Source organism: Rhizobium leguminosarum, from assembly GCF_004123835.1.
GTDB lineage: Bacteria > Pseudomonadota > Alphaproteobacteria > Rhizobiales > Rhizobiaceae > Rhizobium > Rhizobium leguminosarum_M.
Genome location: NZ_MZMU01000003.1, coordinates 733372 through 790924, shown reverse-complemented (window position 1 = coordinate 790924; position 57553 = coordinate 733372). Strand labels below are relative to the sequence as shown.

Sequence of the window (57553 nt, the reverse complement as noted above, 5' to 3'; positions counted from 1 at the left end):
CGTGCCTGTCGGAAAGACCAAAAGACGCAACCCCTACTATAACGGCCCAGTGTCCGATCACTTCGACGGCACGCATTTCTTCAATCCCGAAGGTATCGAGCCCCTTGGTTTCCGCGATCTGCTGCGCTGGCAATTCGGCGGTGGCCGTGAGCGTTGGCCGAGGTCGGTCCCAAGTCCGTACGCGGCGGCCAAGCCGGATCCATACGTCGACGGCGAGGGTCTAAGGGTGACCATGGTCGGCCATGCGACAATGCTCGTGCAGGTCGCTGGGCTCAATATCCTCACTGACCCGGTGTGGTCAGAGCGCGTGAGCCCCTTCGCTTTTGCCGGACCCAAGCGCGTCGTCCAACCGGGCATCGCGTTCGATGATTTGCCGCCAATTGATCTCGTGCTGGTGTCGCACAATCATTATGATCATCTCGATATCGCAACGCTCAGGCGGTTGGGTGCGAAGCATCGGCCGCGTGTCGTGACGCCACTTGGCAATGACACGATCATTCGCCGTGCCGTGCCCGATATACAGACGACATCGATGGACTGGGGCGAGCGCATTTCGCACGCTGGAATAAGCATCGATGCGGAGCCCGCACACCATTGGTCCGCCCGCGGAACCGCCGATCGCCGGATGGCACTCTGGGCGTCGTTCGTTTTGTCGACTCCAGCCGGGAAAATTTATCACGTCGGAGATACGGGCTTTCACCACGGCATCAATTACAAAGCGGCACAGCAGAAGCATGGCGACTTTCGTTTGGCCATTTTACCCTTCGGCGCATATGAGCCGCGATGGTTCATGAAAGGGCAGCACCAGAATCCGCAGGAAGCGGTGATCGGGATGAAGTTGGCAAATGCGGCCTATGTGGCCGGGCATCACTTCGCCACGTTCCAACTGACAAATGAGGCGGTCGACGCGCCGGCAAAAGCGTTGCAAGACGCAATGAACGAGCATGATATTCCCCCGGAACGGTTCCGGCCGCTCAGGGCCGGCGAGGTATTCAATGTGCCGGCGGTCTAATCGGTATCCGTTTGCTCCCGGACTGGTGCTGGTGTCGGCCTGCTTGCCATAGATACTTCGGAAACGACCGAGATCGCCGCTCAGCGACGCATGAAGGCTTCGAAGGCCGCCCGCGCCTCGGCACTTTTCAGCCGCGCGGAGAAATAGCGGGCCTCCTCGTCGATGCGGGCGATGATCTCGCCACGATCGCCGCGAATGAGATCGCGGGCGATGCGCAGCGCCTCCGGCGGCTTGGCGGCGAGCTTTGCGGCGAGGCCAAGCGTCATGGCATCGACCTCGCCTGACTCAACGACCTTCCAGACCAGGCCGGCTTCCTTCGCTTCCTCGGCTGAGAATGCTTCGCCGGCGGCCAGCAGGGCGAAGGCGCGCTGATGCCCCATCAGGCGCGGCGCGACGAGGCTGGAACCGGCCTCCGGCACCAGCGCCAGATCGACGAAGGGTGTGCGGAACTGGCTGCGGCTGGATGCGATGGTCAGGTCGCAATGGAGATGGATCGTCGTGCCGATGCCGATCGCAAGGCCGTCGACGCCCGAGACGACGGGTTTTTCGGCATTCACCAGCGCATAGAGGAAGTCGAGGATTTCCTGCTCCAGGCCGCGGCCGCCCATCGCGGCAGCAAGAAAATCGTTCATGTCGTTGCCGGCCGAAAAGCAGCCTTCGGTGCCGAGCAAAGCGGTGGCGCGGATGCCAGGATTTGTGTTGGCCGCATTCAGCGCATCGGCCATGGTGCGGTACATGGCGCGGGTGATGGCGTTTTTCTTCTCCGGCCGATTGAAGCGGATAGACTGGACGCCGGGATGGGCGGAAGGCTGCTCGACGATGATGTGATCGGTCATAAGGTCTCCTCAGGCAAGCAGGATGCGGGCGGCGGCAAGGCTTGCTGCGCCATTGACGACCCGGTCGCGAAGGGCTGCGGTTTCGGCCAGCAGGTTTTCGGCGGCGAAGCGGCAGAGCGCGATGCGGTTTTCACCTGCCCCATCGGCTCCCTCGGCGAGAGCGCCCTTGGCAAGATAACAGCCGGTGAGCACGAGGCCGAACAGGCGCTGATAGGGCGTGGCACCCGAGAGCGCCTCGGCGGTCCTGTTCTCGGCAAGCGTCTTTATCAGCCAGGCGGTTGCCTGCTCGAGATCGGCGATCGCAACGTCGAGCCTCACAGCGGTCTCGCCGAAACCATCGAGATTGGAGCGGCGGACGCCGTCGGCGATCTGCTTAAGCTCGGTGATGAAGCCCTTCACCTGATCGCCGCCGGAAAGCGGCAGTTTGCGGGTGACGAGGTCGATCGCCTGGATGCCATTGGTGCCCTCGTAAATCGGGGCGATGCGGGCATCGCGGAGATAACGCGCCGCGCCCGTCTCCTCGATGAAGCCCATGCCGCCATGCACCTGGATGCCGAGCGAGGCGACGTCGACGCCGGCATCGGTCGAAAAGGATTTGGCAATCGGCGTCAGCAAGGCGGCGCGCTCCTGCCAGTGGCGGTTGGTGTCACCTGCCCGGTGCGACATGTCGATCGCATGGGCGCAGGCATAGGAAATGGCGCGTGCCCCTTGCGTCAGCGCCTTCATGGTGAGGAGCATGCGGGCGACATCGGGATGTTCGACGATCGGGCTCATGCCGGCGCCGCTTGCGCCCGGCGCCCTGCCCTGGGTGCGTTCCTTGGCATAGGCGAGCGCCTTCTGGGTGGCCGCCTCCGCGATCGCCACGCCCTGCATGCCGACGGCAAGGCGGGCATTGTTCATCATCGTGAACATGCAGGCGAGCCCCTTGTTCTCCTCGCCGACCAGCCAGCCCACAGCGCCCTTTTCACCGCCGAATTTTCCGTCGCCGTAGATCATCGTGCAGGTCGGCGAACCATGGATGCCGAGCTTGTGCTCCAGCGAATGGCAGAACAGATCGTTGCGGGGCCCAAGCGAGCCGTCGTCGTTCACCAGGAATTTCGGCACCAGGAAGAGTGAGATGCCGCGTGTACCGGCCGGCGCATCCGGCAGGCGGGCCAGCACCAGATGGATGATATTGTCGGCCGCGTCATGTTCGCCCCAGGTGATGAAGATCTTCTGGCCGAAGAGGCGGTAGCTGCCGTCGTCGCGGCGCTCGGCGCGGGCTTTCAGCACCCCGAGATCGGAGCCGGCATGCGGCTCGGTCAGGTTCATCGTGCCGGTCCATTCGCCGGAGACCATCTTTTCCAGATATTTGTCTTTCAACGCAGCGCTGCCATGGGCGCTGACCGCCTCGATGGCGCCCATCGTCAGGGTCGGGGCGAGCGCAAAGGCCATGGAACCGGAATTCCACATTTCGAGTGCTGCGACATTCAGCATATGCGGCATGGCCTGGCCGCCGAAAGCCTCGGGAGCCGTCAGGCCGTTCCAGCCGCCGGCAATCCAATGGCGATAGAGATCGCGCCAGCCATCCGGCAGCCTGACCTCGCCATCGATCAGGCGGGCGCCCTGGCGATCGCCGATTTCGGCAAGCGGCGCCACTTCCTCTGTGGCAAAACGTCCCGCCTCGGCGAGAATGGCGTCGACCAGATCCTCGCCGAGATCGCCGAGAAGGCCTGTTGAAATCGCCTCGCCCATGCCCGCGACATGCTTCAACGTGAACGCGATTTCCTCGACGGGCGCCTTGTACATGGTTTTTCCTCCGCAGACCGGCCTCGCGCGCGGCAAAGCCCCTCCGAGGCAAGGGCTAATTGATTTTTACGTAAACGTCAATTTCGATTTCTTTGGTGGTCGTGCGATAGTTTGGCCGAGATGTCGCTTTGCACTTGCACCGTTGCATAAATAGACGTCATGGAGACACTTTAAGGAATGATATCGCCTTCGCAAAGGATCGGCGACCAATGGATACATTGCCCGTCAACATACCCGGTTTCGTCTGGGCCTATCGCTTCTCGCCCGACGAAAAGACTGCGGTGCGGCTGAACAACAGTGCGACGGTGGCGGAACTGACCGCCGACAACTGTTTCTACTGGCTGCACCTCAACCTTGTCGACGCCCGCGTGCCGGCCTTGCTCGATACGCTGGAGGGGCTGACGGAGGACGCGAAATCGGCGCTGACGACGCGGGATACGCATGCGGCCATCACCGTCGACGAACAGATGCTCTATGGCACGCTCGTCGATTGCCAGCGCGATTTCGCCCAGGATACCAACAATCTCGGCTGGCTGCATTTCGCCATGTCCGACCGCTTCATCATCACCACAAGACTGCAGCCGCTGCGCAGCCTCGAACGGGCGCGGGCGCTGATCGATAAGAATCCTGGCAAATTCTCGCGGCCGGTCGATCTCTTCGAACTGCTGGTGATCGAATTCCAGCGCACGCTGATTGCGATCGTCATCGAGCTCACCGAAGAACTGAACCAGATCGAGGACATCGTCTACGACAGCGCGCAGCGCGATGAACGCCGGCGCCTGGCGCCGGTGCGGCGCACCGTGGTCAGGCTGCATCGGCATCTGCGCACCGTGCTGGCGCTGATGCGCCGGGCGGCGGCGGCCGACGACGACGAGATGCCCTTCGGCTTCGACGATGTGGCGCGGCGGCTGACGAGCCGGCTGGAAACGGTCGACCACGATATCTATGCGCTGCAGGACCGGGCACGCCTGCTGCACGAAGAAATCGATTCGAAGCAATCCTCCGAAACCAACCGCCACCTCTATCTGCTGTCGATCATGACGGCCTTCCTGCTACCGCCGACCTTGGTGACCGGTTTCTTCGGCATGAACACCGCAAACCTACCCTTCGCCGTCGGCGACTACGGCACCGAATACGCCGTCGTCCTCATCGTCGCCTCCGTCGCGCTTGCCTGGTGGTTGCTGAGGCGGGTGGATATTCTTTGAGGTGAAGGTTCGTCGTCACTGTCGGGGAGGCGCATTCCCCACACGTCGCGGTACTTGCTCCAGAAGCTCACCCCACCCTCCGTCATCCTCAGGCCCGACCCGAGGATCCATGCCCGCGGCTGATGGAGGGTGGGGTTACGTTCCGGCCGAACTCGCCGCCGACGCAACGAATGGAATGGCGTTGCGCCTATGGCATCACGCTGCGTTGACACTTAGCGATCGGAGGCGCGTCGCGCCTCCTATGCCCAGCCTCAATACGGCGAATAGCACTGCTGGCGCGGGCCGTTATAGGGTTGGAACGTGTTGTCGTAGGCGCGATAGGACCTGTAGCGGTTGGCGCACCAGGCGACGTGGCTCGAACCCATGCGGGGCGCAGGCGCAACGTAACGCGGCTGCGCGACAATGGCGCCGCCGATGACCGCGCCGGCGCCGAAGGCGGCGAGCGGATACCAGTAGCCGTTATAACGGCGGTATCCCGGGCGGTGATAGGAATATCCGCGATAGCCGCCGTACCAGCCGGGCCGATAGGCCGGGCGATAAGCGGGGCGGTATCCAGGACGATAATAGGCGCCGGGGCGATAGCCGGGCCGGTAACCGGGGCGATAGTAGCGGCGGTCCTGAACGTTCTCGACGGCAGAGGATTTTTCCACCTGCGGGGCGGTGGGCATCTGGATTGCCTGCGACGGCGCAAAGCCCGTCAGCACCACGGCGGCAGCCAGAACTGCGGTCGCAATTTTGTTTCTCAGCCCGATCATTGCTTCAACTCCCATTCAACAGCGATCACCGCCTGCCCAGCAACACTTTCGCGCCCGAATGGTTCCAAAAGCGGCCGGGGCCGGCTGCTTTCCCTTTTAGCGAGTCTGAACTGAACCGGAGATTAACCGGCGCCGGCGATGCGATCAGGCAACGGCAGAGATTTTCGCCTGATCGCCCTGCAGGCGGTTCACCATGAAGTTCGAATACCATTCGAGGAACTGCATGACGCCGCCCTCGTGCAGGGAGGAATAGGGGCCGGGCTCATAGGCGGGCGAGTGGATGCCGAAGGCGTTTTCCTCGACAATACGGCGATCTTGATCGTTGGTCTCGGTCCAGACGTGGGTCAGTTCCTCGAGATTGTAATCCACGCCTTCGACGGCATCCTTGTGGACAAGCCACTTGGTCGTCACCGCCGTCTCATTGGCGCTGAGCGGCAACACCCGGAAGGAGATGGCGTGGTCGCCGAGCAGGTGGTTCCACGTCGTCGGGTAGTGGAAGAGCAGCATGGTGCCGATATGGCCGATCGAGATATCGTCGGAGAGCGGGCGCTTGACGGCGCGCTTGCCCGACATGGTGTAGCTCTCGGCATCCTCGATCAGCGGCATGCGGGCGGTGCGGAACTGACCGTCCGGCGAAATCTGGAACTTGCTCGGCAGGCCGGCCGCCTCGCAGCGCGCCCAGTGACCGGCGATCTCGGGATCGTCGGCGCCGCCATCCGTGCCGGTGACACTCGGAGCCTCTGGATAGGTGCGGCAGAGTTCGGGGTGATTGGCGGCACAGTGATAGCACTCGCGATTGTTTTCCCAGACAAGCTTCCAGTTGCCCTTCTCGATGATCGTGCTCTGGAAAGCGACCTTGCTCTGACTGATCCGGTGCGGCGCGACATAGGGTTCGATCTTGTCGCGCACCGGCTGGAAATCCGGGGCGGTATTGGCAAGGCAGATGAAGACATAGCCAGCGACGATTTCGCAATGGACGGGCTTCAGGTTGAAGCCCGTCTTGTCGAAATCGTCGCCCATGTGGCGGGCGAAGGCGAGCTTGCCGTCGAGATCATAGGTCCACTGATGATAGGGACAGACGAGACGTACGGAGGAGCCGTGCTCCTTGGTGCAGACGCGCGAGCCGCGATGGCGGCAGCTGTTGTGGAAGGCACGGATGACATTGTCGCGGCCGCGGACGATGACGACAGGATAGCTGCCGATCTGGACGGTGAAATAGGCTCCCGGCTTCGGCAGCTCGCAATCATGGCCGATGAACAGCCAGTCGCGATAATAGATCATTTCCATGTCGAGCTGGAAATAATCCTCGTCGATATAGAACGGCTGTTCGAGGCTGAAGCCCTCACGGCGGCTCTTGAGCTGACGCAAAACGTTGCTGCGAATATCCATCTTCATGTCCTCGTGCACCCGGCTGCCGCCTTCCGGCAAGAAGGCCGGCGGAAGCGCGCCCGCTTCCTTCTCCTTCGGGAGAATTGTTCATGGCGCCATTAAATCACCGAGCATGGCTGCCGCTTGGTTGTAATGCGACATCGGCTTCGAAATTGACGACAGGATGCGGCAAGCCGCAAGCTGCCGATCCCGGTCGATGACATCGCCCGACTCTCCGGGCAATTATCGTCAATTGCGACATGGCGTAAAGACCCGCTCCGCAAAGAGGTCGGCTGCCTGATATCGATGTCAGTCGCGTTTGCGACATCTGCCGGCATTTGGCCTCCCAGCCGGCCGGTGGCGGGGCGATTTTTTAACATCGCCTTAAGCATACGGTCCTATCCTGCTGCGAATTCAGACGGACCGAAGAACGCGAACCATGGCCAGACTCCGTTATTTCGACGCGAAAGAAGCAAGTAAACTGCAAGAGCCGCAGCTGATTGCCGCGCATTCCGAATTTTTGCGCACTGGTCGCATCCCCCGCGAGCGGCGGCACTGGCTGGCCGAGGAAAAACGCTATTTCAGCCATGATGAGGTCGCGGCAAAGACCGGCCGCAAGCTGCAGGTCGCCGGCGAAAAGACGCATCAGCACATCAACGGCTTTCACCACTCGATCCAGTTTCCGAAGATGATCTTTCACCGGACGCTGGAGGACAGCCCGCATCTCGGCTATTGCCACGTCACCGCCGCGCGGACGAAATTCGCCCATTACGAAGAGGTGAGCTGGGCCTTCTACATCTCCAATTTCTATTCCGACATCGGCGAGAACGACAATTTCTTCGAGCGCATCGATGTCGGTTATTCCCGCATGTATTTCGCCGTCGCGATCAAACCCGGCGAGGGGTCCGCGGAAAAGATGACCATCGACCGGTCGGTGCGCGGCAACGGCCTGCTCTTCCGCACGCATGATCCGCAGGCGGCGATCCGCAACATCCTGCTGCTCGGCGCCCGCAACGAACAGCTGCGCGAAATCATCCGGCAACTCTAAAGCTGCGACGCGGTCCTTGCTTGATGCATGTCGTGGTCCCAAAACCGCTGCACAGTTTCGGGCGACATGCATAGATGAACAACGCGATTGATCGCAGGCGGCGGAAAGCCTAATGACTGCCGGGACGAACACGGGCAGGACATGGCACTCACGATCGACATAGAGGCAGACAGGCAGGCAGCGCTCGTGGCGGCCTCAGCCGCTCTTGCCGACGGCTTTGCCATCGCCATCCCGACGGAGACCGTCTACGGCCTGGCAGCCGACGCCACCAATCCTTTGGCCATCACCCGCATCTACGAGACAAAGGGACGGCCGCGCTTCAACCCGCTGATCTGCCATATGGCCGATCTCGCGATGGCGGAAGAATATGCCGAGTTCGACCCGGTCTCGCGGGCGCTCGCTGCAGCCTTCTGGCCCGGTCCGCTGACACTCGTGCTGCCGCTGAAGCGGGAAAGTCCGATCCATTCGCTGGCGACTGCCGGGCTCGACAGCGTCGGCATCCGCGTGCCGAAGGGGTTTGCAGGCGCTTTGATCGGCGCCTTCGGACGGCCGCTTGCAGCCCCCAGCGCCAATACCTCAGGCGGGGTCAGCGCCACGAGTGCCGCCCATGTCGAAGCCGATCTCGGGGCGAAAATCCCGCTGATCCTCGATGCGGGCCCAAGCGCCGTCGGCGTCGAATCGACGATCGTCAAGGCAGAGGGCGGCCAACTCAGGCTGCTTCGGCCGGGTGGACTGGCGGCGCGCGAGATCGAACGCATTGCAGGCCAACCGCTGCTGCGTGCGAAGGCGGCATCGGCGGCCATCGAGGCGCCGGGCATGCTCGCCTCGCATTACGCGCCGGGTGCTTCCGTGCGCCTCAATGCAACGGCAGTCGAACCCGGCGAAGCGCTGATCGCCTTCGGCAGCGCTGCGGTCTCCGGCGCGGACAGTGCACGGATCGTCCTCGATCTCAGCCCGCGCGGCGACCTGGCAGAGGCAGCCGCCAATCTTTTCGACTATATCAAGCGGGCAGATGCCAGCGGCGCCCGGAGCATTGCCTTTTCGCCGATTCCCGAGGAGGGGCTGGGCGAGGCGATCAACGACCGCCTGCAGCGGGCAGCCGCACCCCGCGACTGAAGGACCAGGAACAGGATGGAGAATCGAGCCCGATGAGCAGCATTTCCAGCGAGGATCTCGACCGCTTTATTGCGATCGTCGGCGACAAGTACGCGCTTCGCAGCGAGGCCGACCTTGCGCCGCATCTGATCGAAAACCGCGGGCTCTATCACGGCTCCTCCCCTCTCCTCTTGAAACCCGGTTCGGTCGAAGAAGTCTCGGCGATCATGAAGCTTGCGACGGAGACCGGAACGGCGATCGTGCCGCAGACCGGCAATACCGGCCTCGTCGGCGGCCAGACACCGCGTCAGGGCGAGTCCGATGTCATCCTGTCGCTCGAGCGCATGAACAGGATCCGCGATGTCGATCCGGTGGCGAACGTGCTGGTGGCAGACGGCGGCGCCATCCTTGCCGAGGTGCAAAAGGCGGCCGAGGCGCATGGGCGGCTGTTTCCCCTGTCGCTCGGCTCGGAGGGCTCCTGCCGCATCGGTGGCAACCTTTCCACCAATGCCGGCGGAACGGCCGTGCTTGCCTATGGCAATATTCGTCAGCTCTGCCTCGGCCTCGAAGTGGTGCTGCCGACCGGGGAGATCTGGGACGGCTTACGCCGCCTGAAGAAGGACAATACTGGCTACGACCTGCGCGATCTCTTCATCGGCGCCGAGGGCACGCTCGGCATCATCACCGGCGCGGTGCTGAAGCTCTTTCCCCAGCCGCTCGGCCATCAGGTGGCCTTCGCCGGCCTGAATTCGGTGACCGATGCCCTTGCCCTCTTCAACCTGGCCTCCAGCCTCTGCGGCGCCTCGCTCACCGGTTTCGAGCTGATGCCGCGTTTCGGCGTCGAGATTACCACGCGCCACATCGACGGCGTGCGCGATCCGCTGGAGGCCGCCTATCCCTGGTACGTGCTGATCGATATTTCGACGTCGGATTCGGCCGAGACGGCGGAGCGGATGATGAATGGCGTGCTCGAACAGGGCTTCGAGGCCGGGCTGGTGCTGGATGCCGCAATCGCCTCATCCGTGGCGCAGCAGAAGGCGCTCTGGCACATGCGCGAGAGCATGTCGGATGCGCAGAAGCCGGAAGGCGGGTCGATCAAGCACGATGTGTCCGTGCCCGTGTCGAAGATCCCGCATTTCATGGCCGAGGCCGAAGAAGCGGTGATGGCGGCCATGCCGGGCGCCCGCATCTGCGCCTTCGGCCACATGGGCGACGGCAATATTCATTACAATATTTCTCAACCGGTCGGCGCCGACAAGGATGCCTTCATTGCCCGCTGGCATGAGATGAACCATATCGTGCATGGACTGGTGCTTGCCCATGGCGGCTCGATCTCGGCCGAGCACGGCATCGGTCAGCTGAAGCGCGACGAACTGGCGGCGATCCGCCCGGCAATCGAAATCGAGCTGATGCGCCGCATCAAGCGCGCCTTCGACCCAGCCGATATCATGAACCCGGGAAAAGTGGTCAGCCTCGATCCGTGAGGTTGACCGGCACGTCATCAGGCCTACTGCGTACCGCCGTTAGTCAGGATCATCAGCGCCGGCGACTGCTGGGTGGCATTCTGGACGTCGTACATCGCGGTGAATCGGCGCAGCAGCTTGTCGACCTTCTTCGGATCCTGGAGATCCTCGAGCTTGACGAACCGGTTGATGAGATCGGCCTGCTTGGCGACATCCATGCCGGAGATCTGCGACGGCAGGCTGTAGGCGGTGGTGATGACCTGATAAAGCGCCCTGTCGCCGAGAATCCCATAGATCGAAGTGATGCTCGAGGCCTTGCGGCTGAAATAGAGCGCCAGGCGGACGCCGTCATTGCTTTCGCCTTCCTGGGCTTCCATCGTCTGCTGGACGTAGAGCTCCTGCGTATGCTCCTCGGCCGCTTTGTTCTGGATGGTGCCGATCTTGGCGCGGGTCAGGTTACCGTCCTTGTCGAAATTGAAGGCGGCGACGATGTCCTTGAAATGCGCATCGGCGGTGGCGTTGAGATAGCTCTTCTTGTCGTCAGGATCGGACGTGAAGATCTTCTTCAGCGTCGCCTTGTCGTAATCCTTGGGGTCAAGGTTGTTCGCCTTCAGCACCAGGTCGGTCAGCCGGCTGTCACCCAGGAAATCGTCGAGCGACTTTACCTTTGCCATGCCCTTGGCGAAATAATCGACTTCGGCCGTCGCATCCTTCGCTGCCTTGTCCTTCACCGGACCGTCCTTCATCAGCATGGTGATATGCGATCTATAGTCGGTGGCATATTTGGCCATGGTCGCGTCGGGAAGCGCCTGGAAGGGTGATGCCGCCTTGCCGTCGGGGCCGAAGTTGAAGGCGCGGGCAAGGTTGGTGATGCGTTCATCCTTGAGCGAGGCAATATAGCCATCCGGATCATAGGCATCGCTCGTCAGGATCTTACGCATCATCGAGCGCGGGACGTCCTGGTCGGTCAGACCGAAGGCCTGCAGCGCCACATGATAGAGATCCGGCAGATTGTCATTGCTCTTGCTGAAATCGGCGGCCGAATTGCTGCGCAGGAAATCATTGACGCTCTTGACGTCGGAGAAATTCAGCAGGCTGCTGCTGTCGGCCATAAGCTTCTGGTAGTTGGATGCGACCTCGTCGATCGCCTCGTCGCGTTCGTCGTCATAACGCGCCGCGTAATTGTCGTTGGTGGTCTGTGCCTGATCGGCCGTCTGGACCGAGCTCACCACTGGAAGCGATCCGTCGGCGGCGAAGTTGAAGTCGGCATTGAGATCGGCGTGGCCGGCTGCGGCAGCGGCCGTCGCATCGGTCAGGATGCTTTTCAGATCGGCATTCGAGATATCGAACGGCAGATTGTAGGTGCTCTTCAGGAAATTGGTGATGGCGTCATCGGCAAGCAGATCATCGACATTGGTAATCGTCGCCATCCGGGCGGAATAATCGTCTGCGCGCGCTGTGGCGGCAAATTTCGTGCTGCTGATCTGGCTGGCAGTCTGGGCCGCCATACCGTCCTCAAGCGTGCCGTCTGCCTTGAAGTTGAAGGCGGCGGCAACGTCGGCATAGGTGCCGGTGCCGCTCTGATCGGTCAGGATATTGCGAAGAGCGACGTCGCTGACCGTCGATGGGATGCCGAAGGCGTTGCGCACAAAATTGTTCAGCTTCTGGTCCGTCAGCAACTGATCGACATTTGAGATGCCCGCGATGGTCGACTGGTAGTAGACTGCCGCATTGTCGGCCTTGCTGGCAGTGCTGGCACTTTGCGTTGCCGTCTGCGTGGCGTAAAGGGTCGCGACCGAACCATCCGCTTTGAAATTGAAGAGATCGTGAACGTCGCTGTAGCCCTGGGCGCTGGCAGCCGTGCGGTCGACGAGGAAAGTCCTCAACGTCGCATCGGAGACGCTGTCGGAAATCTGCATGCTGTTTCTGATATAGCTGACCGCAACAGCATCGGACATGATGTCATCGACATTGGTGACATTGCCGATCATGCCGTTGAAATGCGTGGCGTTCGCCGCCGACTTGTCGGTGGTCGATTTCCGCTGCGCTGCGGTCTGGATCACGGAACCGTTAATCGAGCCGTCCGCCTGGAAATTGAAGTCGGCATTGAGATCGGCATGGCCCTGGGCCGCGGCATAGGCCGAATCCGTCAGGATGTTCTTCAGGTCGGCATTGCTGAAATTCGTGCCGAGGTCGTAGGCATCCTTGATGTAGCGCGCCAGCACATTGTCGGCGAGCAGGTCGTCGACATTGGTGATGCTGCTCGATTGCGAGGTGACGGTATAATAGTTGTTCGTGCTCGATGCCGCCGCCTGCAGGCTGTTTGCCTGGTCGACCGACTGGACGCGCGCCGTGCTGGAGGTCGACCCGTCAGCCTTGAAGTTGAAAGCATTGTAGACATTGGTAAAGCCCATCAGCTGGGCGTAGCCGGGGTCAGTCAGCACCGTGCGCAGTGCTGCCGGGGTGAAATCGGCGCCCATGCTGTAGGCCGTCGTGATGTAGGAGACCAGGCGCTTGTCGGCGACCAGATCGTCGACATTGGTGATCGTGCCGATCTTCGCAGTGTAATAGGCCTTGTTGTATTCGGCCGCTGTCTTGCCGACGTAGTAGACATCCGAACCGACCGAATTGTCGATGATGACGGACTGGGAATTCAGGGTGTAGGACTCGATGACCGAGGCCTTCTGCGCTGCGGTCTGCGCCGTGCCGGTGACTGTGCCATCCGTGTTGAAGCTGAACTGGGCGGCAAGCGCCTTGTACTTGTCGCCACCTTGCGTGTTGACGACGCTCGTGGGGTCGCTGAGATCGCTCGTCAGCACCTGCCGCAGAAAGTCCTTCGACGCATAGGTCGGATCGATCTTGAAGGTCTTCAGCACATAGGTGCGCAGCCGGGTGTTGTTGACCAGGTCGTCAACGGTCTGCACGCTATCGATATTATTGCTGTAATAGGTGCTCTCGGCAGTCGCGGCCTTGTCGGCATCGATGAAGGACTGCTTGTAGAGGCCGATGAGGTCGTCCTCCTGCGCGTCCGTCTGCACGTCCTTCTCCGGCGCATTGAAATTGAAGGCGGCGGCGAACTCGCGGTAGCGCGTATCGGAAAGCTTGTTGGCGTAGCTGTTGGGATCGGTGAGATCGCTTTCCAGCACCTTCTTCATGAAGGCCTTGGCGTAGGTCATGTCCTCGAGGCCATAGGCCTTCATCGCATAGCTGTAGAGCTTGTAGTCGCCGAGGAAGTCGTCGACGTCGGTGACCTTGTTTATATGGTCGGCGTAATACTGGGCATCCTTCTTGACCGTCGTCTGCGACGCAACCTTGTTGAGGCTCGACGTCATGTCCCGCGACAGGATCGTGTAAGCGAGGGAAGCCGTGATCATAAAAAGCGCCCTTTTCGGCAAAATCTCTAAAAGAACGACGAAATGCTGGTGAGCATATTTTGCCACGTAAAGCTTACCTGAGACTTACCTCAGGATGCATCATTCCAGGACACCACATCGTTCACCTTCCGGAAACCCTGCCGGATTCGGTTTTGATAACCATCAGAGGAGGCAAAGTTTTCTTAACCGCAATTTTTAAGCTGTACGGAACGGCGGCTGCCTATTGTCGGCCATAGAGGACGAAAAGTCCCAAGGAGAAGACCGAAAATCGGCTCTCAGGTAAGACAAGGGTAGAATGAAATGAACAATCCCGTTATGAAGCCCGCCTGGGCTGGCACGACGTTACGCCTCGATCCGTCCCGCTTCCCCCAGCAGGTCAGCTACGCCATCCATGATTGTTCGGATGACGTCAATATCACCATAGACGAACGCGGTGCGGTCCTGCGCAAGGTCCTCCCCTCCAGCGGCCTGCCGCTCTCGATTGCGCTGCCGAAGCGCGTCTTCAAAGGTGTCGCCGCCCGCGCCATCGACCACGGCGACGGCGAAGTCACCGTTACGCTCGAGCTTCACCACACCGATCCGGAGCTCTGCATTCCGCTGCTCGTCGCCCATGATCTCAGCGACATTGCCGCCGACTGGCGCAGCTGGTCCGAAGCCTTCCGCATTCCGATGCTGATGGTCGAGGCCGACGGCGTCGCCCGGCCGCTCGAAGAGCACATCGGCGCCTTGCGCACCAGCGATCTCAAGCCGCGCCGCCGTCATTCCTACTTCGCCAACCGCCGCCCGCGCTTCCTCGTGCGCCGCACCACCGGCCGGCTGGGTGTCGCCATGAAGATCGAGGGCAAGGAAATCATCGCCCGCAACTGACCGAAATCGCGACACCGGCCGCATCATTGCCGGGCATTCTGCGCACTCATCTGTCGCAGAATGTCCGTTTTGCGACGCTGTCGAATTCGGTGGCAAAACTGTCGCCTTAATTGGGATTTCTGCGACAAGGGCGCGGTGCCTCCCGGTTCCCAGGTAGTCTTGCCGTTACAGCCGTTTGGAAAGGCTGAGGGAATCGCCCGCCGCAGCCTGGTATCCCCTAGTTTCGTAGAACTTCTTGGCGGTTCGAGTACTTTCCACGACGCACATCTCCATTCCACGCGCGCGGACCTCGGCTTCAAGCGCAAGCAAGATTGCCGTGCTTATCCCCTTAAAGCGTGTGTCGGGATGAGCATAATTGAGCAGAATTTCACCCCGCGCATCCGCCATGCCGACCCCGACAATGTTGCCCTCAAGTTCTGCGACCAGAACTGTGGCGTCCTCGCGATTGATCCATGCTGCCCAGGACGCGGCAGTCTTATTGGAGAGCCAGCTCGCAATCTCAGCGTCGTCGTCTTGGTGATCAGCGCTGCACAATTGCGTTATAGACTGGCGCAAGACTGCGATGGCCGCCTCGGCATCGGTTTTTTTACCGACTCGAATGGAGATGGTCATTTCAACCTCGATACTTCACTATCGTCGCAAGACGATATTGACATACCCGCCGTCCGGAAAGTGGAATAGAACACGAGGCCGAATATGGCCCGCATTGCGTTGATTAAATTTGGTTTGAAGCTCTCCTTACCTCAGACGGATTCAGGCGACACGTTCAAATTCCGAACGGCCAAACTAGGTCATCCGGTTAAGGACACGCACGCCAATCGGCGGTTGTCGTGCCGGGCATTCTGCGCACTCATCTGTCGCGGAATGCCCGTTTTTGCGACGCTGTAGAGTTCGATCGCTGAAGGCGAATGTGTATGCTTGCCTCGGAAACCCTGACTTTGCTACAGCGGCGGCAAGCGCCGTTTGACCGAAGTTCCTTTAATGACGGCCGTGCTGGTGACAGCGTGTTCGGAAAGGACTTCAAGCACATCGTCCATTTGCTCGATCGAATGCACAACCAAGCGGGCAAGGAACGGATCGTCGCCGGTGATCTTGTCGCATTCGACAAATTCCGGTCGTTCCTGAATGAGCTTTTCGACCAGATGCAGCTTACCAGGCAGCGGCCTGATCCTGACCATCGCCCGTATCTGGTAGCCGATGGCGCGTGTGTCCACATCCACGGTGAACCCCCGAATGACACCCGCACTTCCAAGCCTGCGAACACGTTCTGATACACTCGGCGCGGACATGCCGACGAGGCGGGCTAGCTCGCTCATGGACAATCGCGCATCGGAATCGAGCGCTGCAACAATGCGCGCGTCCGCCTCGTCCAGCGTCGACTTTCCAGATTGAAGGTTTTCAGGTGTTTTTGCTTTCGACATCGCGAGAAATCTAGCCGATTAGCCCTTGCCTTTCCATATAAAATGGTCGGATCGCATTGCATGATTGCTCCAACAGGAGACAAACATGCTGCTTGGGATCATCGCCGGCCTTACCACATGCGCGTTGTGGGGGCTGACTTTCGTTGCTCCGCGCGCCGTAGCACCGTTCACGGCGTGGGATTTGACCATTGCCCGCTATGGCATCTTCGGCTTGGCCTGTCTGCTCATGATGTTCGATCGCCGGTTCCGGCCGATGGGAATGACACCCTCACGGTTCTTGATTGGCCTGCTTCTTGGCGGTGCAGGATATGTCGGATATTTTGTCAGCGCTGCCTTTGCCGTGCAGCTTGCGGGTGCAGCCATCCCTCCGGTCATCATCGGCACCATGCCAGTGTTTCTGGCCATCATCGGCAACATTCAAGACCGTTCCGCGCCATGGCACGCTCTCGCCTTGCCACTGGCAATGATCGGGACCGGAGTGGTTATCGTCAACGTCGCGACGATCCGGGCGGCAGACCTTTCCACCACGGCGGGGATCATTCTCGGCATTCTCGCCAGCTCAGTCGCGCTGGCGATCTGGATTGTTTATGGACTGGCAAATGCGGCCGTGATGCGGTCAGCCGACGCCCCAGACGGACTGCAATGGACAGGACTGCAAGGCATCGGAGCGGCAATCGGCAGCCTTCTCCTGCTGCCACTGGCCTCTTTCGATTTGGCGGATACGGTATCCGTTCCCGAAGTCTCGCGTTTCATCGGATGGGCGTTGGTGATGGGGCTCGCCGGCTCGTGGTTCGCGACCTGGTGCTGGGTGGTCGCCTCCCGTCGCCTGCCGCTGGCTCTCTCCGCCCTGCTCATTGTTGCCGAAACAATGTTCGGCCTCGCCTATGGCTTCATGTTCGAGGGGGGGTTGCCATCGCCTGCCGAGGCGATCGGCGCGGCGTTGCAGCTCGCCGGCGTCTGCGCTGCCGTCACGGCTTTCAGCAAGCCGCGCCCTCTATCCGAGCTGTCGCAAGACTCCGTCGCGAAAGTTTGAGTTTTTTGCGAGGGAGCTTTGCGAGAGAAAATTCCCACAAAGCGCGGCGTTGTAGGAAGAATTCGATATCGCAGCCTACGGCGAATCCATCAGGGCTGGCGCCCGCGCCGGGCTTATCGTCCCAATCAGGGAATGGCAAACAGCAGCGAGACGAAGAGGCCGAAGAAGATGATCAGGCCGACGCGGTTGTTCGACTTGAAGAGCGCCAGGCACTGGTCGGCATCGTTGATGTCGAGCCGGACGATCTGCCAGGCGAACATGCCGGCCGCACCGAGCAAGGCCAGGAAAGCGATGAGATTGGCGCCGGCGAGAGCGAAAGCGATAAACATCAGCACCAGCGTCAGCCCATAAAGGCCGATCAGCCATAGCCGCGTCCTATCGCCGAACAGGCGCGCGGTGGAGCGGACGCCGATCAGCTCGTCATCCTCCTTGTCCTGATGCGCATAGATCGTGTCATAACCGATCGTCCAGGCGACGGAGGCGGCGTAGAGCAGGATGGCGGCGAAGGAGAGGCCGCCCAAAATCCCGGCCCAGCCCATCAGCGCGCCCCAGGAAAAGGCAAGTCCGAGATAGAATTGCGGCCAGTCGGTGAAGCGTTTAGCGAAGGGATAAAACGCCACGATCCCGAGCGAGAGCACGCCGAGGAAGACGTTGAGCCAGTTGAACTGCAGCAGCACGAACAGGCCGACCAGCGCCTGGAGGCCGATGAAGATCTTCGCCCGGCGGCGCGTGACGCGGCCGGAGGGGAGCGGACGCGACCGCGTGCGCGCCACTTCCATGTCGATCTCGTGGTCGACGAGATCGTTATAGGTGCAACCGGCCCCGCGCATGGCGACCGCGCCGATGAAATAAAGGAACAGGTGAGACACCAGCAGGCTGCCGGAATAGAGCCCCTCGCCGATCGCCGCATTGGCGGCAAGTGTCGCCGACCAGAAGCACGGCCACATCAAGAGCTGCCAGCCGATCGGGCGATCCCAGCGTGCCAGCTGCGCATAGGGCCAAAGCCATGGCGGCAGGATCCGGTAGACCCAGTTATCGGAAGGTGCGTCGGAGACGCGATCGTTGAAGTCGCCGGTATCGTGCATGCCGCTCATCTAGCGGCGGGCCATCGATGCGGTCAAGAAGCCATCACCGCACAACGACTGGCATAATCCTTCAATCGGAATCGATTGAAGGATAAATTATGCGGCAATTCAAAGCGTTAAAACGTCCTTGCGCGTCTGGAAAGATGCAACGCGCTGTCAATCACTGCAGTGAGAAATTGAACTTGTAGGTCGCCGAGACGCCGATCAGGACCTGGTTTTTCGAGCCGCGGTCGCGCACGAGGCTGCTGTCGGCGGCGGGACCCGCCAGCCGCTTATATTCGAGGAAAGAACTTGCCGACAGGTTTTCCGTCGCCTTCCAGGTCAGCGCCGCGCCTGCGCCATAGGACTGGATGCCCGACGGCGGCTTGTAGGGATCGAGCCCGCTTGCCGCCGCCTGCTTGGCGTTGACGCCGTAATAGGCGTCGTAATAGCCGCTGGTGGCGAAGGTCGCGCGCGGGCCGCCTGATAGCTGCAGGTCGGGCGCGATATCGGTAAAGGCATCGACCGCGAGATCGGCGACGATGCCGTCATGCGAGCGAATGCCCTGGCGGACTTCGGCGCGGGCGCGAAGGAAGTCGGTCGGGTAAACCTCGACGAAACCGCCGGCTTCCGCCCCCCATTTGACCTTCTTCATGCCCTTCAGCTCGTTGCCGTCGCCATCATCGCGCGACGGCACGAACCTGCCGACGATACCGGCGCGCACCGCCCCCTTGTCGATGAGGGCGAAAGAAGGATTGTCGTTGCGCGAGGAAAAACGCGGGCCGGCGCCTTGGCGGCCGACCGAGATCAGCGGGCTGAACTTGAATTCATTATGCGACGAGCCCTCGAATTTCGGGGCGGAGAAGCCGGCGACGCCGACACTCAGATACCAGTCGCCGGACCAGAAGTGCTGGCCGCTTTCCTGGGCGGCCACTGAGCCAGCAGATAAAAGGGCAATAGCCAAAGAGATCGATACGACTGATCGATGAGACACGTCCACACTCCAGAAAACGCAAAAACAAAGCCGCGGAGGGCGGCGGTGGCTAGACTTATCTTGATGTCGTTACGCCAATGTTAACCACGGCGAAAAGGGCACTAAATGAATGGTGTGCCGTGTGGCCCCCTCATCCGCCCTACGGGCACCTTCTCCCCGCTGGGGAGAAGAGGGGATCGAGACCTCGCGACACATCCCCTTCTCCCCAGCGGGGAGAAGGTGGCCCGAAGGGTCGGATGAGGGGGCCACACGGCTGATGCCTACTATCGAATTCCGCTATCTCTGGTTCCAGCGGCGGATGACCGGTTCGGTCAGGTCGTGCTCGTAGCCGAGCACGCTGATGCTTGTGGTATCGAGCGAGAAATACACGCCGCCTTCCGGCGGCAGACCGAGCCAACGGGCAGCGAGAACGCGCAGGAAATGTGAGCTCGAGAAGATCAGGATGGTGGTTGCCGCCTCGCGAAGCGCATGGATGACGGCGTCGGCGCGGGCGCCGACATCGGCGGCGAATTCGCCATTCGGGCAGCCGTCGCGAAAGAGTTGCCAGCCGGGGCGGTCCGCCAGGATTTCCTTGGTGGTGATGCCTTCATAGGCGCCGTAGTCCCATTCGGCGAGATCGTCCCGGAGGTCCTGCGGGCCCGCGCGGACGGGCTCGACCAGACGGCGGAGAAGGTCAGGCCCGAAAGCCTTTCGGTGAGCTTGCCGGCGGCTGCCTCGCCGTTTGCCGTCAGCGGAATATCGGTTCGTCCGGTATGGCGCCCGGAACGGCTCCACTCGGTTTCACCGTGCCGGACGAGGTAGACCTCGGGAAACGAACTGCTCATCGGCATGCCCTTTCATTATGGTCGGCAAAACCGCCGCGGGATCAGAACGTCACCTTTTCGAGCGGGGCGCGCCCCGCCTCGAATTCCTTCAGCTTGGCTTCGTTCCGGGCAATGTAATTGCGATTGTCAGGAACGGCGAACTGGTTCTTGGCGATCTGGATCTGCAGGATGAAGAGCTCGTCCCAACGGAAGCCTATTTCGGAACCGGCCAGATACAACTCCCACATGCGGAAGAATTGCTCGTCGTAAAGCGCCACCGCTTCGGCCTTGCGCGCCACGAAACGCTCGCGCCAATGGCGCAGCGTATAGGCATAATGCAGCGGCAGGATTTCGATATCCCTGACCAGCAGCCCGGCCTTCTCAAGCGGCGGCACGACCTCGCCGACGGAAGGGATGTAGCCTCCCGGGAAAATGTACTTCTCGATGAAGGCATTGGTGCCGAAGCTCGGCTTCGGGCGGCCGATCGAATGCAGCACCATGACGCCGTTGTCATCGAGGAGATCCGATACCTTGCGGAAGAAACTGCCGTAGTGGCCGATACCCACATGTTCGAACATGCCGACCGAGACGATGCGGTCGAACTTCCTGCCCGTCATGGTGCGGTAGTCCTGCAGTTCGAAACGCACACGGTCGGCAAGGCCGCGCTTTTCGGCCCGCGCACGCGAGACCTTGAGCTGCTCTTCGCTCAGCGTGATGCCGGTGAACTCGGCACCTTCTGTCGCCTCCGTCAGGTACATGCCCATGCCGCCCCAGCCGGAGCCGATCTCCAGGATACGCTGGTTCGGCTCGAGCATAAGCTTGGCGGCGATATGGCGTTTCTTGGCAAGCTGCGCCTCGTCGAGACCAATGCCCGGCGGCTCGAAATAGGCGCAGGAATATTGCCAGTCCTCGTCGAGGAAAAGATCGAAGAGCTTGGCCGACAGGTCGTAATGATGGGCGACATTGTGCTTGTTGCGATTGACCGGCATGCGGCTCTTCAGCTGCTGCCAGGCAATGCGGCCGAGGAGCAGCGCCGCCATCTTGAAATCGAAGATCTCGTTGGTGGTGTTCTGCTTCACCAGCGACAGGAAATCATAGATGTTGCCCTGCTCGAGAATGAACCGGCCTTGCATGTACATTTCGCCGAGCTTCATGGCCGGGTCGCGCCGGATGGCGTCCTCGGCCTCCTGATCGGCAAGGCGGGCGACAACGGTTTCACCCGTGCCGTCGCCGATAGTATGGGTTTCGCCATTGGCAAGGGTAAGTTTCAACGAACCCTTGCGGACGATTTGCTGGACGATCGATAAGAATGCCGACGCCATGGACGCCTCGCAAATGTGACAGGATGGTCACATCAACTTAATAGCTCTCTTTCGCCTTACAAGCGCCGGATTTAGCACTCCGTTCAGAACGCTGCCAAACTGTTGCATTTTTGCCGAAATGCCGGCTAAACCATTATTTTCGCTTCATCGCTTCGGCCAGCGCCGCGCCGAAGGCGCCATGGCTCTCTGGTTTCTGAGCCGCGGGCCGGCGCTCGTTCTGCGGCCGCGACCCCTGACTTCCGCGAGAATCACCACGCGGCGGAGGTGCAGCAGAACCGTCATCACGTTTCATCGAGAGACCGATGCGCTTGCGTTTGGCATCGACTTCGACAACCCGCACCTTGACGACATCACCGGCCTTGACGACCTCGTGGGGATCCTTGACGAAGCGATCGGCAAGCTGGGAGACATGCACCAGACCATCCTGGTGTACACCGATATCGACGAAGGCGCCGAAGGCGGCGACATTGGTCACCGTGCCTTCCAGCACCATGCCGGGCTTGAGATCGGAAATTTCGTTGACGCCCTCGGCAAAGGTCGCGGTCTTGAAGCTCGGACGCGGGTCGCGGCCGGGCTTTTCCAGCTCTGCGATGATGTCCCTGACCGTCGGCAGACCGAATTTCTCGTCGATGAACTGGCGCGGATCAACCGATTTCAACACGGCGCTGTCGCCCATCAGCGCGCGCAGATCGCGGCCGCAGGCGGCGACGATCTTCTTGGCGACGCCGTAGGCCTCCGGGTGCACCGAGGAGGAATCGAGCGGCTCCTTGCCGTTCGGGATGCGCAGGAAGCCGGCGCACTGCTCGAAGGTGCGGCCGCCCAGTCTGGCGACCTTCAGCAGATCCTTTCGCGTCTCGAAACGGCCCTCGCTGTCGCGGTGGCGGACGATGGCGTCGGCGATCGACGGACCGAGACCGGAGACCCGCGACAGCAGCGGCGCTGACGCGGTGTTGAGATCGACACCGACGGCATTCACCGCGTCTTCCACCACGGCATCGAGCGAACGCGACAGCTTCTGCTGGTCGACGTCATGCTGATACTGGCCGACGCCGATCGATTTCGGCTCGATCTTGACGAGTTCGGCCAGTGGATCCTGCAGGCGGCGCGCGATGGAGACGGCGCCGCGCAGCGACACGTCGAGATCGGGAAACTCAGCCGCTGCGGTCGCCGAGGCGGAATAGACCGAGGCGCCGGCTTCCGACACGATGACCTTGGTCGGCTTCGGCGCCGGCAACTCGGCCAGCATGTCGGCCACCAGCTTTTCGGTTTCGCGGCTGCCGGTGCCGTTGCCGATCGAGATCAGCTCGACATTGTGCTTGCGGATCAGCGATGCGAGCTCGACCTGGGCGCCGCGCACGTCGTTCCTCGGCTGGAAGGGATAGACGGTCGATGTCGCCACCACCTTGCCGGTGCCGTCGACGACGGCGACCTTGACGCCGGTGCGGATGCCGGGATCGAGACCCATCGTCGCGCGCGAGCCGGCGGGCGCTGCCAAAAGCAGGTCCTTGAGATTGCGGGCGAAGACATGGATCGCCTCTTCTTCGGCCCTTTCGCGCAGTTCCCGCATCAGGTCGAGCGAGAGCGACATGGAAAGCTTGACGCGCCAGGTCCAGCTTGCGACCTCCATCAGCCAGCGGTCGCCGGGACGGCTGGTACCGATCTCGTAAGCCGCCACGATCATGCGTTCGACCGGCTTGTTCGGAGAGGTCATCTCGGCGTCGGCCTCGATCGTCAGCGTCAGCACCTCCTCGTTCCAGCCGCGCAGCATGGCGAGCGCGCGGTGGCCGGGGGCGGTCGCCCAGCGTTCGGAATGGTCGAAGTAGTCGGAAAACTTCTCGCCGGTCGCCTGCTTTCCGTCAACGACTTTCGCCTTCAGCAGCGAGGCCTGGCGCATATGGGCGCGCAATTTGCCGAGCAGGTCGGCATTTTCTGCAATGCCTTCGGCGATGATGTCGCGCGCGCCTTCGAGCGCCGTCTTCACATCGGGCACATCAGCTGTGACGAAGCCTTCGGCCAACACCGCCGGCTCCCTGGAGCGGTCGGCAAGGATCGTCTCGGCGAGCGGGCCGAGGCCGCGTTCACGGGCGATTTCGGCCCGCGTGCGACGCTTCGGCTTGTAGGGCAGGTAGAGATCCTCGAGCTCGGCCTTGGTTTCGGCGCCAGCGACCTTGCTCATCAGCTCGTCGGTCATCTTGCCCTGGCCGGCGATCGATTCGACGATCGCGTCGCGCCGGGCTTCGAGCTCGCGCAGATAGACCAGCCGCTCGGCGAGATTGCGCAGCTGCGTGTCATCCAGCCCGCCCGTCACTTCCTTGCGGTAGCGGGCGATGAAGGGCACGGTGGCGCCCTCGTCGAGCAGCTCGATGGCGGCTTTGGCCTGTTCGGGCCGGGCGTTGATTTCGGCGGAGATGCGGGCTGCGAGAAAACGGAGGTCTGCGGCCATGGGATTTCCTGTTTCGTCAGAGGTGGCGGGACCATAGCGGCGAAAAGCGGCAAGGCAATGTTGGAGTTTGCAGGCAAGCGCCGATCCACAGGATAAGCATGCCGGAAAGGCGGCGATTTTGCGGTTGTGCAGATGCGCCATTCTTTGCTAGCAGAAGCAACGTTTTGACCCGGCGCCCATGCCATCCCTCCCCTGTCGCGGGAGGCAAGGAAATTCGACATGCCAAACCTTCTTCTCGAACTCCGCTCCGAAGAGATTCCGGCCCGCATGCAGCGCAAGGCTGCCGGCGACCTGAAGAAGCTCGTCACCGATGCGCTTGTCGAAGCGGGCCTGTCCTACGAGGGCGCGCGCGAATATTGGACGCCGCGGCGGCTGGCGCTCGACATCCACGGGCTGACGGCCCGCTCGGCCGATGTGCGTGAGGAACGGAAGGGGCCGCGCACCGACGCCAACGAGAAGGCGATCGAAGGTTTTCTGCGCGGCGCAGGGTTGTCCTCGGTCTCCGAAGCGCAAGTGGTGAGCGATCCGAAGAAGGGCGATTTCTACATCGCGGTCATCTCCAAGCCCGGCCGCGCGACGGAAGAGATCGTCACCGATGTCATGCCCGGCATCATCCGCGATTTTCCCTGGCCGAAATCGATGCGCTGGGGCAAGGCCTCGTCGAAGCCGGGCGCGCTGCGCTGGGTGCGGCCGCTGCAGTCGATCGTCTGCACCTTCGGCCCGGAGCATGAAGAGGCCATCGTCATCCCCTTCGAGATCGACGGCATCACCGCTTCCAACATCACCTATGGCCATCGCTTCCATGCACCCGAGGCGATCACCGTCCGGCGCTTCGACGACTATGCGGCGAACTTGGAAAAGGCGAAGGTCATCCTCGATGCCGAGCGGCGCAAGGACATCATCCTGCACGACGCCCGCGACATCGCCTTTGCCAACGGGCTGGAGCTGGTGGAAGACGAAGGCCTGCTGGAAGAAGTCTCCGGCCTCGTCGAATGGCCGCAGGTGCTGATGGGCAGCTTCGAGGAGGATTACCTCTCGATCCCCTCGGAAATCATCCGGCTGACGATCAAGACCAACCAGAAGTGTTTTGTTACCCGCAAACAGGGTGAAGAGACGCTTTCGAACAAGTTCATCCTCGTCTCCAATATCCAGGCGAGCGACGGCGGCAAGGAAATCGTCCACGGCAACGGCAAGGTGGTGCGGGCGAGGCTTTCGGACGCGCTGCATTTCTGGAAACGCGACCAGGGCAATCTGCCGGATCTCGAGACGCTCACGGCTTCGGCGGCAAAGTTCGGCCTCGACATCAAGAAGCCGCTCGATCAGCGCATGGCCAAGCTCGACGCGCTTGACGTGACCTTCCATGCCAAACTCGGCACACAGGGCGCGCGTGTCGCCCGCATCCGCACACTGGCCAAGAAATTGGCCGATATCACCGGCGCCGACGCGGCTCTGGTCGATCGTGCCGCCGTGCTCGCCAAGGCCGATCTGCGTACCGAAGCCGTCGGCGAATTCCCGGAACTGCAGGGCCTGATGGGCCGCAAATATGCGGTGCTGCAGGGCGAGGATGCCTCCGTCGCCGCCGCGATCGAGGATCACTACAAGCCGCAGGGTCCGTCGGACCGCGTGCCGGAAGACAGAGTGGCGATCACCATCGCCCTTGCCGACAAGCTCGATACGCTGATCGGCTTCTGGGCGATCGACGAAAAACCGACGGGTTCGAAGGATCCGTTCGCCCTGCGGCGCGCAGCACTTGGTGTCGTCAGGATCCTGCTGGAGCGAAGGATCCGCCTGCCGCTGCTGGCAACGACCAGGGATGGCGACCTGCTCTCCTTCTTCCATGACCGTCTCAAGGTCTATCTGCGCGACCAGGGCGCCCGCCACGATCTCATCGACGCCGTGCTGACGCCCGATGCCGACGACCTGTTGATGGTGGCACGGCGCGTCGAAGCGCTGACGGCCTTCATCGCCTCGGAAGACGGCAAGAACCTGCTTTCCGGCACCAAGCGGGCGACGCAGTTGCTCGCCGCCGAGGAAAAGAAGGGCACCGTCATCGCCGACGGCGTTTCGCAAGCGCTTCTAAAGCTCGATGCCGAGAAGGAATTGTTCGCCGCGATCTCCAGCGCCTCGAAGGATGCGTCGGACGCGGTTGCCGGGGAAGATTTCCGCTCGGCGATGGAAGCGCTTTCCAAGCTACGCGGCCCGGTCGACCGCTTCTTCGAAGACGTGCTCGTCAACGACGAGGACGCCGCCATCCGCGCCAACCGTCTCGCCCTGCTGCGGCTGAACCGCGAGGCGACGGGGACGGTTGCGGATTTCTCGAAGATCTCGGGGTGATTTTGCCGGTACGAACGGGGCGCTTGCCACGTGCGAGGCCGTGAGAACGAAGAGGTCGCGGCATATCCTCTTCTCCCCTCGGGGAGAAGGTGCCGGCAGGCGGATGAGGGGGCCGCAAGGCATATCCTTCACGTAAAACCTATTCCGTCACGCCGACGGTAACGCCGTTCCCCTGCGCCCTGAACACGGTCGAGACGACGTCAGCGCAGTCGAAATCCGCATGGGCGTTGTGGGAAAGAGCGGCTTCGCCGGCCCCCTCATCCGCCCTACGGGCACCTTCTCCCCGCTGGGGAGAAGAGGGAGTCGAGAGGTCGCGGCAATCAAATGAGCGGCAAATGCGGTTCGCTACCCCTTGAATAGCCCCTCTCACCCAACACTGGCATTGGCGCCACCTTGGCGCTATCAAGCAGACATGCAAAGCAAGAATCTCGTCAGCGCCTGTCTCATGGGGCACGCCGTCCGCTATGACGGGCGGGCGAAGCCGTTGCTTCATCCGGCGATCGAGACATGGCGGGCCGCGGGCCGGCTGGTGACGATCTGTCCGGAGATGTCGGCGGGCATGATGGTGCCGCGGCCGCCGGCGGAGATTGCTGAGGCGGCAACCGGCGAGGATGTGCTGGCCGGCAAGGCGCGGGTTGTCGAATTGACGGGTGCCGACGTGACGGAAGAGTTCCTGCAGGCGGCAAGGAATGCCGTGGGGCTCGCCAGGCAGACCGGCTGCCGCTATGCGCTGCTCATCGACGGCAGCCCGTCCTGCGGATCCGGTTTCATTTATGACGGCACGTTTTCCGGCCGCAAGCAAGCCGGCAACGGCGTGACGGCGGCGGCGCTGAAAGCTGATGGCGTCGAGGTGTTTTCCGATCACGAGATCGAGCAACTCATCGAGCGTATCGCGGAACAGGCCTCCAAATAGCACGGCCGCCGGAGATCCGACGGCCGCTAAGAATTTGGTGATAAAATTTCTTATTGTCCCCGCGCCGTTTAAGCGGCACGGCGACCTTGATGCATAGCCGGGGCAGCGCTTTCGCCACTGACGCGGAAGCCGCGGATGAGGTCGATCAGCTCGTCGGTATCGCTGGCCAGCGTCTCGGCCGATGCCGTGGTCTCTTCGGCCATGGCAGCGTTCTGCTGGGTGGCGGCGTCGAGCTGGTTCATTGACGAGGAGATCGAGCGCAGCGTCGTGTCCTGTTCGGAAGCGCTGTGGGCGATCTTGGCGACGATCTCGTTGGCGGCCTTGATCTGGTCAGAGATACGCTTCAGCGCCTCGCCTGCCTCGCCGACCAGACGGACGCCGTGGTCGACCTGGCTGGAGGAGCGGGCGATCTGATCCTTGATCTCCTTGGCCGCAGCGGCGGAGCGCTGGGCGAGTTCGCGCACTTCCTGGGCGACGACCGCAAACCCCTTGCCGGATTCACCGGCGCGGGCTGCCTCAACGCCGGCATTCAGCGCCAAGAGGTTGGTCTGGAAGGCGATCTCGTCGATGACACCGATGATCTTGGTGATCTCCGAGGATGACTTCTCGATGCCGCTCATCGCCTCAATCGCCTGGGTGACGATCGCATCGCTGTGGGTGGCCTCGGTGCTGACCGCGTGGACGCGCTTGCTCGCCTCATGGGCGCCATCGGCGGTCTGGCGGACGGCGACTGTGAGTTCATCGAGGGCGGCCGAAGTTTCTTCCAGGCTGGCGGCCTGACGTTCGGTGCGCTGCGACAGTTCATTGGAGGCGCGGCGGATCTCTTCCTTGCTGGTGCCGATATCGGTGCCCTTGGCGCTGACCTTGGCCATGGCGGCTTCGAGATGCGACAGCGCATCGTTGAAGTTGTCGCGAAGGGCGGCGTATTTCTGGCCGAGATCGGCGCAGCGGACGGTGAGATCGCCGCGGGCGATCATCTCCAGCGCCTGGCCGATCGTCGTCACCACCCGCGCCTGCAGCGTTGCTTCGTCCTGCTGCTGGCGCAGATTGTTTTCACGTTCGCTTTCCAGCGCCAGTTGCTGGGCCGCCTCGCGATCCGACATCGCATGGCGTTCCTTGATCTTTTCCTGCAGCGACTGCGTCGCCTTGGCCATCATGCCGACTTCGTTGTTCATGCCGATATGCGGGATGGCGATCGAAACATCCTCTTCGGCGACAGCCTTCAGGGCGGCATGGACGTTGTTGAGAGGTCCCGATATGCCGCGAATGACGATGTAGGCGGCTGCCATGGCAAGGAAGAACAGAACGATGCTGCCGGAGAGCGCGGTCAGGATCGTGCTGTTTATCTGAGCATCGAGATCGTCCATATAGACGCCGGTGACGACGACGACCTTCCAGGGTTCGAAGGCCTGTGCATAGGCCGTCTTGCGGAAATCGCCGGCCGGCTGGCCGGGTTTGCTGGTGGAATAAAATTCGACGAGACCACCACCCTGCTGCCCAAGCTTTACCAGCTCTTCGCGATAGAGCTTGCCCTTGCTGTCCGGCTGAGCCTTCAGGTTCTGCCCGACTTTCGCAGCATCGTAGTGGAACATCATCTGGACGTCGTAGCTATAGCCGAAGAAATAGCCGTCCGGATCGTATTTCATTCCGTTGACGGTGGTATAGGCCTGCTTCTGGGCATCCTCCAGCGTCATTTCGCCGGCGGTGACCTTAGCCTGGTAAAGCTTGAGAACGGAGACTGCCGACTGAACCTCGGCGCGCAGCATGTCGTAACGCTCCTTGTAGATCGCATCGACCGAGGAGCGGATCTGCAGGGAGGTGGCGATCGCAAAGGCGATCATCAGGCCGACGACCAGCAATATGAGCTGCTTCGATATCTTCAAATTTTTCATGACGCCTCGCAACGGGAATGGATGGCTGCATTCCGGTGCGGTTTTCTACCGCCTGTGCGAGCGCGCCGAAAAGAGGACGCGTCTACCGCTGCTAAAACAAACATGCTGCGACCGGGTAAGGAACAATTGATGCCCACCCTATAAGAAAGCTTTAATTTTACTGTTCGCGACGCAAATTCCCTAAAAATCCGGGGGGTAGCTTACAAAGCAAAACCGCCTGATTTTAGGCCGCTTTCTGGTCCGGACACCGCGCCATTTCCCGCATATGCTCCAAGACGTGAATGCACCCTCGCTGCTCATCGAGGGTGCATTCGGTCCACCCGTGGTGGAACCCCAAGCGATCGAAACCTTGATCAGGCAGGGGCAGGGAATTTTATCGTCAAGCAATTCCGGATGCAAAACGGGAATTACTTCAAAAACGCAGCTTGAATTCGGAAACGTTAAGGGCTGCCGGTTGTTCCGCCATGCCGGCGGCAACGGGCCTGGCGTCGCCGCCGATGACGGCTGCCGTTGTTGCACTCATGTCGATGCCGTCGGCAGGCGGGGCGGAAGGTGCCGCGGCAAGTATGGCTTCCGGGGTCGCCTTGCTGACGAAGACGACGGGCGAGCCGCCCATCCAGCCTTCGGTGCGATAGATCTTCTTTTCGCCGCCGACATCGCGGATTTCACTCGCCTGGAGGAGGCCGGGCTTCAGCTCCGGCACCGTATAGTCCCTCTTGGTCAGTTCGGCCTGGAGCGGCGGGCAATGGGCGCAGGTTTCGGTGACGATGCTGCCTTCAGCGGACGGCGCAGTCTTGCCGACCAGCTCGATCGAGGACGCCATTGCTGAGCCTGCCATCAGCAGGATTGCCGCACCGAGGAAAATCTGACGCATCAAAGTTACTCCGTCTCATCTTCGGAGCAAATTAGCGCAGCTTTGTTTCCATCCCGTCAGGGGAAAGGGTAAAAATTTAAAGAACGGGCCGGTTTATACTCACGCCGAGCCGGTTTCGCGCTCGATCGCGCGCCAGCCGATGTCGCGCCGGCAGAAGCCGTTTTCCCATCTCACCCTGTCAAGCAGCGCGTAGGCGCGGTCCTTGGCCTCGGCGACCGTGCCGCCTGACGCGGTAACATTCAGCACACGGCCGCCGGTCGCAACCAATGCACCGTCCTTCAGACCCGTGCCGGCATGAAACACCTTCTCGCCCTCGCCTGCATCCGGCAGGGAGAGGATCGGCGTATTCTTCTCGTAGGCGCCGGGATAACCCTTCGAGGCCATGACCACCGTCAGTGCCGGATCGTCGCTCCATTCGGCGTTGACCTGATCGAGCGTGCCGTTGGCGGTGGCGAGCAGCAGCGGCAGGAGATCGCTCTTCAACCGCATCATCAGCACCTGGCATTCGGGGTCGCCGAAGCGGACATTGTATTCGATCAGTTCCGGTCCCTTCCGGGTGATCATCAGCCCGGCGAAAAAGACGCCGGAGAAGGGATGACCGCTCTCGGCCATGCCGCGGATCGTCGGTTCGATAATCTCCTTCATCGTCCGCTCGACCATTTCGGCAGTCATCACAGGCGCCGGCGAATAGGCGCCCATGCCGCCGGTATTGACGCCGGTGTCGCCCTCGCCCACCCGCTTGTGGTCTTGGGCGGTTGCAAGCGGCAGCGCATGTTTGCCATCGCAGAGGCAGAAGAAGCTCGCCTCCTCGCCGTCGAGATAGGCTTCGACGACGACCTCGGCGCCGGCAGCGCCAAAGGCGCCCTCGAAGCAGTCGTCGACAGCTGCCAGCGCTTCATCCAGCGTCATCGCAACCGTCACCCCCTTGCCGGCGGCAAGGCCATCGGCCTTGACGACGATCGGCGCGCCCTCGGCGCGGATATAGGCTTTCGCCTTCGGTCCATTGTTGAAGCGCTGGTAGGCGCCGGTCGGAATATCGTAGCGGGCGCAGATATCCTTGGTGAAGCCTTTGGAACCCTCGAGTTGGGCTGCGGCAGCGGAAGGACCGAAGACCGCCAGGCCATCGGCGCGCAGCCGGTCGGCAAGTCCGGCAACCAGCGGCGCCTCCGGGCCGACGACGACGAAATCGATCGCCTTGTCCTTGCAGAAGGCCGCGACCGCTTCGTGATCCTCGATATTCAAGGGCACGAGGATGGCGTGTTCGGCAATGCCGGGATTGCCGGGTGCGGCGTAGAATTCGCTCATCAACGGCGATTGCGCCAGCTTCCAGGCGAGCGCATGCTCGCGTCCGCCCGATCCGATCAACAGAACCTTCATGCGCCACCCTTTCCTTTTCTGTCTGGCGGTTAAGGGCCAGGGGCCGAAAGGTCAAGCGGGAAAGCTTACCAGCCCCCGCCTCCACCGCCTCCGCCACCGCCACCGGAGGAGCCGCCGCCGGAAAAACCGGAGGATGAGCTCGACGGCGGCGGCGCGGGTATCGTCGACGCTATGGTCGAGGCCATCGAAGAGGAAAAGCCGCCGATGCGATCGGAGAAGCTGCCACTGTTGAAGTTGCCGGCATACCAGGCGGGCGCATAGGCAGCCGCCGCGCCGGCGGCAGCTGCCGCAAGCCAGGTTTCGAAGGTGCGCGACCAGGGTTTTTCGACGCCGAGCGCCACCGCATAGGGCAGCAGCGTCTCGAAATGCCGCGGCGACATTTCCGGGGCGCCAGCCGTGTTCATCCGGTCTTTCTCGGCAAGCGTCAGATATTGCCGCAAGCCGTCTATGCCATCCATCATCTTGGCGCCGAGCGGGGTCGGCGCACCCATAATGAAGAAATAGAGGATATTCAAGAGCACGATGCCGCCGACGGCAAAGAGCATCGGCGTTTCGTGCAGCTCCACCAGCGAGGAGGCAAGCGCCAGCCCCATGGTTGCCAGGATGCTGATGCCGACGAAGACGCCGATCGCGGCGGAGATGATGGCGATGATCTTTCCGAACAGCGACTTGCCGCGATGCAGCGACTTGACGAGGCCGGCGACGAACACCGCAACAAAGACCGAGATGACGATCGGGATCAGCATCACCGCGATGGTGTCGGGCTCCAGCGAACCGAAAACGAACAGGATCACCAGGGCGGCTGCGCTGAGCGCGATGCCGCCTGCGGTATAGGCCAGGTTGGAATTGTAATATTTGCCGCGATGCTCCTTCTCGATCGCCGAGCGGAAGGCCTGGCCGACGGACTTCACCCGCTCGCCATTGGCCTTGTCGATCGTCAGCGTCGAGCCGGCGCCGCCGGCAACCTTCAACAGTTCGATCTCGCCGGCCTGGAATTTCTCCTTGCCGAGCGGCTTGCCGGTGCCTTGGATGACGATCGAATTCTTCAGGTCTTCGAGCTTGACGTAACCGCGGACGGCAAGATTGAGCGCGGTGGCGGACAGCGCCGTCCAGCCCTCACCGGAGAAACCCTTATTGTCGATGTAGTTGACCAGCGCCGGCGAAATACCATCCGGCGCGTCCCAGCCCGGCACGATGACGCCGCGCGCAGGATCGCGGCCGACCTTCAACCAGGATCGGGTGTAATAAGCCAAAACGAGGATAAGGCCGCCGAAGCCGATAAAATAATTGCGGTTGTCCTTCAGCCACCAAGTGCTTTCCATATCCGCGCTCGGCGGATCGATCGAACCCTTCGGCATCTTGATCGCGAAAGTCAGGCCCTCACGAGCATCGAGCGGCGCGGTGGTGGAAAAAACCAGGCCGGCGCCGGTCTCGCTGACGCGGGCATTCCTTCCCGTCGCGCCCTCGGGGCCGGTGAAGAAGGTCGTCTCCGTCGCGCCGACGTCAGGCGGCAGCGTCACCGTTGCCGTGGCTGAGCGGATCGGAAAGATCCACCCATTGCCGGTGACGTTCCAATAGAGTTCGTCATGATCGTCGAAATAGCGGATCTGGCGGTTGGTCCTGTAGGTGAAGACATATCGATGACGGCCCGGCGTCACCGTCACATCGGCAGAACCGGCATAGATGCGGATGCCGCCCGATATCGATTCGGTGTGCCAGGGCTCATCCTCGCCATCGCGCTGGACCGAGACCATATCGAAATCGACGCTGCGGCGACGGCCGGCGGCATCGGTGAAATAAAGCGGGAAGTCACGGAAGATGCCGTGGTTGATCTGATTGCCCTCGGCATTGACGGTGATCGTCTCCGTCACCGACATCGCGCCGCTCTTGTCGAGCGCGATATCGGAGGCGAAACTGTCGATCACCTCGGCGGCAAAGACCGCCGGTGCGGCGAGCATCAAGAGCAGTGCAAAGCAAAATCCGAAAAACCGACGCCCCATCCCTGTCTCCCCGCCGGCAGCCTCGGCTGCGTGTTTCGTCAATCTTTGTCCTGATAGGTCACGCCAAGTGCTGCCAGCGTCCGCCAGTAGGCGGGGAAGGTCTTGCCGACGCAATCGGGATCGAGAATGGTGATGCCGTCGATCTTCAGCCCGGCGAGCGCGAAACTCATGGCGATGCGGTGATCGGCGAAGCTGTCGATCTCCGCCGGCAGATGCTGGCCCACAAGTGCGGGATCCGACTGCACGATCAGATCATCGCCCTCTTCGCGGGCAAGGCCTGAAACAATGCGGTTGAGTCCGGTCGAGAGCGCCCGGATGCGGTCGCATTCCTTGACCCGCAGGTTGGCGATGCCGACGAAGCGAACCGGCGTCTCGTTGAAGGCGGAAAGCACGGCAAGGGTCGGAACGGCATCCTGCATCTGCGAGCCGTCGATCTCCGCCGGCAGATGCGGATAACGGGCGATCATATCGTAGGCGCGCGCATCCGGCTGCGAAAAGGCGTCGGAGGGAACACCGAGATCGATCGCGCCGCCGGTGAGCACTTCGGCGGCCCAGAGATAGGTCGCGGCCGAAGCATCGGGTTCGACGATGAAGTCGGCAGCGCGGTAGCCGGTCGGCTCGACGCGCCAGGTGACCGGGCTGGTCTTTTCAACCTTGGCGCCGAAAGCCTTCATCGCCGCCGTGGTCAGATCGATATAGCCGAGCGCGCCGATATCCTCGCCGACGAGTTCGATGTCGACCGGCCGGTCGCCGCCGGCCGCCATCATCAGCAACGCCGAAACATACTGGCTGGACAGACCGCCATCAATGCGGATGCGGTCGGCCTGGAAGCGGCCGGTGCCCCTGACGGTGACCGGCGGGCAGCCGGTCTCGGCGGTGACGTCGATGCCGAGCGTGCGCATCGCTTCGACCAGCGGCCCGATCGGGCGCTTGCGCATATGTTCGTCGCCATCGACGATGACGGTGCCGTCGACCAGAGCCGCGGCCGCCGTCAGGAAGCGTGTCGCCGTGCCGGCATTGCCGAGGAAGAGCGGCGCTTTCGGCGGCAGCAGCCTGCCGGTGCCGGTAACGACGAAGCTGGTGTCGTCAGGCTCGTCGATCGCAACACCCATGGCGCGCAGCGCTTCGGCCATATAACGCGTATCGTCGCTCTTCAGCGCCCCGGTCAGCCGGCTGGTACCCTTCGCAAGGCCGGCGAGCAGCAGCGCGCGATTGGTGATCGACTTGGAGCCCGGCGGCATGGCGCGGCCCGAAAGCGGCCTGCCCGGCGGGATGATGGTGAGTTTGGCTGTGCGTGTCATGCTGTTCTTCCGTCCATAGGGCGACCCTAAAGCGCGCCGCGATCTGCCCTTGCTCTTAATCGCTTTCTGGCAAAGGCAAAATGCCGGATCGTCAGAATTTCACGGTGGGGACGGCGCGGTCGGCCTCGTTGGTGATTTCGAAATATTCCCGCTTGGAAAAACCGAACTGGCCGGCGACGAGATTGGACGGGAAGCTTTCGACCTTGACGTTCAGGTCGCGGGCCGCACCATTGTAATAACGCCGCGCCATCTGCAATTCGCCTTCCATGGTCTCCAGCGAGGCCTGCAGCTCGGCAAAGTTCTGGTTGGCCTTGAGATCCGGATAGGCCTCGGCGAGCGCGATGACCCGGCCGAGCGCCTGGCCAAGCAGCCCTTCCACCTGCGCCCTGCCGGCGACATCGCCTGATGGCACGGCCTGCGCCTTGTTGCGGAGCTCAACCACCTCTTCAAGCGTCGACTTTTCATGGGCGGCATAGCCCTTGACCGTCTCGATCAGGTTCGGGATCAGGTCGGCGCGGCGCTTGAGCTGGACGTCGATGCCCGACCAGGCTTCTTCCGCCATCTGCCGCGCGCGAACCAGGCCGTTGTAGACGAAGATGAGATAGAGAGCGACCAGAACGATGACGCCAAGCGCAATATACATCGCGAATCCCCCGCAGCGAAGTAATGTCCGGGCGGACACTAAGCGGTTTTGCCGGCTGCCGTCAAACGCCGGATATTCCCGAGGATTCGGGGTGCCCGACCAGCCGTTTTTATGGACGATACGGCTGGCGAGCTGTTGCGTTACGCCGCCTCTTTGGAGAGGTTGACGCCGCCGGCGTCGGTCAGCAGGAAGGCTTCGCCGCAGGCCTTGGCAAGCGTGCGCACGCGCAGGATGTAGCTCTGGCGCTCGGTGACCGAGATGACGCCGCGGGCATCGAGCAGGTTGAAGACATGGCTTGCCTTGATGCACTGGTCATAGGCCGGAAAGACGCATTTGTGCAGGCGCTGGTTGGCGTTGTCGCCGGGGGCGCCGGCATCGAGCAGCGCCCGGCATTCCTTCTCGGCATCCACGAAATGGCGATGCAGCATCTCGGTATTGGCGAATTCGAAATTATGGCGCGAATATTCCTGCTCGGCCTGCAGGAAGACGTCGCCATAGCTGATCTTCTCGTCGCCGTCGCGGCCGTTGAAGTTCAGGTCGTAGACATTGTCGACGCCCTGGACATACATGGCGAGGCGTTCGAGACCATAGGTCAGTTCGCCGGCGACGGGCGAGCATTCGATGCCGCAGACCTGCTGGAAATAGGTGAACTGCGAGACTTCCATGCCGTCGCACCAGCACTCCCAGCCGAGGCCCCAGGCGCCCAGCGTCGGGCTTTCCCAGTCGTCCTCGACGAAACGGATATCATGCAGCAGCGGATCGAGACCAATCGCCGCCAGCGAGCCGAGATAAAGCTCCTGCAGGTTCGGCGGGTTCGGCTTCAGGATGACCTGGTACTGGTAATAATGCTGCAGGCGGTTCGGGTTCTCGCCATAGCGGCCGTCGGACGGGCGCCGCGACGGCTGGACGTAAGCCGCCTTCCACGGCTTGGGGCCGAGGGCGCGCAGCGTGGTGGCCGGATGAAAGGTGCCGGCGCCGACTTCCATGTCGTAGGGCTGCAGCACCGCGCAACCCTTGTCCGCCCAGTAGTTATGCAGGGTCAGGATCAGCGCCTGGAAGGAGCGCTTCGGGTTCATATGGTCGGGGATAGCTGACATCGAACGGCACCGATTGCGTGGGATTTATCGGCGCGACAGGTGCCATGGAGGGCGGCGGGGGTCAAGACTTTTGCGGTGGCGGAGAGATCTAAAACCCCTCCCCAACCCCTCCCCACAAGGGGGAGGGACTAACCCGGAGTACCCGCCTCGCTCCTCCCGAAACGTCGAAGATCTGGAAAGCGGGTGCGGCAAGTTAAGCCCCTCCCCCTTGTGGGGAGGGGTTGGGGAGGGGTCTAGGATGCCGGATGGGGCAGAGCAGTGGCGACGCCCTTTAATTTGTGCTCTTAATTTTATTCTCCATCGCGCTTCAGCCGGTATTCTCCCGTCGCCGGGTCCTTGACCAGCGTGCCGATTGCGCCGGTCTGGCGCTCCTTTTCAGCGCGGCGCGACTTTTCGGCGAGCTTGCGGGCATCGGAGACGAAGCGGCGGTACAGCCACCAGGCTGAGAAAACCAGGACCAGGATCGTAATAAGCTGTGCCATGCCCCTCTCTTGCTCCTCTCAAAGCCCGAACCGGCTCCACAATGCTCTCTCTTCCGCCGCTTCGACAAGTCCCGTCGCGAGACCGGATGCGGCACCTTCGAGCGAGACCGGCGATACACCGGGAATCCGGCGGCCGAACAGGCCGCGGCCGGCGGTGACGAGCTCCAGCTTGGTCTTCTGGCCGTAGCGCCGCTTCAATTCCTGGCGCATGTCGCCGAGGCCGTCGATCAGGCCGAGCTCCAGACCGCGCGTGCCGCTCCAGAACAGGCCGGAAAACACCGCCGCATCGTCCCTCAGCTTGCCGGCGCGACGCTCGCGCACCATGGATATGAAGACCTGATGGATTTCGAGCTGCAGGCTTTTCAGGTACTCGATATCCTTTTCCTTTTCCGGCTGGAAGGGATCGAGGATCACCTTGTTTTCGCCCGCCGTATAGACGCGGCGCTCGACGCCGATCTTCTTTAAGAGCTCGGGGAAGCCGAAACCGCCGGAGACGACGCCGATCGAGCCGACGATGGAGGTGGCGTCGGCGATGATCTCGTCGCCGGCAAGCGCGATCATGTAACCGCCCGAGGCGGCGACATCCTCGACGAAGACCAGAACCTTCTTCTGCTTCTCGCGGGCGAGCTCGCGAATGCGAGTGAAGATCAGGCGCGATTGGACGGGCGAGCCGCCCGGCGAATTGATGGAGATGGCGACCGCCGGTGCGTCCTTCATGGCGAAGGCCTTTTCCAGAACCGGCGAGACATTGGCGAGGTTGAGGGTCGGCCGGAACTGGCCACCGCCGCTGATGATCGCCCCCTGCAGGCGAACGACCGGAATGGTGATGCCGTCCTTGCGGAACCGTTTCGGCAGCAGTTTTCTCAAGAATCCGGCCATTTCCCATCCTTCGCTTCAGGTCGCACGATCGTCACCCATGTATGCGCTGGAACGACAAACGCAATGGCTGCGTTCCTGAAAACATTGGGTTTGAATTTGTTGTTGCGAATGACTTGCATTATCATTCTAACTCGTCATAGTGCGATGCACGATAAAACAGGTAGAAATCGCATGGACGTGCTCAATCCGAATACAAAGGGCGGCTGGCGCCACGAACGCGGAGAAGCATCGCTGTCGGATGTCTACCGCACCGTCGGAACCGGGCGTCACAGCTCGGTGTGGCGAAGGGCGGCAGCCTTTGCCGGGCCGGGCTACATGGTCGCCGTCGGCTACATGGACCCCGGCAACTGGGCGACCTCGCTCGCCGGCGGCTCGAAATTCGGCTATGCGCTGCTCACCGTCGCGCTGCTTTCCAACCTGATGGCGATCGTGCTGCAATCGCTCTGCGCGCGCCTGGCGATCGCCTCCGGCCGCGATCTCGCGCAGGCCTGCCGCGACGCTTTTCCGAAATACGTCTCCTTGCCGCTCTGGGCCTTTGCGGAAATCGCCATCATCGCCACCGATATCGCCGAGGTGATCGGCACGGCGATCGGCCTCAACCTCTTAATGGGCATCCCGCTCGAACTCGGCGTGCTGATCACCGCGCTCGACGTCTTCGTGATCCTCTTCTTGCAGAAGCTCGGCTTCCGCTGGGTGGAAGCCTTCATCATCGCGCTGCTCGGCGTCATCGCAATCTGCTTCGGCGTGCAGATCCTGCTGGCCGACCCGGAATGGGGCGCCGTCCTCACCGGCTTCTTCCCGACGACCGAGATCGTCACCAATCCCGAGATGCTCTATCTGGCGCTCGGCATTCTCGGCGCGACCGTCATGCCGCATAATCTCTACCTCCACTCCGGTATCGTGCAGACGCGGGCCTATGGCCACACCGTTCCCGAAAAGAGGGAGGCGCTGACCTTTGCGACGATCGACTCGACGGTGGCGCTCTGTTTCGCGCTTCTGATCAACGCCTCGATCCTGATCCTGGCTGCCGCCGCCTTCAATGCGCACGGCAAGACCGACGTCGTCGAACTCGGCGATGCCTATTCGCTGCTGTCGCCTCTGCTCGGCCTCGCCATCGCACCGACGCTATTCGGCATCGCGCTTCTCTGCTGCGGTCTCAACTCGACGGTGACGGCGACGCTTGCCGGCCAGATCGTCATGGAAGGCTTCCTCAAGATCCGGCTGAAGCCGTGGGTGCGCCGCCTGATTACCCGCGCCATCGCCATCGTGCCGGCGGCGATCGTCACCATCTGGTATGGTGACCAGGGCACGGCGGAGCTTTTGATCCTGACCCAGGTGGTGCTCAGCCTGCAGCTTTCCTTCGCCGTCTTCCCGCTGGTGATGTTTACCGCCAACAAGGCCAAGATGGGAGAACTCGTGGCGCCGCGCTGGCTGAGCGGCATTGCCTATCTGATCGCGATCGTGATCGCCGGGCTGAACGTCAAGCTGCTCTTCGACTTCGTCACCGGCTGAAGCAATTCAGGAAAATGGGAAGCGGTTTTCCCAGGACTTACGTGGGAACTAAACCAGTCTAAAGCCTGGCATAGGCCGCCCGGCCATTGTTGAAATCATCGACCAGAGGGGAGAACTTGTGGCTCCCCTCTTCGTGCATGATGAGGGCCGCGCGCAGCGACAGCCGCGCCCGCGATCCCTTGATACCAGTCACCAGGATACGCACGGCGTTTTCACCCGGACGCGGATGGATAGCGGTGATCTCGATGCCGCCGAAGCGCCGGCCGCAGGCGGCGACGATCTCGGCGATCGACTGGGGCCTGGCGATCAGCGACAATTGCCCGCCTGATATCATGATGGCGCCCGCCGTGCGGATCCAGCTTTCGAACAGGCCGTCGGTCATCGCATGGGCTTCGGCCTTCAGCGCATCCGGCGTGCGCCGGTCGCCGGCGTCGTTGAAGGGCGGGTTCATGATGACGTGGTGGAAGCTCTCATCGGTAAGGCCCGCATCGTTGCGCGCCTTGGCGGTCAGCGTCACATCGGCCTCGACGACGCTGACGCGGCCCGCGACATGGGCATTGTCGGGCAGCAGGATGCTGCGGCGGGCATAATCGGCCATCTCGGCCGAGCGCTCGAAAAGCACCACCTCTGCATCGGCAAGGCGCGAGGCGACGGCAAGGCCGGCAGCGCCTGCGCCGGCGCCGAGATCGGCAACCCTGACCGGGCGATCGTCGGCGATCAGAGCCGCGAGCAGCATCGCATCCATGCCGGAGCGATGGCCCCTGCCCTTCGGCTGCACCACATGGAAGCCGCCGCGATGAAAGGCATCGATGGTGTCAGTGGCGGTCATCGGAGCTCACTTCCGCTCGCGCAACTCGCCGCCGAGACCGGCATCGGTAAGGATGCGGCGCGCCTGATCGGCCATCTCCTCATCCACCAGCAGGCGGCGCGACAGCATGTCGAGTGAGCCTTCCAGCACGCTCATGCCCTGATCGGCGATGAAGCAGTGAATTCCGGCATCCTTCATCAAACTCTCGGCATAAGAGAGTAGAACGGGGTCGTTGGCGCGGATAAGCTCATGCATTGCCGTCGTTTTCCTTCCAATTTCGCCCAGCGCGACAATTCACCCCTTGCCGCGTCCATCGCCCCTTTCTATTGTCAGGTGCAATGATTGAATAGGAGTCCGGGTCGTTGGGCGTGGTCATACCGCTTGAAGAAAGCAAAAACAAACTGGCATCCATAAAGCCGTTGGTCGATCTCACCAGGGCGGATATGGAGCGAGTAAACCAGCTCATTCTGTCTAAGGCCGGCTCCGATGTGCAGATGATCCCCGAAGTGGCGAACCATCTGATCTCGTCCGGCGGCAAGCGGCTGCGGCCGATGCTGACACTGGCCACAGCCTCGCTGTTCGACTATCGCGGCGAAAACCACGTCAAGCTCGCCACATCCGTCGAGTTCATGCACACGGCAACGCTGCTGCATGACGACGTCGTCGACGAAAGCGATCTGCGCCGCGGCAAATCGACGGCGCGGATGATCTGGGGTAACCAGGCAAGCGTGCTGGTCGGCGATTTCCTGCTCGGCCAGGCCTTCCGCATGATGGTCGATGTCGGCTCGCTCGATGCGCTCGACGTCTTGTCTTCCGCCGCCTGCGTGATCGCCGAAGGTGAGGTGCTGCAGCTTTCCGTCGCCAAGAACATGGAGACGACGGAGGACGATTATCTTTCCGTCATCCGCGCCAAGACGGCCGCTCTCTTTGCCGCCGCCTCCGAAGTCGGGCCGATCGTCGCCGAGGCCGGCCGGTCCGGCCGCAATGCGCTGAAATCCTACGGCATGAATCTCGGGCTCGCCTTCCAGCTGGTCGACGATGCGCTCGACTATGGCGGTAAGGCGGCCGATCTCGGCAAGAATGTCGGCGACGATTTCCGCGAGGGCAAGATCACCCTGCCGGTCATTCTCGCCTATCGCCGCGGCACCGAGGACGAGCGCGCCTTCTGGCGCGATGCGATCGAGGCCGGCAACAGCACCGACGCCAACCTCGAAAAAGCGCTGGGGCTGATCACCAAATACGGCACGCTCAGCGACACGATCGGCCGTGCGATCCATTACGGCACGATCGCGCGCGATGCGCTTGCACCGCTTCCCGATACGGTCTGGAAATCCGCCCTGATGGAAGTGATCGACTTCTGCATCGAGCGCGTCAATTGATCAAACGTCCTTGATCGCCGGCTGATTTTCTTGCAGCGCCGCTTCAAAAAAGCCATCCTGTTATGAATCAGTGATCGCAACTGATTTTGCGACCGGCACCATTTGTCGGGACGCTGTCGAAGAAAGGTTTCCTAATGCGGCAGAGAATTGCCATCCGTCTTCTTACGAGCGCAGCGCTAGCCGCTGTCCTTTCGCTCAGCGGTGTCGGCGGCGCGAACGCCGAGGATGCGGCCAAGACAGACGATGCCGGCACGGCCGTTCATTTCGATGCGGACAGCGTCACCACTTTCTCCGGCGCCTTTCTCGCCGCGCGCACGGCCGATGTCGATCACGACTATGAAACGGCGATCGAACTCTACAAGAAGGCGCTGCAGATCGAGCCCGGCAATCCGGAGATTCGCCAGCGGCTGATGATCTCGCTGCTGCTCAATGGCGATATCAAGGACGGCGTCAAATATGCCAATGACCTGAAGGGCGATCCTTCCGTCGAGCGCATCACCACGATCGTGCGCGGCATGGATGCCGTGCGCCGCGACGACTACAAGTCCGCCGAGGCCATCCTGAAATATAAGGGGCCAAACGATCTCGACCGCATGATGAACGACCTGCTGCTTGCCTGGGCCCGCGTCGGTGCCGGCCGCGGCAAGGAAGCGCTGACGATGGTCGAGAAGATGAAGGGGCCGGACTGGTTCCGCATCTTCCAGAATTACAATGCCGGGGCGATCGCCATCGCCATCGGCGACGTGAAATCCGCCCGCAAGCATCTGAACGATGCCGTGCTCGACAAGGAAGGGGGCGCGACTGCGCCCGACACCTTCATGCGCGCCGTGATGGCGCTTGCCCGCCTCGAAGCAACACAAGGCAATAAGCAGAAGGCGCTCGACGCCGTTTCCGTCGGCGACAACCTGCTGCCGAACTATGCGCCGCTGAACGCGCTGCGCGACAGTATCGAAAAGAACGAGAAGCAGGAACAGCAGGTCAAGACGGCCGAAGAAGGTGCCGCCGGCGTGCTCTTCTCGGTTGGCGGCGCGCTGAACCGCGACGGCGCCGAGGACATCGTCTCGCTTTATCTGCAGACGGCCAATGCGCTCGATCCGAACAGCGCCGATACGCTGGTGCTTCTCGGCGGCATCGCCGAGAAGCAGAACCAGATGGACCGCGCCATCGCGCTCTACAAGAAGGTGCCGGAGAATTCGCCGATGCGGCGCATCTCCGAACTGCAGCTCGGCCTTGCCCTTGCCCAGGGCGGCAAGGTGGATGAGGCGCGCAAGCACCTGCAGGCGCTGATCGCCTCCGACCCGAAGGACATCCGCAGTTATCTCGCCTATGGCAGCGTGCTCTCCGACGCCAAGGACTACCAGGCGATGGCCACGAATTACGACAAGGCTGTCGATGCGATCGGCCCCATTCCCGGCCGCGCCAACTGGAGCGTCTTCTTCCAGCGCGGCATTGCCTATGAGCGGCTGAAGAAGTGGGACCAGGCGGAACCGAACTTCCGCAAGGCGCTGGAGCTCAATCCCGACCAGCCGCAGGTGCTGAACTATCTCGGTTATTCCTGGATCGACATGAACCGGAACCTCGACGAAGGTCTCGGCATGATCAAGAAGGCCGTCGAGCTTCGCCCTGACGACGGCTACATCATCGATTCGCTCGGCTGGGCCTATTTCCGCCTCAACCGCTTCGACGATGCCGTCGACGAGCTGGAGCGCGCTGCACAAATCAAGGCCGGCGACGCGACGATCAACGACCATCTCGGCGATGCCTACTGGCGCGTCGGGCGCAAGCTCGAGGCCGTCTATCAGTGGAACCGGGCGCTCGCCTCCGAGCCCGAAGCTGCCGAGATCCCGAAGATCAAGGACAAGGTCGCCAACGGCCTGCCTCCCGTCAGTGACGATGCCAAGGCGGCCGACAAGAAGCAGCCGGATCCGGCACCCGTCACCCCGCCGCCGGTCGACAAGAAATCCTGACGTGCCATGCCTGACTAGGGCTTGGCCGGCGCTGCTAGAACAGGATGATTTTAGGCCCGTTCGGCCTAAAATCTGAATCCTGTTCTAATTTAAAGAGTTGAGCATGATGTCGTCCGAAAACCGCTCACACTTTTCGGCATCATGCTCTAGCGTTTCCGAGGAGGCGCGCGCGAAAATCAACCTGGCCCTGCATGTGACGGGCCAGCGGCCGGATGGCTATCATCTGCTCGATATGCTGGTGACCTTCGCAGATCACGGCGACCGGCTGGGCTTCATGCGGTCGCCGACCGACGAATTGACCCTGTCGGGCCGTTTCGGCGAGGTACTTGCCGGCGACGGCGGCACCAACCTGGTGCTGAAGGCGCGCGACCTCCTGCGCCAGGCGATCGGTCCCCTCGCCTTTCCCGTCCGCATCCATCTCGAAAAGAACCTGCCGATCGCCTCCGGCATCGGCGGCGGCTCGGCCGATGCGGCCGCGACGCTGCGCGGGCTGATGCGGCTCTGGGGCACGACATTATCCGCGGAGGCGCTTGCCGCGCTGGCGCTGAAACTCGGCGCCGACGTGCCGATGTGCCTTAAAAGCCGGCCGCTGATTGCCCGCGGCATCGGCGAAAAGATCGAAGCTGTGCCTGATCTGCCGGCCTTTGCCATAGTGCTTGCCAATCCGCTGAAGGGCGTCTCGACGCCCGAGGTTTTCCGCCGGCTGGCGACAAAGAACAATCCGGCCCTGAGCTTGGCACCGAGCCCGCCTCAGACTGCCGACTGGCTCGCCGCGATTGCTGCTGCCCGCAACGACCTGGAGCCGCCGGCGCGCGAACTCGTGCCCGAGATTTCGGAAATCGCGGCGATGCTGCAAGGTCATGGCGCCCTTCTGACCCGCATGTCCGGTTCCGGCGCCACCTGTTTCGGCATCTTTGCGACCATGACTGCTGCCGAAGATGCAGCGGCAGCTCTTCACGACCAGCGCCCTGGCTGGTATTTCCAGGCGACGGAAACGGTTTCGGGAGGCGCATGATGGCAGGTCTGGACGAAAAGCGGCCCTTCATCGCGGTCGGCATTGCGGTTCTCACGATTTCGGATACACGCACGCCGGAAACGGACAAGTCAGGCGACACGCTGGCGGCGCGGATCACGGAGGCGGGGCATAGGCTGGTCGACCGGGGGATCGTGCCCGATGATCGCGAAAAGATTGCCGCGCGGGTGAAGGCCTGGACCGAGAACCAAGACATAGACGTGGTCATCACTACAGGCGGCACCGGCTTTACCGGCCGCGATGTGACGCCAGAGGCGCTGGAGCCTTTGTTCGAAAAGCGGATGGACGGCTTTTCCACCATCTTCCACCGGATTTCCTACGAGAAGATCGGCACGGCGACGATCCAGTCGCGCGCCACGGCAGGTGTTGCCAACGCCACCTTCATCTTCGTGCTGCCGGGTTCGCCCGGCGCCTGCCGGGATGCCTGGGACGGCATTCTGAAAGGACAGCTCGACTATCGCAGCGCGCCGTGCAATTTCGTCGAGATCATGCCGCGTCTGGACGAGCACCTGAAACGCGGCGCGACGAAATAGGCTGCCTGGAACAGCGGCATTCCCTATGTCGCAAGGCCCGGCAGGACGGGCATCGTATCCCAGCTGTCACCCGACAGCAGGACGCAGCTTATGCCGTGAACATCCGTGACGATGAGGGTCCAGGTGCCGCTTTCGGCGGCATAGACCTCGAGAATGGCGTTCTGGTTGATCAGTCCGACTGCCGTGAGCTTTTCGGCGAAGTTCTTGTCCAGAAAATTGACGACTTCGGGTCGGCCTGCGCAACTGCGCATCATCTGCGATGCTGCCGAATGCGGATGTGCGATCACCAATGTCGGCAATATGACGGCCATAAGGCCGTAGATCATACTGCGTACGCCGTAGATCCTACCGCGTGTCATGACGCACCTCCTTTCGCCGGGAACCCGGCAGAAGAGGAGATTTTCGCTGACCTGTTCTGCCGTTCACCGGCATTCCATGGCCATTCCGTTGCGAAGCGAGGCGCTTCGACGGCGCCATGTTTTGAATTATAGCGCGAAATCCTATTGGGCGCCATCTTTTGCGCGCGGCCCATCGAGAAGGTTGCGATGCCTATCGCGCAGCGCGGGCAACCCATGACGGAATCAGTTCGCTCGCCAGCTTGCCCGGCTTCTGGCCCTTGACGAATTCGGTAAGTCGCATCCCGCTTTTGGCGATGGCGAGCGCCTGCTTCTTCGGCAGGAGAAAGCCGAGTTCCAGCGGCGGCACGGCTCGGCCGACACGCTGGAAGAACGGGCGCCTATAGCCGCGCGATGCGGTGAAGCGCGCCGGCAGTTTGTTCAGCGCCACATATTCGGCGATCTCATCGATCCAGCCGGCCTGCGGTCTGGCGCCCGGCTCGACGAAGAGCAGCCATTCGCCGCGCGCCGAACGGACGATGTCCTTGATATCCCATTGCGAATGGAAGCGGCAACCGGCGGCGTCGGCCACCCGCGAGGTGCCGTCGCGCGAGCCGTGATCGAGCACGACCACATCGCTCACCAGCCCCTCCACCGCGCCTGCCACCAGTACCGATAAAGTCTGTGCCAGCTCAGATTCCTGATCCTGACATTCGAGAACAACCGTCAACATTGACTATTTATAATGCGCCGCACAAAATTTTTCCAGCATCGTTTTCCTCTTTTTGTTCTTGCATTGTTCTCATTTTGCGGATAGGAATTTAATCAGCAAAACGGGCGGAGGCGATGGCTTTCCGCCACGGGAGAATCCGATGAGAGAACAGTCCCTGGCAGGGCAGGCCGCGTTCGCGCCTGCCAATACGGCAGATGTTGCCGATGCGATGATCGTGTCCTCCGGTCTGAGAGTCGAGGTCGATCGGCGGCGTGGGCGTGGGGCGGGACTGAACCCGACAGGGCGGTTCGAAGCGCAGCAGCGCGAGACCGTCGACGACGGCTGGCAGACATGGGAAGAGCTTCCGCCGTTCAAGACCGAAGTGCAGGTCGAAAAACCGCGCACGGCCATCACCCGCAACGAATCGCCTGACCTTTCCTTCGACCGTTCGATCAATCCCTATCGCGGTTGCGAGCATGGCTGCATCTATTGCTTCGCCCGGCCGACACACGCCTATATGGGGCTTTCTGCGGGGCTCGATTTCGAGACGAAGCTCTTTGCCAAGCCCGATGCGGCAAAACTGCTGGAGCGGGAACTCGCCAAGCCCGGTTACAAGGTGCGGGTTATCGCGATCGGCACCAATACCGACCCCTATCAGCCGATCGAGAAGGAATGGCGCATCATGCGCGGCATTCTCGAGGTGTTGAACAAGGCGAACCATCCGGTATCGATCGTCACCAAGTCGGCGATGATCCTGCGTGATCTCGACATTCTGCAGGAGATGGCAGGCAAGAACCTGGTGCGCGTCGGCATCTCGGTGACCACGCTGGATCGCAAGCTTGCCCGGACGATGGAGCCGCGTGCCGCCACACCGCCGCGGCGGCTGGAGACGATCCACACCCTTGCCGAAGCAGGCATCCAGACGGCAGTCATGGCCGCCCCGCTTATCCCGGCGCTGAACGACCACGAGCTGGAACGCATCCTTGAATCGGCCAAGGCTGCCGGCGCCGCCGAGGCGAGCTATGTCATCCTCAGGCTGCCGCTCGAGGTCAGCCCGCTGTTTCGCGACTGGCTGCTGCAGCATTACCCCGATCGTTACCGGCATGTGATGTCGCTGGTGCGCTCGATGCGCGGCGGCAAGGATTATGATGCCGAATTCGGCAAGCGCATGAAGGGTGCTGGTCCCTATGCCTGGCAGATCGCCCGGCGCTTTGAAATGGCCGCCCGACGTTTCGGCCTGACGCGCCGCAGCGTGCCGCTCCGCGACGATCTGTTCGTACCGCCGGATGGCAGCGGCGTACAGCTGTCGTTGCTCTAACATTTTATTTTTTACGCAATTCCGGACGGAAAACCGCTTCGCACTTTTCCTGGAATTGCTTCAAGCTTGCGCATCGGCTTCTCGACAAAACCGCCCTGTTTTCGAGCTCCGAGCGCAATTTCCGCGGATGGCCCTGACCGCCACCATCCGCCGGAGCGTCCCCGGCCGCCGCCCTGATCCGGGGACTTGCGGGCAATCGGGTTGGCGTGCGAGGTTCAGCCGCATGAAACCTCGCACGTCACCCGATTCTCCCCTGCTTTTCGACACGGTTCCGCTCGTGCCGGATTTCCGGCTGGAACTCAAAGCCCGCAAGGCCGGCCACTGGCCGGTCGCCGGCGCCGACGAGGCAGGCCGCGGGCCGCTGGCGGGACCCGTCGTGGCGGCCGCCGTCATTCTCGATCCAAAGCGCATCCCTGAGGGTCTGAACGATTCCAAACAGCTTTCGGCGCAACGGCGCGAGGAACTGTTCGTGCAGATTTTGGCGACTGCGACCGTCTCCATCGCCTCCTCGAGCTCGACGCGCATCGACGAGACGGATATCCGCAAGGCAAGCCTCGACGCCATGCGCCGCGCCATCTGCAGCCTCGCCATTCCGGCCAGCTACGTGCTGACTGACGGGCTCGACGTGCCGCCGGGCCTTGATTGCCCCGGACAGGCCGTGGTCAAGGGCGATGCCCGCTCGGTCTCGATCGCCGCCGCCTCGATCGTCGCCAAGGTGACACGCGACCGGATGATGGCGCGGGCGCATCGTGTATTTCCGGATTACGGCTTTGCGGCGCATGTGGGCTACGGCACGGCGCAGCACCGCGCCGGCATCGAAAAGCACGGCCCCTGTTCCCTGCACCGAATGAGTTTTCGGCCGTTGCGGAAGGGCGAGGAAGGTCCTGAGACGGATGAACTGATTTCCGAGTAGGTCGCTTTTCAGTAGAAACCGGGCGTGCCGAACGCAACGGCTAAAGCGCGTCGCGATCTTTCAGATTCGCTCCTTGCGCTTTAGCTCTTTATTTCCTCGCATGTCGTTGCCGCAAAAACCGCTGCACACTTTTGCGCGACATGCTTTAGGTTAAGGAAGTCGGCGCGTCTTGCTCCCTCTTCTCCCCAGCGGGGAGAAGGTGGCCCGAAGGGTCGGATGAGGGGGCCTCACGGCAGAACATTTGTTGTTGTGCCGAGCGAAAGCGAAGGGCAATGAAAGCTCTACCGTGTGGCCCCCTCATCCGCCCTACGGGCACCTTCTCCCCGCTGGGGAGAAGAGGGAATCGAGACGTCGCGGCATATCTCCTTCGCCCCGCTTGCGGGGTCCGAAGGACAGGCCATGAGACCCGTCGACCCCGGCAAAGGTGGCGGCAGCCGGTGAATATGCAGCAGATCGTCGACACAAGGCCGAGTCATCAGCAAAAGAAAAGGCCGGGACATGCCCGGCCTTCGCTCTCAATCTTTTCGAAACGCTCAGTTGAGCCGCGTCTTGACCTGGCCGACGGCAGTGCCGAAGAGGTCGGACTGGACCTTGGCGTCGGCCCGCTTGGCAAGCACGGTTTCGGCGGCCGCGATTGCGAGATCGACGGCGGCGGAACGCACCGCCTTCATCGCCTCGACCTCGGCCTGCTTGATCTTCTGCTCGGACAGCGCCGTGCGGTTGGCAACGAATTCTTCCGTCTTCTTCTTCGCGTCGGCGGTCAGCATTTCGGCTTCGCGCTCCGCGGCGGCAACGATGTGGGCCGCTTCGGCTTCCGCTTCCTTGCGCTTGCGCTGGTATTCGGCGAGCAGGTGCTGGGCCTCCTCACGCAGGCGCTTGGCTTCGGCCAATTCGTTGCGGATCTGGTCGGCGCGGTCGTCGAGCGACCGTGCCAACATGCCCGGAACCTTCAGGTAAACGACCAGCGCCAGGAAGAGGACGAGGCCGACAAAGGCGAAGAAAGTCGCGTCAAAGGCAAATTCCATCGATCAAGCCTCCTTCTTGGCAGCCGCGACGGCGGCGACGACATCGGCCTTGGCGACGGTACCGCCGATCAGCTGATCGACCACGGCAGCCGCCGTTTCCTCGGCAATGGTGCCAACGTCCGCGAAGGCCTTGGCCTTGATCTCGCCGATACGCAGCTCGGCAGCCTTGATCTTTTCCGAAAGGCTCGCCTCGACAGCGCGGCGTTCCACTTCGGCCTTGGCCTTGGCGGCGTCGCGTGCGGCTGAGCCGATCGCGTTGGATTTGGCGCGGGCAGCGGCCAGTTCACCTTCATAGGTCTGGACGGCGGCGTCGGCTTCGCCCTTCAGGCGGCCTGCCTCTTCCAGATCCTGGGAAATGCGCGTGTGACGCTGATCGAGGATCGCCCCGATGCGCGGCGCGATGACCTTTTGCATGAGCAAATAGAAGACGCCGAACGTGATCACCAGCCAGAGCAGCTGGGACGCGAAGGTCGTCGAATCGAAAGGCGGGAAAGGGCCGCGGGCGTGTTCGCCTTCGGCAACACCAGTCTCGGTATGGACCTCGCCTGCGGCCGGAGCGGCGTGCGCATCCGTACCCGTCGCTGCCGCCGGTGCTTCCTCAGCGTAAGCCGGGGTCACAAAAAACATGCTCACCTCCAGGTGGACTGCAAATGCAAAGGATCACGGCTTGCGGTCGCAGGCCGTGATCCATCTATTCGCCGATATCAGACGGCGAAGAGGAGGAGGAGAGCAACGAGCAGCGAGAAGATGCCCAGAGCTTCCGTAACGGCGAAGCCGAATACCAGACGGCCGAACTGGCTGTCAGCGGCAGACGGATTGCGCAGTGCGCCGGAGAGGTAGCTGCCGAAAATATTGCCGAGGCCGAGAGCCGTACCGGCCATACCAAAGCAAGCCAGGCCTGCACCGATGTACTTTGCTGCTTCCGCTTCCATGTTGAACTCCTTTGAAATGGTTGTTGCGGCGAATGACTGACGCCCTTTGACGTCGATGTCGTTATCCTTAGTGCCCGCCCGGATGGATTGCGTCGTTGAGGTACATGCAAGTCAGCACCGCAAAGACGTAAGCCTGAAGGAAGGCGACGAGGAACTCGAGACCGGTCAGGGCGACGGTCATGATGAGGGGAAGAACGGCGCCGCCGATACCGAGAGCACCCATGGTTCCAAGCGAGGCGACGAAGCCTGCGAACACTTTGAGCGTGATGTGGCCGGCGAGCATGTTGGCGAAGAGACGAACCGAGAGTGAAATTGGACGCGACAGGAAGGAGATGATTTCGATCGCGATGACCAGCGGCAGCAGAAGGCCCGGCACGCCCGAGGGCACGAAGACATTCAGGAAGTGGAAGCCGTGCTTATAGAAACCGTAGACGAGAACCGTGCCAATGACGAGCAGGGCAAGGGCGAAGGTGACGATGATCTGGCTCGTCACCGTGAAGAAATACGGGAACATGCCGAGCAGGTTCGCCGTCAGGACGAACATGAACAGCGAAAAGACCAGCGGGAAGAACTTCATTCCCTGCTTGCCCGCGCCTTCCTTCAGCATGTTGGCGATGAATTCATAGGACATTTCCGCAACCGACTGCGAACGGCCCGGGACGATGGCGCGGTTCGAGGTCGCGAAATAAAGAAAGCCTGCGGCAGCGGCAGCCGAAGCAGCCATGAAGAGCGATGCATTGGTGAACGAAAAATCAATTCCGCCGATTTCGATCGGCACAATCTTCTGGATCAGGAACTGATGAGTCGGATCGTTAGACACCGCTTGTTCTCTCTCTTTGGCCCGCAGGACGCGGGGTCATTGCACTGGACCGGAACCGGTCCCTATTTCTTGTCGTCCTTGTCGTCCAGGGGATGGGCCACCACCCCCGCAGAACGCAGCACGTTCAGAACGCCGGCACAAAATCCAAGAAGCAGAAGAACAATCAAACCCCAAGGCGCCGTGCCAACAAAACGGTCGAGGAGATAGCCAAGGAGAGCACCGACGACGATTGCGGAAATGAACTCGCTGGAAAGCTTCATCGCCTGGGCATAACCTTTGCGGCTTACCTCGGCGCGGGCTTCCCTAGCCTCGTCTTCTCCCGTCTCGACGCCCTTGGTCGCGAGTTTCGCTCCCAATTGCGCACGGCGCTTTTCTAGACTTTCCTCGCGGTCGTCCGCCATGGATCTCTCCTCGCCTGCCCGTCGCCCGCACTCCCGCTACCCCGGTCATTCGGACCCCGGACGCGAAGGTTGAGACCCTTCCGGCCCGTTCTGAAGTCGCGCGCAACATAGTTTTAGGGATTAGCATAGTCAAGGCGTAGACAGCATCTGTCCAGCGAGAAAATAATTCCATCAAATCAAAGAGATAAATCGACTCTGGGTCGATCGCGCAAATTCGACGGAAAGAATCCGCTTTTCCGGGCCGGAAATCGGCTTGCCCCGGCGATTTATCTCAGCTCCAGCCGCCGCCATAGGTGCGATAGAAGACGTGAAGACCGATGCGGCCGACCTTTTCCATGGTCTTTGCCCATTTCGGGCGAACATAAACGGCATGGTAATGCGTCGCCGAGCCCACCTGCGGCAGCCAGATCTTGCCGGCGGTCACCGCCATCGCCACGTCGCGGGCGACTCTCCAGTGATATTCCGAATTCACTCTGTCCTTGATGCTGTCGCAGGCGAAGGAAAACTGGCAACGGTTGCGCCAATCCTCGTTCTGATAGACGACGCCGCAGATGGTCTTCGGATAGGAAGGGTTGCGGACGCGGTTGAGGATGACCTGGGCGACGGCCGCCTGACCCTTCACCGATTCTCCGCGCGCCTCGAAATAGATGCCGGAGGCAAGGCACTGCTGTTCGCGGGCGGAAAAGACGCTCGGCGCCAATATGCTTGCGGCCCAAGCATGGTCGCGCGGACCGATCTCCGGAACGAAGCGGCCGCTGTCCTGCTCGGTCAGGATCGAATCGAACGGCGATTGGCGGGCATAGTCGGGTGCTGCCGGCCCATAGGCGGTGGCCAGCACATCGGCCTTGCTGCTGGTGACGAGGCTTGCGAGCATCGTCGGCACCCCATTATCGGTCACCACCGGCTGCGTCTCATAGAAAGATGTGGCGATCTCGATTTCCTTGCCCTGGATCTTCGGTTTGACGAAGGCCGACCTGTCCTTGAGATCAAAGCTCGGGGTGAAGAGCATCTTGGTGCGCTCGAGGATCGAGCCGGCGGAAAAATCCTTCGGCGGCTGCATCTTCTCGACAGCGACGACGCGGCCTTTCTTGCTGCCGCGGTTGACGCGATCCTCGTCCGGCGTGTTCTCGTGGCCCCTATCCTTGGCAGTGCTCTTGTCCTTGGCATTGAAGGCGACCTTGCGGCCATCGGGCAGCACCATGCCGGCACCGGCGGAGATCGAACCCGTCACCATCGGTTCGGCGAAGGCGAGTTCGGCCTGGTGGATGGAGCCGGCCGGCGAATTGGTCAGCACCATGCGCCAGTTCCCCCCCTCATGATCGAGGCCGGCGAGCATGGCGGCGAGATCGGCATGGGATGCGACGCTCGGGAAGATCAGCCAGCCGGCGAGACCGAAGATTGCGGGCGACACCCAATTCTCGGGAATAAGACGCAGCTTGCTACGGGAAGGGCTCTTTCGACGCAACACGGACTCCGGGCATGGAACGCGGGAACATTCCATTGAAAATCCCGCATTAACCTTGATGTCCGGTTAACAGGCTGTGCCGAAATGTGACTGTAAGAATTTCGGGATGTTCTAATGTGGGGGATAATTTCGTGATTTGCGAAAGTCCCCTCCCCAACCCCTCCCCACAAGGGGGAGGGACTAGCCCAGCATCACCGCTTTGCCCGCGATCATCTCGTCGTTTGCCGAGCTGGAGTTTTGGGAGATGCGGTGCAACAGGTTAAGCCCCTCCCCCTTGTGGGGAGGGGTTTGGGGCGGGGTCTTTGCCCCACCCATCAAATAATAACGTGCGAGCCGAGCTCCACCACGCGGTTGGCCGGCAGGCGGAAGTAATCCGAGGGGTTGGCGGCGGCGTTGGCAAGCGCGATGTAGAGCCGGTCCTGCCAGTAGGGCATGCCCGACTTGGCGTCCGGCACCAGCTTGCGGCGGCCGAGATAGAAGGAGGTCGACATGATGTCGAACTTCAGTCCTGTCTTGCGCAATGTCGCCAAGGCCTGCGAGACGTTCTGCGATTCCATGAAGCCGAAGAGCAGTTCGACGCGGGAGAAACGCTCGGAAATCTGCTCGACCCTGTAGCGGTCGTGGCTTGGCACGCGCGGTTTGTTGACCGTGCGGATGGTCAGGATGACGTTGCGGTCATGAAGTACATGATTGTGCTTGAGATTGTGCAGAAGCGCGGCGGGAGCCGACTCCGGATCGCTGGTCAGGAAGATCGCGGTGCCTGGAACCTGGGCCGGCGAATGTTCGCTCTTGCGCTCGATCGAGCTGACGAAGGAGGCGAGCGGAATATCGGTGTGGCGGGTCTTTTCCATCAGGATCGCCGTGCCGCGGCGCCAGGTCCACATGACGACGGTAAAGGCGGTGGCGATCAGAATCGGGATATAGCCGCCGTCGTGGATCTTCAAAAGGTTGGCGCCAAGGAAGATCATTTCGAGCACGACCAGCGGCGCAAGCGCGATCACCGCAACCGGGAGCGACCAGTTCCAGCGGGCGCGGACGAATTCGAAGGCCATGATCGAGGTGACGACCATGGCGCCGGTGACGGAGATGCCGTAGGCGGTCGCCAGCGCCTCCGATGTCTTGAAACTTAAGACCAGGAAGATGACGCCGATGAACAGCACGGCGTTGACCGAAGGTACGAAGATCTGCCCGGTATTGGTTTCCGACGTGAAGAGGATTTCCATGCGCGGCAGGAAGCCGAGGTTGATGCCCTGGCGCACCATCGAGAAAGCGCCGGTGATGACCGCCTGGCTGGCGATGATCGTCGCGGCGGTCGCCAGTATGACGACGGGCAGCAGCGCCCATTTCGGATACATCAGATAGAAGGGATCGGACATCGTCATCGGATTGCCGAGAACGAGCGCCCCCTGCCCGAGATAGTTCAGCGTCAGCGCCGGGAAAACCAGCAGGAACCAGGCCCACTGGATCGGGCGGCGGCCGAAATGGCCGAGATCGGCATAGAGCGCCTCGGCGCCCGTCACCGTCAGGAAGACGGCGCCGAGCACGACGACGCCGTAGAAGCCCTCATGCAGCAGGAAGGCGACGGCATAATAGGGATTGAAGGCGGCAAGGATGCCGTAATCGTCCGAGATATGGGAAATGCCGGCGGCGGCCATGACGAGGAACCAGACGGCGGTGATCGGGCCGAAGAACTTCGCGACGGCGCCGGTGCCGCGCGATTGCACGACGAAGAGCAGCGCCAGGATCACCACCGAGATCGGCACGATATATTCCGCGAAGCTGGGGGTGACGAGCTTCAGACCCTCGACGGCCGACAGCACGGATAGAGCCGGCGTGATCATGGCATCGCCGAGAAAGAGGGCAGCACCCATCAGGCCGAGCAACATCAGAATGGCCGTGTGGCCGTTGGCGGTCTTCATCAGCAGGGCGAGCAGCGACAGCGTGCCACCCTCGCCGTCATTGTCGGCGCGCAGCAGGAAGAGCACATATTTGATCGTAACGATGATCGTCAGCGCCCAGATCATCAGCGAGATCAGGCTGATGACTTCGAAACGGGTGACGCCGTCATGGGCCACCGGCTTCAGCGCCTCGCGAAAGGCATAGAGCGGGCTGGTGCCGATGTCGCCGTAGACGACGCCGACGGAACCTAGCCCGAGATAGAACAGCTTTTTCGGCGTCATATGGCGTTCGTTCGGATGGCTATCTTCGGACATGAAGTTTCAACAGGCTCCTCAGAGCCAGCCTTTCCAGCGGAAAAAGAAAAAAGGGATGACGGCGGATAACACCATCAGGGCCAGCGAATAGGGATAACCCGCGGCCCAGGTGAGCTCCGGCATGACCTGAAAGTTCATACCATAGACGGAGGCGACCAACGTCGGCGGCAAGAATACCACCGAGGCAATCGAGAAAATCTTGATGATCGAGTTCTGCTCGATGTTGATCAGCCCGAGCGAAGCATCGAGCAGGAAGGTGATGTTGGCGGCGACGAAGGAAGCATGCTCCGACAACGACTGGACATCGCGGGAAACGGTGCGGCAGAGCTCCTTCGCCTCACGGTCCTGCTGGATCGCCGGGATGGTGTGAAAGAACGTCAGCAGGCGGGCAAGCGAACCGAGGCTGTCGCGCACCTTGCTGATCATCCGGTGATGGCCGGCAATATCGCGCAACTTCTCCTCGAGGTAGTTCGAAGGCTTGCGCACTTTCCTTGCCCGGTCGCCGAAGACATGCATCGACAAGATGTCGATGCGCGAGACGGAGATCTCGAGGATCTCGGCGGTGCGGTCGACGATCGTCTCCAAGAGCTTGGCAAGAAGGGCAGCGCCGCTGCGCCAGTTTTCCGGCAGCCGGTGGAGGGCGGCGATGAACAGCGCAAAGGATTTGGGATGGGCGTAGCGAATGGTGACCAGGCGGTTTCCGGCCAGGATGAAGGCGACATCGGTCAGCGTCGGTACGTCGGTGTCAGCCTTCCAGAGCAGCGAGGCGGTCATGAAGACGGCGTCGTTTTCGACATAGAGACGGGCGGAAGGCTCGATATCCTTGAGGTCGTCGCGGGTCGGAACCTCGATGCCGAGAACCTTCTCGACATAGAGCTCCTCGTCGCGGGTCGGCTCGATCATGTCGATCCATACGACATCCTCGGGGAAGGATGTGGCATGCGACAGATCGCGGATCTCGACCGATCTGCAATTGGAACAGTAAGCGGTGATCACCGGTCGTCTCTCCGCCTGCATCCAACCTTAAAGGCCGGCACGCGCGTTGTACTCAACCGCATCGCAGTTCCCAATCCTTCGATCGACAAGACAACTCCGAACTTGCAGGCGGGTCGGCCTCTTCGAAACGAAGACGACCGTCACTGAGCATCTGCAGCAAAACGCCATCATGGCGCCGCGGCATATGCAGCAAAGCCGTGAAATAATCAAGACATCTTCCGTGAAGCGCGGCTTTTCACCACCTTTCCCCCACAATTTGGGGTATTCGCCGCGGTGATTCGGCTCGCTCAAGCACCTCCCATCGACGCGATTTAACCGCTGCACACTTCGCGGGCGACATGCATTATTCGAAGACGATTGTCGGTGCCGGACGCTGGGACTGGCCGGCGATCTGTTCCCAGACCTTGGCGGCGATGCCGCGATAGATGCCGGCGACGACGCCGTTCGGCTCGGAGGCGACGAGCGGCGTGCCGGCGTCGGAGGTTTCGCGAATATTCATCGTCAGCGGCACTTCGCCGAGGAAAGGCACGCCGATGCGCTCTGCCTCCTTGCGGGCGCCACCATGGCCGAAGATGTCATAGCGGGTGCCGGTATCCGGGGCGATGAAATAGCTCATATTCTCGACGATGCCGAGCACCGGCACCTCGACCTTGCGGAACATGTTGAGGCCCTTGCGGGCATCGATCAGCGCGAGATCCTGCGGCGTCGAGACGATGACGGCGCCGGCAAGCGGCACCTGCTGGGCCATGGTCAATTGGGCGTCGCCGGTGCCGGGCGGCATGTCGACGACGAGGACGTCGAGCTCGCCCCAGGCGACTTCGCGCAGCATCTGCAGCAACGCCGACTGGACCATCGGCCCGCGCCAGATCATCGCCGTCTCCTCGTCGACGAGGAAGCCCATCGACATGACCTTGAGGCCGTAATTCTCCATCGGATTGATGATGCGGCCGTCGATCTGCGTCGGGCGGCCCGATATCTTCAGCAGCCGCGGCATCGAGGGACCATAAATATCGGCATCGAGAATGCCGACCCGAAGACCGTTGGCGAGCAGGCCGAGTGCGAGATTGACGGCGGTGGTCGACTTGCCGACCCCACCCTTGCCCGAGGCGACGGCGATGATGGCGCCGATGCCGGGCACACCGATCTTGCCGGCGCGCGGCGGCTGTTGAGGAGCGTGAGCATGGCTCGCATGATCATGTTGGTGATCGTGGCCGGCATGACCGTGAGGCGGGTTCGGCGCAGGGCGGGCAGCCGGAGCGGCGGCGGCCGCCTTCTTGTCGGCGGTCAATGTGACGAGGGCACCCTTGACGCCCGGCATTTCCTTGATGACGCGCTCAGCGGCGAGCCGCATCGGCTCCAGCTCCCTGGCGCGATCGGCCGGGACGGTGATGGAGAAATAAACCTTGCCGTCGGAGATGAAGACGTCGGAGACCATGCCGAGCTCGACGATATCGTGCTCGAGATCGGGCCCACGCACGGTCTTCAGCGTTTCGAGAACCTGTTCTTTG

49 protein-coding genes and 2 pseudogenes (1 of these 51 cut by a window edge) are annotated in these 57553 nt (G+C 61.9%); 16 read left to right on the top strand and 35 right to left on the bottom strand.

Going from position 1 to position 57553, the window contains the following annotated elements; all coding sequences use genetic code 11:
- Position 1: 1 nt before the first annotated feature.
- Positions 2-1012 (top strand): MBL fold metallo-hydrolase, encoded by a 1011-nt coding sequence (locus B5P46_RS07545; protein WP_129418137.1) that lies wholly within the window; start codon positions 2-4, stop codon positions 1010-1012.
- An 80-nt stretch (positions 1013-1092) separates the two neighbouring features.
- Here B5P46_RS07545 and B5P46_RS07540 read toward each other — a convergent pair whose 3' ends face one another.
- Positions 1093-1848 carry a crotonase/enoyl-CoA hydratase family protein gene (locus tag B5P46_RS07540; RefSeq protein ID WP_129418136.1) on the bottom strand — a complete coding sequence of 252 codons (756 nt, stop codon included), beginning with the start codon at positions 1846-1848 and terminating at the stop codon, positions 1093-1095.
- 9 nt (positions 1849-1857) lie between these two features.
- A complete protein-coding gene (locus tag B5P46_RS07535) occupies positions 1858-3636 on the bottom strand; it encodes an acyl-CoA dehydrogenase (protein ID WP_129418135.1) in 1779 nt (592 codons plus the stop codon).
- Positions 3637-3845: 209 nt separating this feature from the next.
- Here B5P46_RS07535 and B5P46_RS07530 point away from each other — a divergent pair, with 209 nt between their 5' ends.
- Positions 3846-4841 (top strand): transporter, encoded by a 996-nt coding sequence (locus B5P46_RS07530; RefSeq protein WP_129418134.1) that lies wholly within the window; start codon positions 3846-3848, stop codon positions 4839-4841.
- Positions 4842-5092: 251 nt separating this feature from the next.
- Here B5P46_RS07530 and B5P46_RS07525 read toward each other — a convergent pair whose 3' ends face one another.
- Positions 5093-5596, bottom strand: coding sequence for a BA14K family protein (locus tag B5P46_RS07525; RefSeq protein ID WP_129418133.1), 504 nt, complete (start codon positions 5594-5596; stop codon positions 5093-5095).
- Between the two features lie 144 nt (positions 5597-5740).
- Positions 5741-6985, bottom strand: a complete 1245-nt coding sequence (locus tag B5P46_RS07520) for an aromatic ring-hydroxylating oxygenase subunit alpha (RefSeq protein WP_129418132.1) — start codon at positions 6983-6985, stop codon at positions 5741-5743.
- A gap of 418 nt (positions 6986-7403) precedes the next feature.
- Between B5P46_RS07520 and B5P46_RS07510 the strand changes: the two genes are divergently transcribed.
- The 3 genes from B5P46_RS07510 (at position 7404) to B5P46_RS07500 (ending at position 10591) form a co-directional block, all read left to right on the top strand.
- Positions 7404-8012, top strand: a complete 609-nt coding sequence (locus tag B5P46_RS07510) for a DUF6656 family protein (protein ID WP_129418131.1) — start codon at positions 7404-7406, stop codon at positions 8010-8012.
- Between the two features lie 141 nt (positions 8013-8153).
- Entirely contained in the window at positions 8154-9128 is a 975-nt protein-coding gene (locus tag B5P46_RS07505; protein ID WP_129418130.1) for an L-threonylcarbamoyladenylate synthase, read from the top strand.
- A 32-nt stretch (positions 9129-9160) separates the two neighbouring features.
- Positions 9161-10591: an FAD-binding oxidoreductase gene (locus tag B5P46_RS07500; protein ID WP_129418129.1), complete on the top strand. Its 1431-nt coding sequence runs from the start codon at positions 9161-9163 to the stop codon at positions 10589-10591.
- A 23-nt stretch (positions 10592-10614) separates the two neighbouring features.
- On the opposite strand, the gene B5P46_RS07495 is transcribed toward B5P46_RS07500, so the two are convergent.
- On the bottom strand, positions 10615-13944 hold the full coding sequence (locus B5P46_RS07495; RefSeq protein WP_129418128.1) for a DUF1217 domain-containing protein: 3330 nt from the start codon (positions 13942-13944) through the stop codon (positions 10615-10617).
- Between the two features lie 300 nt (positions 13945-14244).
- Between B5P46_RS07495 and B5P46_RS07490 the strand changes: the two genes are divergently transcribed.
- Positions 14245-14811: a DUF6101 family protein gene (locus B5P46_RS07490; protein WP_129418127.1), complete on the top strand. Its 567-nt coding sequence runs from the start codon at positions 14245-14247 to the stop codon at positions 14809-14811.
- Between the two features lie 165 nt (positions 14812-14976).
- Here the strand turns inward: B5P46_RS07490 and B5P46_RS07485 are convergent, their stop codons facing one another.
- Together B5P46_RS07485 and B5P46_RS07480 are read right to left on the bottom strand one after the other, a co-directional pair.
- A complete protein-coding gene (locus tag B5P46_RS07485; protein WP_129418126.1) occupies positions 14977-15423 on the bottom strand; it encodes a GNAT family N-acetyltransferase in 447 nt (148 codons plus the stop codon).
- 329 nt (positions 15424-15752) lie between these two features.
- Positions 15753-16232 carry an Lrp/AsnC family transcriptional regulator gene (locus B5P46_RS07480; RefSeq protein ID WP_129418125.1) on the bottom strand — a complete coding sequence of 160 codons (480 nt, stop codon included), beginning with the start codon at positions 16230-16232 and terminating at the stop codon, positions 15753-15755.
- Between the two features lie 85 nt (positions 16233-16317).
- On the opposite strand from B5P46_RS07480, the gene B5P46_RS07470 reads away from it, so the two are divergent.
- Positions 16318-17265, top strand: coding sequence for a DMT family transporter (locus B5P46_RS07470; RefSeq protein WP_129418124.1), 948 nt, complete (start codon positions 16318-16320; stop codon positions 17263-17265).
- Between the two features lie 125 nt (positions 17266-17390).
- On the opposite strand, the gene ubiA is transcribed toward B5P46_RS07470, so the two are convergent.
- From ubiA to B5P46_RS07445, 6 genes and pseudogenes are all read right to left on the bottom strand, one after another.
- Complete coding sequence (gene ubiA / locus B5P46_RS07465; RefSeq protein ID WP_129418123.1) at positions 17391-18350, bottom strand: 4-hydroxybenzoate octaprenyltransferase; 960 nt, start codon at positions 18348-18350, stop codon at positions 17391-17393.
- A gap of 160 nt (positions 18351-18510) precedes the next feature.
- The gene (locus B5P46_RS07460) at positions 18511-19323 is read right to left on the bottom strand and encodes a MipA/OmpV family protein (protein WP_129418122.1); all 813 of its coding nucleotides are present in this window, start codon (positions 19321-19323) and stop codon (positions 18511-18513) included.
- 123 nt (positions 19324-19446) lie between these two features.
- A pseudogene (locus B5P46_RS35500) lies at positions 19447-19590 on the bottom strand (endonuclease domain-containing protein); the annotation flags it as partial.
- A gap of 9 nt (positions 19591-19599) precedes the next feature.
- A pseudogene (locus B5P46_RS07455) lies at positions 19600-20147 on the bottom strand (histidine phosphatase family protein).
- 41 nt (positions 20148-20188) lie between these two features.
- Positions 20189-21448, bottom strand: a complete 1260-nt coding sequence (locus B5P46_RS07450) for an SAM-dependent methyltransferase (protein ID WP_129418121.1) — start codon at positions 21446-21448, stop codon at positions 20189-20191.
- Positions 21449-21581: 133 nt separating this feature from the next.
- Entirely contained in the window at positions 21582-23891 is a 2310-nt protein-coding gene (locus B5P46_RS07445; RefSeq protein ID WP_129418120.1) for a Tex family protein, read from the bottom strand.
- Positions 23892-24110: 219 nt separating this feature from the next.
- Here B5P46_RS07445 and glyS point away from each other — a divergent pair, with 219 nt between their 5' ends.
- Both glyS and B5P46_RS07435 read left to right on the top strand, forming a co-directional pair.
- Positions 24111-26225 carry a glycine--tRNA ligase subunit beta gene (glyS, locus tag B5P46_RS07440; protein WP_129418119.1) on the top strand — a complete coding sequence of 705 codons (2115 nt, stop codon included), beginning with the start codon at positions 24111-24113 and terminating at the stop codon, positions 26223-26225.
- Between the two features lie 412 nt (positions 26226-26637).
- Positions 26638-27138, top strand: coding sequence for a DUF523 domain-containing protein (locus B5P46_RS07435; RefSeq protein WP_129418118.1), 501 nt, complete (start codon positions 26638-26640; stop codon positions 27136-27138).
- A 68-nt stretch (positions 27139-27206) separates the two neighbouring features.
- On the opposite strand, the gene B5P46_RS07430 is transcribed toward B5P46_RS07435, so the two are convergent.
- The 9 genes from B5P46_RS07430 to B5P46_RS07390 form a co-directional block, all read right to left on the bottom strand.
- Entirely contained in the window at positions 27207-29030 is a 1824-nt protein-coding gene (locus B5P46_RS07430) for a methyl-accepting chemotaxis protein (protein ID WP_129418117.1), read from the bottom strand.
- Between the two features lie 412 nt (positions 29031-29442).
- Positions 29443-29904: a plant virulence effector HPE1-like domain-containing protein gene (locus B5P46_RS07425; protein ID WP_129418116.1), complete on the bottom strand. Its 462-nt coding sequence runs from the start codon at positions 29902-29904 to the stop codon at positions 29443-29445.
- A 99-nt stretch (positions 29905-30003) separates the two neighbouring features.
- Positions 30004-31281, bottom strand: a complete 1278-nt coding sequence (purD, locus tag B5P46_RS07420) for a phosphoribosylamine--glycine ligase (RefSeq protein ID WP_129418115.1) — start codon at positions 31279-31281, stop codon at positions 30004-30006.
- A 65-nt stretch (positions 31282-31346) separates the two neighbouring features.
- Complete coding sequence (locus B5P46_RS07415; RefSeq protein WP_129418852.1) at positions 31347-33281, bottom strand: DUF2207 domain-containing protein; 1935 nt, start codon at positions 33279-33281, stop codon at positions 31347-31349.
- A 38-nt stretch (positions 33282-33319) separates the two neighbouring features.
- A complete protein-coding gene (locus tag B5P46_RS07410; RefSeq protein WP_129418114.1) occupies positions 33320-34582 on the bottom strand; it encodes a 3-phosphoshikimate 1-carboxyvinyltransferase in 1263 nt (420 codons plus the stop codon).
- A 91-nt stretch (positions 34583-34673) separates the two neighbouring features.
- Positions 34674-35225 (bottom strand): LemA family protein, encoded by a 552-nt coding sequence (locus B5P46_RS07405; protein ID WP_129418113.1) that lies wholly within the window; start codon positions 35223-35225, stop codon positions 34674-34676.
- A gap of 140 nt (positions 35226-35365) precedes the next feature.
- Positions 35366-36322 (bottom strand): glycine--tRNA ligase subunit alpha, encoded by a 957-nt coding sequence (locus B5P46_RS07400; protein ID WP_011650682.1) that lies wholly within the window; start codon positions 36320-36322, stop codon positions 35366-35368.
- Between the two features lie 290 nt (positions 36323-36612).
- Positions 36613-36804, bottom strand: a complete 192-nt coding sequence (locus B5P46_RS07395; protein ID WP_129418112.1) for a hypothetical protein — start codon at positions 36802-36804, stop codon at positions 36613-36615.
- Positions 36805-36822: 18 nt separating this feature from the next.
- Positions 36823-37683: a S49 family peptidase gene (locus B5P46_RS07390; RefSeq protein WP_024321292.1), complete on the bottom strand. Its 861-nt coding sequence runs from the start codon at positions 37681-37683 to the stop codon at positions 36823-36825.
- Between the two features lie 171 nt (positions 37684-37854).
- On the opposite strand from B5P46_RS07390, the gene B5P46_RS07385 reads away from it, so the two are divergent.
- A complete protein-coding gene (locus B5P46_RS07385; RefSeq protein ID WP_129418111.1) occupies positions 37855-39195 on the top strand; it encodes an Nramp family divalent metal transporter in 1341 nt (446 codons plus the stop codon).
- 58 nt (positions 39196-39253) lie between these two features.
- Here the strand turns inward: B5P46_RS07385 and B5P46_RS07380 are convergent, their stop codons facing one another.
- Positions 39254-40024 (bottom strand): tRNA1(Val) (adenine(37)-N6)-methyltransferase, encoded by a 771-nt coding sequence (locus B5P46_RS07380; protein ID WP_129418110.1) that lies wholly within the window; start codon positions 40022-40024, stop codon positions 39254-39256.
- 6 nt (positions 40025-40030) lie between these two features.
- Complete coding sequence (locus B5P46_RS07375) at positions 40031-40258, bottom strand: DUF2007 domain-containing protein (RefSeq protein ID WP_129418109.1); 228 nt, start codon at positions 40256-40258, stop codon at positions 40031-40033.
- Positions 40259-40365: 107 nt separating this feature from the next.
- Between B5P46_RS07375 and B5P46_RS07370 the strand changes: the two genes are divergently transcribed.
- The 4 genes from B5P46_RS07370 (at position 40366) to moaB (ending at position 44915) form a co-directional block, all read left to right on the top strand.
- Positions 40366-41382 carry a polyprenyl synthetase family protein gene (locus B5P46_RS07370; protein ID WP_129418108.1) on the top strand — a complete coding sequence of 339 codons (1017 nt, stop codon included), beginning with the start codon at positions 40366-40368 and terminating at the stop codon, positions 41380-41382.
- Positions 41383-41516: 134 nt separating this feature from the next.
- The gene (locus B5P46_RS07365) at positions 41517-43349 is read left to right on the top strand and encodes a tetratricopeptide repeat protein (protein WP_129418107.1); all 1833 of its coding nucleotides are present in this window, start codon (positions 41517-41519) and stop codon (positions 43347-43349) included.
- A gap of 103 nt (positions 43350-43452) precedes the next feature.
- Positions 43453-44364: a 4-(cytidine 5'-diphospho)-2-C-methyl-D-erythritol kinase gene (locus tag B5P46_RS07360; protein ID WP_129418106.1), complete on the top strand. Its 912-nt coding sequence runs from the start codon at positions 43453-43455 to the stop codon at positions 44362-44364.
- Positions 44364-44915 (top strand): molybdenum cofactor biosynthesis protein B, encoded by a 552-nt coding sequence (gene moaB / locus B5P46_RS07355; protein WP_129418851.1) that lies wholly within the window; start codon positions 44364-44366, stop codon positions 44913-44915. Before B5P46_RS07360 ends, moaB begins: the two co-directional genes overlap by 1 nt.
- Before the next feature lie 23 nt (positions 44916-44938).
- On the opposite strand, the gene B5P46_RS07350 is transcribed toward moaB, so the two are convergent.
- Together B5P46_RS07350 and B5P46_RS07345 are read right to left on the bottom strand one after the other, a co-directional pair.
- Entirely contained in the window at positions 44939-45274 is a 336-nt protein-coding gene (locus B5P46_RS07350; RefSeq protein ID WP_129418105.1) for a hypothetical protein, read from the bottom strand.
- Positions 45275-45464: 190 nt separating this feature from the next.
- The gene (locus B5P46_RS07345) at positions 45465-45983 is read right to left on the bottom strand and encodes a glycosyltransferase family 2 protein (protein WP_129418104.1); all 519 of its coding nucleotides are present in this window, start codon (positions 45981-45983) and stop codon (positions 45465-45467) included.
- Positions 45984-46122: 139 nt separating this feature from the next.
- Here B5P46_RS07345 and B5P46_RS07340 point away from each other — a divergent pair, with 139 nt between their 5' ends.
- Together B5P46_RS07340 and B5P46_RS07335 are read left to right on the top strand one after the other, a co-directional pair.
- Positions 46123-47280, top strand: a complete 1158-nt coding sequence (locus tag B5P46_RS07340; protein ID WP_129418103.1) for a PA0069 family radical SAM protein — start codon at positions 46123-46125, stop codon at positions 47278-47280.
- A gap of 223 nt (positions 47281-47503) precedes the next feature.
- Positions 47504-48193: a ribonuclease HII gene (locus B5P46_RS07335; protein ID WP_129418102.1), complete on the top strand. Its 690-nt coding sequence runs from the start codon at positions 47504-47506 to the stop codon at positions 48191-48193.
- 533 nt (positions 48194-48726) lie between these two features.
- On the opposite strand, the gene B5P46_RS07330 is transcribed toward B5P46_RS07335, so the two are convergent.
- The 9 genes from B5P46_RS07330 to B5P46_RS07285 all read right to left on the bottom strand — a co-directional run.
- A complete protein-coding gene (locus tag B5P46_RS07330) occupies positions 48727-49218 on the bottom strand; it encodes a F0F1 ATP synthase subunit B (RefSeq protein ID WP_129418101.1) in 492 nt (163 codons plus the stop codon).
- 3 nt (positions 49219-49221) lie between these two features.
- A complete protein-coding gene (locus B5P46_RS07325; RefSeq protein ID WP_129418100.1) occupies positions 49222-49845 on the bottom strand; it encodes a F0F1 ATP synthase subunit B in 624 nt (207 codons plus the stop codon).
- A gap of 77 nt (positions 49846-49922) precedes the next feature.
- Complete coding sequence (locus tag B5P46_RS07320; RefSeq protein WP_003545854.1) at positions 49923-50150, bottom strand: F0F1 ATP synthase subunit C; 228 nt, start codon at positions 50148-50150, stop codon at positions 49923-49925.
- A 67-nt stretch (positions 50151-50217) separates the two neighbouring features.
- On the bottom strand, positions 50218-50970 hold the full coding sequence (locus tag B5P46_RS07315; RefSeq protein ID WP_129418099.1) for a F0F1 ATP synthase subunit A: 753 nt from the start codon (positions 50968-50970) through the stop codon (positions 50218-50220).
- A 62-nt stretch (positions 50971-51032) separates the two neighbouring features.
- Positions 51033-51371 (bottom strand): AtpZ/AtpI family protein, encoded by a 339-nt coding sequence (locus tag B5P46_RS07310; RefSeq protein ID WP_012756239.1) that lies wholly within the window; start codon positions 51369-51371, stop codon positions 51033-51035.
- A 271-nt stretch (positions 51372-51642) separates the two neighbouring features.
- Entirely contained in the window at positions 51643-52872 is a 1230-nt protein-coding gene (locus B5P46_RS07305) for a cell wall hydrolase (protein WP_129418098.1), read from the bottom strand.
- A gap of 278 nt (positions 52873-53150) precedes the next feature.
- Positions 53151-55049: a potassium transporter Kup gene (locus B5P46_RS07300; protein ID WP_129418097.1), complete on the bottom strand. Its 1899-nt coding sequence runs from the start codon at positions 55047-55049 to the stop codon at positions 53151-53153.
- An 18-nt stretch (positions 55050-55067) separates the two neighbouring features.
- Entirely contained in the window at positions 55068-56045 is a 978-nt protein-coding gene (locus B5P46_RS07295; protein WP_129418096.1) for a magnesium transporter CorA family protein, read from the bottom strand.
- A gap of 343 nt (positions 56046-56388) precedes the next feature.
- Positions 56389-57553, bottom strand: the 3' portion of a protein-coding gene (locus B5P46_RS07285; RefSeq protein ID WP_129418095.1) for an Mrp/NBP35 family ATP-binding protein. Its footprint extends 14 nt past the window's final position; the window shows 1165 of its 1179 coding nt (coding positions 15-1179); the start codon falls outside the window, past its right edge — the gene reads right to left on this strand; it ends in the stop codon at positions 56389-56391.

Bases quoted from the DNA above. Each gene is read 5' to 3' on its own strand.
- B5P46_RS07510 (WP_129418131.1), top strand. From the start codon at position 7,404: ATGGCCAGACTCCGTTATTTCGACGCGAAAGAAGCAAGTAAACTGCAA.
- B5P46_RS07330 (WP_129418101.1), bottom strand. From the start codon at position 49,218: ATGGAATTTGCCTTTGACGCGACTTTCTTCGCCTTTGTCGGCCTCGTC.
- B5P46_RS07520 (WP_129418132.1), bottom strand. From the start codon at position 6,985: ATGGATATTCGCAGCAACGTTTTGCGTCAGCTCAAGAGCCGCCGTGAG.
- B5P46_RS07335 (WP_129418102.1), top strand. From the start codon at position 47,504: ATGAAACCTCGCACGTCACCCGATTCTCCCCTGCTTTTCGACACGGTT.
- B5P46_RS07490 (WP_129418127.1), top strand. From the start codon at position 14,245: ATGAACAATCCCGTTATGAAGCCCGCCTGGGCTGGCACGACGTTACGC.
- glyS (WP_129418119.1), top strand. From the start codon at position 24,111: ATGCCAAACCTTCTTCTCGAACTCCGCTCCGAAGAGATTCCGGCCCGC.
- B5P46_RS07390 (WP_024321292.1), bottom strand. From the start codon at position 37,683: ATGGCCGGATTCTTGAGAAAACTGCTGCCGAAACGGTTCCGCAAGGAC.
- B5P46_RS07480 (WP_129418125.1), bottom strand. From the start codon at position 16,232: ATGTCGAAAGCAAAAACACCTGAAAACCTTCAATCTGGAAAGTCGACG.
- B5P46_RS07495 (WP_129418128.1), bottom strand. From the start codon at position 13,944: ATGATCACGGCTTCCCTCGCTTACACGATCCTGTCGCGGGACATGACG.
- B5P46_RS07525 (WP_129418133.1), bottom strand. From the start codon at position 5,596: ATGATCGGGCTGAGAAACAAAATTGCGACCGCAGTTCTGGCTGCCGCC.
- moaB (WP_129418851.1), top strand. From the start codon at position 44,364: ATGGCAGGTCTGGACGAAAAGCGGCCCTTCATCGCGGTCGGCATTGCG.
- B5P46_RS07340 (WP_129418103.1), top strand. From the start codon at position 46,123: ATGAGAGAACAGTCCCTGGCAGGGCAGGCCGCGTTCGCGCCTGCCAAT.
- B5P46_RS07485 (WP_129418126.1), bottom strand. From the start codon at position 15,423: ATGACCATCTCCATTCGAGTCGGTAAAAAAACCGATGCCGAGGCGGCC.
- B5P46_RS07320 (WP_003545854.1), bottom strand. From the start codon at position 50,150: ATGGAAGCGGAAGCAGCAAAGTACATCGGTGCAGGCCTGGCTTGCTTT.
- B5P46_RS07500 (WP_129418129.1), top strand. From the start codon at position 9,161: ATGAGCAGCATTTCCAGCGAGGATCTCGACCGCTTTATTGCGATCGTC.
- purD (WP_129418115.1), bottom strand. From the start codon at position 31,281: ATGAAGGTTCTGTTGATCGGATCGGGCGGACGCGAGCATGCGCTCGCC.
- B5P46_RS07425 (WP_129418116.1), bottom strand. From the start codon at position 29,904: ATGCGTCAGATTTTCCTCGGTGCGGCAATCCTGCTGATGGCAGGCTCA.
- B5P46_RS07310 (WP_012756239.1), bottom strand. From the start codon at position 51,371: ATGGCGGACGACCGCGAGGAAAGTCTAGAAAAGCGCCGTGCGCAATTG.
- B5P46_RS07430 (WP_129418117.1), bottom strand. From the start codon at position 29,030: ATGAAAAATTTGAAGATATCGAAGCAGCTCATATTGCTGGTCGTCGGC.
- B5P46_RS07360 (WP_129418106.1), top strand. From the start codon at position 43,453: ATGATGTCGTCCGAAAACCGCTCACACTTTTCGGCATCATGCTCTAGC.
- B5P46_RS07350 (WP_129418105.1), bottom strand. From the start codon at position 45,274: ATGACACGCGGTAGGATCTACGGCGTACGCAGTATGATCTACGGCCTT.
- B5P46_RS07385 (WP_129418111.1), top strand. From the start codon at position 37,855: ATGGACGTGCTCAATCCGAATACAAAGGGCGGCTGGCGCCACGAACGC.
- B5P46_RS07535 (WP_129418135.1), bottom strand. From the start codon at position 3,636: ATGTACAAGGCGCCCGTCGAGGAAATCGCGTTCACGTTGAAGCATGTC.
- B5P46_RS07530 (WP_129418134.1), top strand. From the start codon at position 3,846: ATGGATACATTGCCCGTCAACATACCCGGTTTCGTCTGGGCCTATCGC.
- B5P46_RS07345 (WP_129418104.1), bottom strand. From the start codon at position 45,983: ATGTTGACGGTTGTTCTCGAATGTCAGGATCAGGAATCTGAGCTGGCA.
- B5P46_RS07365 (WP_129418107.1), top strand. From the start codon at position 41,517: ATGCGGCAGAGAATTGCCATCCGTCTTCTTACGAGCGCAGCGCTAGCC.
- B5P46_RS07540 (WP_129418136.1), bottom strand. From the start codon at position 1,848: ATGACCGATCACATCATCGTCGAGCAGCCTTCCGCCCATCCCGGCGTC.
- B5P46_RS07435 (WP_129418118.1), top strand. From the start codon at position 26,638: ATGCAAAGCAAGAATCTCGTCAGCGCCTGTCTCATGGGGCACGCCGTC.
- B5P46_RS07375 (WP_129418109.1), bottom strand. From the start codon at position 40,258: ATGCATGAGCTTATCCGCGCCAACGACCCCGTTCTACTCTCTTATGCC.
- B5P46_RS07450 (WP_129418121.1), bottom strand. From the start codon at position 21,448: ATGGCGTCGGCATTCTTATCGATCGTCCAGCAAATCGTCCGCAAGGGT.
- B5P46_RS07400 (WP_011650682.1), bottom strand. From the start codon at position 36,322: ATGTCAGCTATCCCCGACCATATGAACCCGAAGCGCTCCTTCCAGGCG.
- B5P46_RS07505 (WP_129418130.1), top strand. From the start codon at position 8,154: ATGGCACTCACGATCGACATAGAGGCAGACAGGCAGGCAGCGCTCGTG.
- ubiA (WP_129418123.1), bottom strand. From the start codon at position 18,350: ATGCACGATACCGGCGACTTCAACGATCGCGTCTCCGACGCACCTTCC.
- B5P46_RS07300 (WP_129418097.1), bottom strand. From the start codon at position 55,049: ATGTCCGAAGATAGCCATCCGAACGAACGCCATATGACGCCGAAAAAG.
- B5P46_RS07305 (WP_129418098.1), bottom strand. From the start codon at position 52,872: ATGGAATGTTCCCGCGTTCCATGCCCGGAGTCCGTGTTGCGTCGAAAG.
- B5P46_RS07380 (WP_129418110.1), bottom strand. From the start codon at position 40,024: ATGACCGCCACTGACACCATCGATGCCTTTCATCGCGGCGGCTTCCAT.
- B5P46_RS07395 (WP_129418112.1), bottom strand. From the start codon at position 36,804: ATGGCACAGCTTATTACGATCCTGGTCCTGGTTTTCTCAGCCTGGTGG.
- B5P46_RS07445 (WP_129418120.1), bottom strand. From the start codon at position 23,891: ATGGCCGCAGACCTCCGTTTTCTCGCAGCCCGCATCTCCGCCGAAATC.
- B5P46_RS07405 (WP_129418113.1), bottom strand. From the start codon at position 35,225: ATGTATATTGCGCTTGGCGTCATCGTTCTGGTCGCTCTCTATCTCATC.
- B5P46_RS07410 (WP_129418114.1), bottom strand. From the start codon at position 34,582: ATGACACGCACAGCCAAACTCACCATCATCCCGCCGGGCAGGCCGCTT.
- B5P46_RS07415 (WP_129418852.1), bottom strand. From the start codon at position 33,281: ATGGGGCGTCGGTTTTTCGGATTTTGCTTTGCACTGCTCTTGATGCTC.
- B5P46_RS07325 (WP_129418100.1), bottom strand. From the start codon at position 49,845: ATGTTTTTTGTGACCCCGGCTTACGCTGAGGAAGCACCGGCGGCAGCG.
- B5P46_RS07470 (WP_129418124.1), top strand. From the start codon at position 16,318: ATGCTGCTTGGGATCATCGCCGGCCTTACCACATGCGCGTTGTGGGGG.